Origin of the sequence: Microbispora sp. GKU 823 (assembly GCF_002027145.1) — a bacterium.
In the GTDB taxonomy this organism is placed as follows: domain Bacteria; phylum Actinomycetota; class Actinomycetes; order Streptosporangiales; family Streptosporangiaceae; genus Microbispora; species Microbispora siamensis.
Genome location: NZ_MWJN01000004.1, coordinates 1 through 57,671, shown reverse-complemented (window position 1 = coordinate 57,671; position 57,671 = coordinate 1). Strand labels below are relative to the sequence as shown.

Here is a 57,671-nt window from a genome sequence, read left to right as displayed (position 1 = left end):
ACCGCCGCGGACGAGGAGGCCAAGACGGTCGCACTGGAAGTGGTCGCAAGGCTGTGCCAGGGACGCCTGTGTCAGGGCCTCAGGTACGACTGGCTCGATCAGGACCACCGCTGGCCGCTGACCGTGGCCAGTGCGAAGGCCCTCCTTCAGCTCGGAGTGCTCCACGAACGCGCAGGGCGGAACGAGCGCGCGTTGGAGGTTTACGACCAGGCGTGCGCTCTCGACCCGGACATGGAGAGCGCAGCCAGATCGGCCATCCGGCTCCTGATCGACCTCGGCCGTGCTGACGAAGCCCGCATGCGCGCTCGCCATTTGAAGGCCCGCCTCGATGCCCTCGGGGTGGCCTGTTCCTCCGAAACCCAAGCCCTGCTGGACCGGATGAACTCGGCTCCAAAGTCGCCGGTCAGGCTTCAGACCCCACGGGCTTAGGGTTCGCTGTCGGTCGCGCCAGATTAGAGGGCGTTCCACCTGCGCGTGCTGTCTCCTGTCATGAGGGAGGACAGTCGGTTGAGCAGCTCCGTGCGGGCGGCTGGGTTGTGTTTGGCGCCGCGGATGAAGGCGCTGAGGCTGCGAACCTCACGGATCTGTGCCAGCAGGTTCAGGTCGCCGTCCTCCACTGGGTCGGTTCCGTAGGCCGTACAGAAGTCGTGCCATAAGGACTGCGGATAGCCGAAGCGGCGGGGGCGCAGGTAGATGGGCATGAAGTCGTACGCGGGCGGGCCGACGCCGACGGAGTCCCAGTCGATGAGCACCCAGCCGCCTTCGTGATGAGGGAGAAGGTTGTTGGTGTGGGCGTCGCCATGCACGATCCCCCGCGGCAGCGTGGCCGCGAGCCGCGCGAAGCCCTCCTCCAACTTCACGCAACGCGCGACCAGCCAGTTCCGCTCGCTCTCCGACAGGACGGTGGACGCCATCGCCTCGGCTGCGGTGCTCCCCACCGGGCGAATAGAGGGAAGCGGTAGCGGAGGCAGCGGATGACGGTGCAGCACGCGCAGCAGGCCGGCGAGGTGGGTGACGTCGGCCGACCGTCCGTCGAGGGGCGGCAGGTACTCCCAGAAGGTCACCAGGTAAGCGCCAACTATCACGGGCTGGGTCACGTCGAGCGGCCTCAGCGTGGGAAAGCCCTTCTCGGCGAGCCAGGCGGCGGTCTGGACGGCGATGCGCATGCGTTCCAGCGCCGAGGCGTTGCGGACGCGCGCGACGGCGTTCTCCCGGGGCAAGTGGTAGATCGCGTTGGCGTGAACGCGCAGCAGCCGAGCACCATCACAATCGAGCCCGGCCTGTCGACAGGCGTCTACCAGGGCTGTCCTGTAGGGGGCGTCGACCGGCTGCGTACTCATCGTGAGAGTTGGCGCTCCCCGTGTTGCCCGGCTCACCAGACGGCACTTTGTCGTCTGATCCCCGGAGCTCTACGCAACTCCGGCCAATTCATCATGCACGCGTTCATCGAACGCGACAACGTGAGGCTCCTTGTCGGGTAGCGATCGGCGGAAGCTCCGAAACCGGCTTCGGACCCGGGTGGAGGCGATGGTTCCCGCGGTGGGGAGAGCCTGTTCCGCGACGGCCAGGGCGGCGTCGAGGTCGCCGGTCTTGAGATGGGCTGCTGCCAGGTTGAGCTGGCAGAACAGCCTGTCGCGGGCGCGGTCGGTGCTCTTGCCGGTGAGTGCTGCGTCCAGGTGGGGCAGCGCGGCGGTGGTGTCGCCGATCACGACCAGCGAGTGCGCCACCTCCGCAGCGAGTTCGGGCGGGTCGAAATAGCCGATCCATGCAGGCTCACCGCCGGGATCGCCGGTGTCGAGTTCCCGTTGGGCGGCGAGGAGGGCCTGGCGGCAGGCCGTGGCCGCGTGGGTGTCACCCTTCTCGTACAACCGGGCGCATGCCCGAGCTTCTGCGGCGTAGGCGAGTGCGCGTACGGCCGGTGTGGTGGCGGACAGGGCGACGTCGTCGTGGGCGGCACGAGCGAGGTAGAGGGCCTCGTCGGCGTGGTCGCGGTTGAGCGCCTGCTGGCTGAGGCGTACCAGCACGAACGCGTCGAAGCCCCGCGACTCCACGCCGGACGCCTTTGCCAGGCGCAACGCCTGGATGTAGTAGCGCTGGGCCAGGCCGTGCCGTTCGAGGTCGTAGGCCATCCATCCGGCCAGTTGCAGCATCTCGGCGGCTACGGCGAAGAGGCTGCGGCCCACGGCATCGGTGTAGCTGCCGCGTAGCAGAGGGGCCACGTGATCGTGCAGGTAGGTTGTCACCGCGCTACGCACCAGTCCGCCGCCTCGGGCGTGGTCGAGCCCGGAGAACCATGCGCACGTCTCACGGATCTGGGCGACCTGGCGGTGCGTCACCTCTCGGCTTTCCGTCTGCCTGCCGGTCGCCGAGTCGACCAGACCGTACCGCCAGCCGGTGATGGCCTCGGAAACAGCTGGAGGGGCAAAGTCCAACGCCGCCAGGGCGTGGGCGCGTGCATGGTCCACCTCACACGCCAGCAGCTCGGCGACGCATTCGACGGTGACGGGAAGAGACCGCTCGTACCGCAGGGCGAGATCGGAGACCGCCGGGGCGAAGGCCACCGGCCACACGTCGTTCAGCGTGACCGGTCGGCCGAGACGCGCAGCGAGCACGGCGACGATGACGCGGGCCACCGCCAAATCCGGCACTGTCGTCCCGGACAGGTAGCGCCCGATGCTCACCCGGCTCACGCTCACCCCGGATTCCCGGGCGAGCGGATGCGAGTTGACCGCCGCGGCGAAGCTTTCGTGCTTGCCGAAGCCGGCCTTTGCGTACAGGCGCGCAAGTCCAATCATTTCGTCCTTCCCTTCCTGATGAGGAGGACAACGGGGCCCGCAGGATAACAGGCTGCAGTCGCCCCATCACTGTCATGTTCACCGATGAACACGGCGAACTTTCTGAACCTGCAGCGGACGCGAAACGCCTGGTCACGGCGCTGCGGATGAGATTTCCTTGGGCCTCGGCAACCGAGCGGGAGTGCGGTTGGCCCTTCCTTCCGAGGAGACAGCAATGACCCCTGGCTGGTGCCAGCGCGCCTTTCGCGGCGAGGCGCGCCAACTCCAGGAGGTACGCCGGTATGTCGGCGGCCTGCTGACGGACTGCCCGGACCGCGACGCCGTCATCACCTGCGTGGCCGAGCTGGCCTCGAACGCCATCATGCACACCCGCTCCGGAAACGGCGGCACCTTCGTTGTCCACGTGCAGCGCAGCACCAACGCACTGCGCATCGCCGTCGCGGACGCAGGAGCCGCGACGCAGCCGGCCATCCGCATTGCCGAGACCGAGAACCTTCTTGAGGGCGGCCGCGGCCTCGCGATTGTGGCGGCTCTCAGCGAGCAGATGGGTGTCGACGGGGACGCGCGAGGCCGGACCGTCTGGGCCGAGTTCCGCTGGCCAGAGCAGCAGTCCGTCGCTCGGATGTCGCCGGAGGTCGAGCCCGCCCGCACCCTCGTTGAGCTGGGCACCAACTTCGGCGCCTGGGTCTGCTGGTTCGGTAACCAGACACGTCAATGGTGGGCCGTGCCCCGGATGGCCAAGCCGCTTCTGATCTCCGCTTCATCTGCGCACGACCTCGCACACCGAATCGCCGTCATCGAGCAGAACGGCGCATAGACCGCCGCGTGGCCGGAGAATCGTCCACCCCCGGGACGTACCCCCGACTCCGGCCACGCGGCCCGAGCATCGGCGGTGCCGCTCGTCTCCGTCGCCGCGGCAAGGTCGTGCCGTCTATGCCGTTAAGCGATCACGTGCCATAACCTGTGGGACGTGGGGTGCCGACGTCGTTCCCGTGCCCCGGATCGCGCACCCCGCATCCCATACGAGATGCTTTGTCTGACGTTCCGAGAGTCCGGCAGTCACTTCGCCCAATCATCAGCGAAGCTCTCCATCTGGCGGATGACGAGCGCGATTGCCTCGGGCTGAGCGTCCGGTGGATAACCGTGCTTAGCGAGGAGCCGCTTGATAGTCGTCCGAAGCTTGGCGCGGACGTCATCACGGTACACCCAGTCGGTCTTCACGTCTTGACGGACTATCCTTACCAGTTCACGAGCAATGTCCGCCAGCTTCCCCTCGCCCATCACCGAGACTGCAGACTCGTTAGCGGCCACCGCGTCGTAGAACGCTAACTCGTTCATGTCGAGTGGCGGGGCGAAGCTCTGACCTCGATTAGCATCCGCGGAAACCTCCTGGGCGAGCCTGACGAGTTCCTCGATGATCTGCGCGGCCGTGAGGTTCTGATTCGTGTACTTGCGCATGAGCTCCATCAGCCTGTCGCTGAAGCTCTGCTGCCGGACGATGTTGTTCCTGGTGACCTCCCGCATCTTGCCTTCGAGGAGACGGCGGAGCGCCTCGATGGCAAGGTGTGGATTATGCGCCTCGCGCATCCGCTGAATGAAGTCGTCATTGAGGGTCGAAAGGTTTGGCTTTTCGATGCCGGCTGCGGCGTAGATGTCGGTTATTCCATCGGCCTCGATGCGCTGGCGGTCAACTGACGCAAGTACAGTTCCACATCATCGGGGATGGGCAGACCGCGGGCCCGGCGTTCCTCGGCGTCGAATTTCGCCATCCAAATCCGGACCGCCACGAAGAACGTGATGTCATCGCGGAGGTCACTGAGGTCTGTAGAACGGGAGCAGAGTGCCCAAAGCCGCTCCAGTTTGGTAGCGGCCTTAGTAAATCGCAGACCCAAGGACTGTTCGGCATCTGGCGGGGTGTTCGCGGGATTGCGCAGAAACTCCACAGCTCCGGTCACAGCGTTGATGAACGCCTTCGATGACTTGGTAGCCAGTCGCTTCCGCCACGGGTAACCGTGAAGGATGCCTGCGATGATGGCGTGCTGGTTCTTCACCTCGTCCACCGCGCGCTCGATTTCGCGCCCCAGAGGCTTGGACTGCTGGTCTTCGGTGGTGTAGTCCGCAATCGCCTTCATGAGGTTGTCGCTCAGTGGGGCGTATCCGACGAGCAGACCGTCCTGCTTGCCTCGAAATCTGCGGTTGACGCGGGCGAGGGTCTGCATGAGTTGCGCGCCCTTCATTGGGCGGTCGAGATAAAGCGTATGCAGCGGCGGGGCATCGAAGCCGGTCAGCCACATCGACTGAACGATCACGATCTCCAGCTCATCGTTTTCGTCCTTCATCCTGGCCTGAATGGCGCTTACCTGCGACTTGCGCCGGACATGCTTGGCGATCTCGGGGGTGTCCTTGTTGCTCCCCGTGTAGACTACCTTGATCTTCCCGGTCGCATCGTCGTCGGTGTGCCAGTCCGGCTCTAATTTGATGAATCGGTCGTAGACGTCCGCGCAAATCTCCCGTGTGGCACAGACAATCATCGCCTTGCCCCGTACCCCGATAAACTTTTCCATCTGCGCCGCCCGCTCGTCCCAGTGCGCGACGATGTCCTCGACAAGGGTCCGCACCCGGTCAGGAGCGCCGTACACGGCGTTGATCACCTGGACGTTGCGCCGGATCCGCTCCTTCTCCGAATCATCCATGCCGGCCATGGCTTCATCGGCCCGCTCGTCGATCTCCTCGGGGTCGACGTCGGAGGGCAGGTTCACCGGGATGAGCCGACTCTCGTAGTACACGGGGACGGTGGCACCGTCCTCCACTGCTCGAGTCAGATCGTAGATCGGCTGGACATAGTCGCCGAAGACCTGCCGGGTGTTCCGGTGAGCCTCAGAAATCGGCGTACCAGTGAAGGCGATCATCGTGGCGTACGGCAGGGCATCCCGTAGATGCCGCGCGTAGCCGTCCAGGTCGTCGTAGTGGCTCCGGTGCGCTTCGTCGACGATCACGATGATGTTGCGTCGATCCGAGAGCAGCGGATGCTTGGCTCCCGCGTCCTTCTCCGCCTTGGTCTTCCCGAACTTTTGCAGTGTGGAAAAGATGATCCCGCCGTAGGTCCGGCCGGCCAGCTCGGCCCGGAGCTCCTCCCGGGTGGATGCCTGGGTCGCCTTCTCCGGAAGCAGCTCGCTTGCGGCGAATGTACCCCAGAGCTGGTCGTCCAAGTCGGTCCGGTCGGTGAGTACGAGGATCGTCGGGTTCCCGAGCGCCGGATGCCGCATCACCTGGTTGGTAAACAGCTCCATTTCCATCGACTTGCCAGAGCCCTGGGTGTGCCAGACCACTCCGGCCAGTCCGTTGGTCCGCACCGCCTCGACGGTCCGGGTGACCGCCTCCTCCACCACGAAGTACTGGTGAGGCTTGGCAATCCGCTTGATCAAGCCCTTCTTGCCCTGGGCAAACGCGACGTAGCCGTCGACCAGCTTGACGAAACGTTCCTGGTTGAAGAGCCCATGCAGGAGAAGATTAAGCGGCAGATTCTCGTCCCTGGCAGGAGGCTGGGGGACAGGCTCGCACTTCTCATCGACATTCCATCGCGCGAAATGCTCGAACTGTGTGAACGGCGTACCATAGGCAGCAGTGATCCCGTCGCTAACCACACAGGCTACCGTGGCGCTGAATGCTAGAGGGAACTCGTGGACGTACCGCATCAGTTGCGCGTGCGCTCCGCGCAGATCGGCATCCTCAGCCCCGGCCTTCTTCAGCTCTACGACCGAAACCGGTAGCCCGTTGCAGAACAGCACAATATCGAATCGCCGATGGTACTCGCCCTGCCGGATCGTGACCTGGCGCGCGGCGATAAAGTTGTTGTTGTAGGGTTCCCGTAAATCGATCAAGCGGATCGTCGGTGTGTGCTCGACGCCTTGCTCATCGGTGTAGGTGATTCGAAGGCCGTTGTCCCGGCCGACCATGTAGTCATGGATCCGCTTATTTTCGACAAACGCATCTTGCGAAGCCGCGGAGACCACTCGCTGCAGTGCATCCTCCACCACAGACGGAGGCAGCTCCGAGTTGAGCTTTGCGATCGCCTCCCGGAGCCGCTTCCGAAGGATCAACTCCGACCATAACGACCGCTCTCCCGATCCGGGGTTGAGCGAGGTCCCGGAGACCGCCTGCCACCCCAGCTTACCCAGGGTGTCCATAGCGAGCGCTTCCCACTGCGCCTCAGACAGATCCTTCATAGTCGTCCCTCGTCTCTGGGATCGTCGAGTTGCTCATGCTTCTAAATGGCGTCTGGGTATGCGTGGGTGAATAGGTCCCGCTCCTCACGCTGTGCTTCGATCTCTGCGGGCATGGTTTCCAGCTCGCGGCGCTGTACATCGAGGCTGAGGAACCGCTCGTGCGCTGCTCTCTGGCCGCCTCAGCGGGTACGGAACCCGCTCCGGTGAGCACCGGCATGTCGTTCATCCGGATGGACCGGTCAGCAGCGACGACCCAATCAGCCATCGAGGGCTGCTGTCGGCGCCTGGTGCGCAGCTCAAGAATCGATGTGATGTACTTATTAATGTTCGGCACCGCCCGTATCGAACAAATCAGCTGGGTCTGCGTCAGCCACACCGTTCCGCATACGGGCCGAAACTGGATCTGGGAGCGCCCGTCCTCGGTCCGGGAGAGAACTATCTCTCCGCCTGGACCGCTCATGTCGCCTCCTCGACCAGCTTCTCCACATCCCGAACCCGAATGTCCCCCGACATAATCTTGGGCAACAGCGTGTCCCGCAACTTCGCCAAGGCGGCCGATTCGGCCAACGCCACATCAGCCTTGCTCTCCAGCGAATCCAGGAGAGGGCGTAGCGATTGTGCCTGCCGAGTCGACGGCAGCCTTAGCGAGAAGGTGCCGAGTTTCACCCGGCTTAGCTCGGTCTGGCCAGTGCTACCTTCTCCGAGGGTCTCAATTTCCGGCTCAGCTAGGAGCATGGCGAACCCTGCACACACGGGATCAACTTTTTCAGGATCGAATCGCACGATGGTGACATGCGAGTCGACAGTAGCCTCCATCTCTGCTGTCCATCGGGCCACGCGACCAAGCGTCCCTACGCCGGTCGAGTTGACCAACACATCATGGACCTTGAGGTGCTTCTGCGCCGGCACTTTATCGGAGAGGGTACGGCGTGCCGGACTCAATCCGATACGGCCGTTGCGAACACACTTCTGGTTGAGCACAGTGAGTTCACTTAGGCTCTCAGAGTATTTCGGTGCGACACCTCGACCTAGGAAGGATGTAACCTCGGTGAGAGTCACCTCAACGGCAGGCCCGGTGTCGACTGCCTCCCGGAAGTAAGCGAGTCCTAGTTCTCGGCATCTCGCCGCAATGCCGTCGTTGACAGCAATCTTGTCGTCGAGCGCTCCCAGCACCTCCGCCATAGCGCGCTGTTCGGAAAGTGGAGGAAGGCTGATCTCATAGCTAGCTATGCGGGATGGGCTCGTGTGCCGAACTGTGCTTCCTGTCGCGCCAGATAGAACATGGCTCCGATATCGATCCGTCCTAAGCGCATAGTGCAGATATGACTTATCCAGCAGATCATCTCTTATGATCTCAACCAGACCGATTCGCTGATTATGGAGATATCTATTGCCTGCCGGAATGATCGCTGAATAGCCGAGGGTGTCTCCGGCCTTACTAAGATCGGTCATCGTCACCACTAGATCCCCTGGCGACAAGTCGAATCCGGCTATCTCTGGACCTTTATAGTACTTCTCTTTGCCGATCTTGAAGCCGCCACCAATAGCAAAATTTCCAGGCGTGACAAGAACGGGACCAGGACCTTTATCTGAGAAATATTCCCCCTTAAAGGCGAATCCGTGCTTGATGTGAACGAGATCTTCGAGCCGATGTGTTGTCCATTCACGCATCGAGGCGCTCCAGGTTCTTGCGGACGATTTCCTCTAGGCGCGCCGACTCCTCAAAGTGGGAGAACAGTTCCTTCTTCAGGCGCTGGATCTTTTCGGCGATCGGTTCGTCATTGGCATCGTCGACCTCAGCGGCTCCGACATACTGCCCTGGCGTGAGTACGTAGTCGTGCTTGCCGATCTCCTCCTTGGAGGCTGAGCAGCAGAATCCTGGGACGTCCTCGTAAATCAGCCCAGCCTCCCGGGCGGAGGCTGTACCCCGCCAAGCGTGGTAAGTGCCCGCAATGCGGGCCAGATCCTCATCAGTGAGCACCCGCTCGGTCCGGTCCACCATCGTGCCCATGTTCCTGGCATCGATGAACAAGACTTCGCCCTGCCGGTCGTGCTGTCCGTCCCGCCCGCTCTTGTCCTTGGCGAAGAACCACAGACACGCGGGAATCTGCGTGGTCCGGAAGAGCTGCGGGGGCAGTGCGATCATGCAGGCGACCAGGTCGTGCTCAACGAGGTTCCTGCGGATCTCGCCCTCGCCGGACTGCTTGGACGACATCGACCCGTTGGCCATGACGACGCCGGCACTGCCACGCTCGCCCAACTTGGCGATGATGTGCTGTATCCAGGCGAAGTTGGCGTTCCCGGGCGGGGGCGCGCCAAAGCGCCAGCGCGGATCGTCGGCGACTCGGTGCCAGTCGGACATGTTGAACGGCGGGTTAGCCAGGACGTAGTCGGCCTTGAGATCCGGATGCTTGTCGGCATAGAACGTGTCGGCCCAGGTGGAGGAGAGGTCAGCACCGATGCCGTGGATGGCGAGGTTCATCTTGGCCAAGCGCCAGGTGCGCTCGTTAGCCTCCTGACCGTAGACCGCGAGGTCGGCGCGGTGGTTCTTGCCACGGTGGGCCTCGACGAACTTCTCGGCCTGAACGAACATGCCGCCCGAACCGCAGCACGGGTCGTAAATTCGCCCCTCGTACGGCTCCAGCACCTCGACCAGGAGCCTCACGACGCTGGAGGGAGTGTAGAACTCACCACCACGCTTGCCTTCGGCCCGGGCGAACTTCTCCAGGAAGTATTCGTAGACCTCACCGAGCACGTCCCGCGCCGGCCGGTCACCGTGCCCGGTGAAGCGTGCGTCGCTGATCAGGACGACAAGTTCGCCGAGTCGCCGCTGGTCGACGTTCTCCCGATTGAAGATTTTGGCGAGCACGCCCTTCAGCGGTGGGTTCTCGTCCATGATGGCCTGCATCGCACCGTCGAGCAGTTGGCCGATGCCGGCGCTCTTGGCATTGGCCGCGAGATGGGACCAGCGCGCACTCTCTGGCACCCAGAAGACCCCGTGTCCGGTGTACTCATCGATGTCGTTGAGGAAGGTGTCGAGCTGTGTCTCGGGGATCCCGTCGGCGAGCACTTCCTCTTTGATCTGCTCCCGGCGCTCATCGAAAGCGTCTGAGATGTACTTCAGGAAGACCAGGCCGAGGACGAAGTCCTTGTACTGGGCGGCGTCCATAGAGCCACGCAGCTTGTCCGCGGCCTTCCACAGGGTTTCGCGTAGGTCGGCCATGGTCGGCATGCCGGGCAGGTCGCCCTGGCCGAGGTTCTTCTTACGGGGCGGCAATCTGACTCCTGGAAATGAGGGTCACGGTTCCATCACCAAGGCCGGTCAGGATGATCCGGCCAAGCTCGTCAAGCGCGTCCAGCTCGGCTTGAGCTGTACGGCGCCGCTGATCCATCTCTCGCAACAGCGCATCAAGGCAGGCGACCTCCTCCGGCGTCAGGAGCGGGATCTCGATGTCCTCCAGCTTCCTGGCCCGTATGGCTCCCGATGAGCGGTTGGTGGCAGGAGCGTGGGCGAGCAGTGCTGCGAGGGCGTGGGGGGTGAGCTGCTTCTCGTTTTCGTGGATGCGCAGGATCCGGGCCGGGAACTCGACCGTCGAGTCGCCCTCGTGGTCGATTCGAACGGCCAGCCGGGGCGTGGTCGTCACGATGACATCTCCCGGCTTGGTTCGGCGCCGCCGTAGGCGGTCCGCGATGCTCTTTTTTCCGCTCAGAACCCTGGTCCAGTCGACGCCTAGCCCTCGGTCGTCACCGGTCAGCTCGGGAACGCCGATAATCGGATACTGACCGTGCGCTGTCATCGGTGAAGCGGGCAGGTCTCGCGATCCGTTGATCACACGAAGACTGCCGAGGCTAGCCAACCTGCCGATGGTTGCCGTGGTCTGCGGACGAGCGACTCGCTGTGAGAGGCTCCCGCGAATTGCAGGCCTGTCGCGAAGAGCGAGCTGCGACAGCTCGACTTCCACTTGATGCGCACGAGCGATCTGCGCAGGCACTTCCTCAAGCACTTGGCGACTGGTCGGTCCTGCTTTACGCACGAGGGGACTTCCCAGACCGCTACTTCCCGTCAGCTCGGCGATCTGAACTGCGGTGACAAGCTCGCGGGCGCGGGCGTCCGGGTTGTATCCGGGGCGACGCCACGTCACCACATCGTCGATCAGAGTCCTAGCGAGCTCAGGAGTAAGGGATCGATCTGAGATGTCCGCGACAAGAACCTGCTTGGACTGTTTGTCACTGCGCCTGAGCACCCATAGCGCCGTCTCGTAGCCGGGCCGGAACGGCACCAACCCACCCGGCAACCGGATAATCGCCTCCACCGCGCCAGTATTCAGAAGCTGATGACGTAGCTTCACAGCATCGGATCGGGGCTCAAGCGGACCGGTCAATGCGTCCGCCGGCCCAAGGATCACGGCTGTTGCATCGAGCGCAAGCCGTACGTAGACGTCGTCGATGGATGAGAGCGTATCGAGCGGCGAGCGTTCTTCGCCCGGACGATAGGGGATCTGGGTGACCATGACCTCCGTTTCCTCGGGGAAGACATCGTCGAACGTGATCTCACTAGGACCAACACCGCTGACGATTAGCCGACGACGCAGCAGGCGTGAGAGATAGGGGTCGGGGTCAGTCGCGTAGAAGCTCGGGAGGCACTCCTCTCCCAGTTGTCCGGCCACGGCCGCCAGCAGGTCACCTGGGCCGGCGGAAGGGTCGGCGACAGTGACAGAGATGGCGTCAGCGGCGTACTCCGCCGCCCCTGACAGAGCGGCGATCATTGTCGCCAGTTCAGGTGTGACGGCCTGGGCGTAGAGGTCGGTCGCCCCGAGCCTCTCTCGCTGGGCCATGAGCCATTCGAACGCCTGGCGAGCGTCCCAGGCGGATTCGATGAGGTTGTCAGCCAGCAGTGCGAGATCGTGCGCATGTGAGATCTCCGACCTGAGGAACTCATCATCGGGGTCAACACTCTGGGCGCGTTCATCGAGGTCTCCCTCTGCGAGCGTTGCACCATCCAGGTGATGAAGGCAGAGGAGGGCGGTGATCGACGCGAATAGCTCCTGAGCAGGACGCGTCATCGCCAGACTTGCCAAGGTGTAGAGCGCGAGCTCGGCCTCGATCCGGCTCCTCTCAGCAGGTCTCCTGGAAACAAGCCAGTCGGCAATCTTGCGCGCGACGAACAGGGGCCTCGGAGCCGTCGTCGCAGGAGACGGGAAGTCGCTGTGCCGTCGGCGCCAGGTGGAGACCAATGAACGGTCGACATCCGCGAGGCGGGCAATTTCCGGCATCGATATGAGCATCGACGTCACCTCCTCCTCCCTAGTAGCACCGGAAAGTACAGTAAACCAGTTCGCAAGAATAGATAATGCACTGACAACCCCGGTTGTCAGCACATAAGTAGAAATCTACTAGACAGTCAAGGATTGGTCTTGTCACGCTCGGTCCACGATCCACTGCAGGCTCGCGAACCCGCGAACCCACCGATGTCCCCCGTGTGAGGAGTCTGAGCCGTGACCCTGACCATGCCGACGACCGCCGTTGAAGGCATCCAGCTGACTGTGACCCCGTTCCGGCCCGATGCTGTGATCGGGACGATGGGCCTGCCCACGCTGGTGCAGCTCGTGCCCTCTCCGAAGCAGGAGGAGGACAAGCGCGCTCTGAAGTACGCGCCCGCAAACGTGCGGCGGCACGCCGACGTGCGGGGCCTGGTGCAGCGCATGCTGCGGTCCACGCAGAAGGGCAAGAACGTCCCGGCGTACGCGTCGTACATCGCCTCCGGTGTGAAGGGCGAGTACGGCTCCGGCTGGTCCACTCCGCCGATCACGCTTTGGTTGGACGGGCAGCCCGGCGCGGTGGGGGATGAGCTGATCGCAGGCAGCGGCATCCGCACGATCAGCATGATTCCGGGGTCAGCGGTAGTCGCCATCGACGGGGAGACCCAGGTCACTGCCTGGCACGAGTTGTACGAGAATCCTGTGCACTACGGGCTCACCTACGAACAGCTGAACAGGATCCGGATTCCGTTCGAGCTGTACTTCGGGCTGAGTGTCGAAGACGCCCGCCAGATCTTCTACGACCGGAATGTGGAGGGGGTGCCGGTGGCCAAGAACCTGGCGATGTCCATGGATCAGCGGGACATCGGCACCCAGATCGCCCACCGCATCGCCAACACCGTCAAGGTCGAGCACGACGGCAAGATCGCGTCGTTCGCCAAGCTCGTGCAGGCTCGCAAGCGCCAGCTCACCAAGTCCGACCCGGAGCTCGTCACTCTCTCCGCCTTGCGGGTGCTGGTAATCACCGCGCTCCATGGGCGGCCCGGGCTGGGCTTGTCCTCCGCGACCGTACGCGAGAGCGACCTGCCTGAGGGGGTCACGGCAGAGCAGGCCGAGCAGCACCTCGTGCCGCTGCTGTCGACGCTTCTTACGCGCATGTACCCGTACTTCGCCGCCCGCAGTGCGGTCTCCGCGCCTGCCGTACTTGCCGGCATCGGCATCGCGGCCCACCAGACTGTGCCCTGGGCGATCGTCGAGCGGCGGCTCGGGGAGGAGCAGTTCTTCAACCTCCTGGAGTCGGTGAGGTGGGAGCGCGAAGCCCGCTATTGGGATGGCGTCGCCGCTAGCGCGAATGCACAGGGAACCCTCAACTTTGGCGGTGGCGCCAAGGACTCCGGCGGGCGCGTCGCGGACGCCTTGCTGAACCCCGAGACGGAGTACGGCCGCAAGATCCGCGGCTGGTAGCTGCTTCGGCGAGGCTCGGGTCACGAGCAGACCGGCGTGGCCCGAGCTCGCCATCGATCCAACCCCCGCTGTAGTGGGCAAGTACCGCCTTCGAGCAGTTTCTCGCGCAGAGCACCGCCCATCGATTCCCCCGCAAGCAACCCCAGCGCTGCGCCCGTCGCGCTGGCATGAACAAGCAGATTCAGGATCCAGCCTTCTGAAGGAGATCCCGTGAACAACGACCAGAAGGAGATCATCGACCCTTCTGTTGAGGCCACTACTCCTCAGACGAGGCGTACCACCCTGTACCTGCTCCAGGACGTGGAGACCAGTTCTGACGAGATGCGCAATGCCTTGAATCTCAACTACCAGGAGAAGCACAGTTTCACGTTGGAGGAAGTACGCGTCGGGCCTTCCCACGGCTTGCTATACACCGGGGTGATCGGTGGAGGTCGCCCTCCCGAGTGGGTAGACGCGGTTTACCAGCTCACCGGACGTCGCCCCTCCGTGGAGAACCGGACCGCGGCCGCGGCTCTGCTCATCCCCATTGACGGCAGGGTATTCGCCATCACTCATGGGATGGGCCACCTTCTTCTCGACCCGTCCCACGTGACACCCGGCTTCGGCTTCAGCTTCGCCCTCAGGACTCTCCAACCGGATGCGATCCGTCAGGTCACCCACAGCATGATGGACGCCCGTGGACGGACCGACCGAAATTCAGCCGCTCAGGACCAGCACATCCGGGCCTTCGCGATCGAGGAGTATGGAGAAGTGGTCAGCCGCCTCGCGGGCAAGCTGGGAGGGACCTCACTCACTCTGGGTAAGGGGCGCAAGCAGTCGGTACAGATCGCCGGGACGGATGCCCTCAAGATCCACCTGGCCACGGCACCTGAAGAACTACTTTCCGACCTTTCCACAATCAATCGAATCGCAATCGAGGCATCGCCTGCGCCCGAGTTCGATGCCATCGCCCGAGTTCGCCCGCTTAAGTCCGACGACAGCCGGCGGGAAGAACTCGATCGGCGTCTCGATGATCTCCTGGGAAATCCGGAGGGCGGCAGCATCGCGTTGACGACGCCCACGGTCTGCTTGGACGAAGCGGACAGCGCCATCTCTCACTGGGTGAAGATCGGTCGTCGTAGAGAGCCCTTTCACGACCTGGACCTAGACCACATTCTGGAGAAGACCCGCAGCATGGAAGAGGGGACGCGACTTCACGCCTTGACCAAGGGCTACATTCAACTCTGCAAGGACAAAATCGGGCAAGAGGTCGCCAGCGCCAAAATACCCGCGCACAAATGGCTGGCCGCCGAGATAGCACTCGGTACGAGTCGTTTTTTCTACTACGAGGGACGGTGGTACGAGGTCGGAGATCGGCACCTTGAGAGCATCCGGGAGCAGGTTCGTGAGCTCCTCGGCTCCCCCGCGGGAATTTCGCTGATCGATTGGAGCGCTGATCTCGAGGACGAGGAAGCCTACAACAGGGCCGCGGCTGCTGCGAGCGGCTTCGTTTGCATGGACAGGCAGCTCATCCGCACAGAACAACACCCGCGAGGGTTCGAGTCGTGTGATCTGCTGGGCAGGGAGAACGAGCTCATCCACGTGAAGCGTGCCGAATCGACCGCGCCACTGAATCACCTCTTCGCTCAAGGCCGCATTTCTGCCGACGCTCTCCGCCTGGACAGCTCGGCCCGGCGCGAGTTCCTCAAGCAGGTGCGCGGAAAGGACGCGAATCACCCGGTGAAGGACGACTTCATGCCCAAGAAGGTGATCTTTGCGATCTCGCTCAAGAACGGCGCACCTCTTACCGTAGAGAATCTCTTCACCTTCGCGCAGGTTTCGCTTCTTCAGGCGACCCTCGCCCTTCGCAATGTCGGCATCGAGGTCGCCGTAGTGAACATCCCCACTGTGTCCTCTGGGGCAGCGGCTGGCAGCTAGGGTGAATACGCATAGCAGTTAAATGAAGAACTTAATTGCAAGAAAACCAGGCCTTTAACCAGCCGGACTCGGAGTGCGCCGAGCAGCACGTGGAGCCACTTTCAGGCGCCAAGGTCGCTTTGGCGATCACCTGCACCGGCGGCCCCCGAGGGCCGCCCTTGACGATCCCATGAGGCAGGAGAGCAACCGGGCCACGAGCTAGCCGGAAACGACGCGCAGACACACCAGCAAGATCATCACAGCTACCATCGTCGCCCTACGCGGGCTGGCCATGGGGTTGGCCTATGACCATCAGACCTGGCTCGGCGCTCATTCGTCATGCAGATGCGAACGAGCCGCGACAACCGGCAGAATGAGTCAATGGGCAGTTACGGATACCTCAAAGTCGACTCGATCACTGTAGGCCACTACAAGAACGGCCTCCCTGCCGAGCTGCTCGCAGTCTTCCGTGACGACATGATCAACTATAGATCGGCGCGTGCTCGGGACTACTATGGAGAAGGGGTGGATGACGAGCACGTTGAGGTCATTGAGTTCCGGGCTCCCGGCCAACGCATCGCCGATCGCCTCGACGTCATGGGCATAGATGCGGAAACCGCGCTCAGCCTGCTGGATCAGGTAATCGACGACGAACGGGATCCCGTCGACCACTTCATGCTAGCGGATCCTGAGTTCGACGACCTCAGGGAAAGCGCCCGTCTAAATCGAGCGGCACTCGAATCCCTGGATGCAAAAGAGTGGGTAGCACAGTTTCCCAACTCTCCAACCGAGGTATACGCCGACGATCCATGGCCACTAATTGGTAGCCGCTCTTGGCTGTTGGACCTGCTGGACAAGGTCGATGATGACGATCGGTTTTCACTGCGGCTGATTCTCTTGGCTCTGCCCGAGGCGGAGGTGATTCTGGATGTCACAGACCTCGTCAGCGGTGGTTGGCTGCCGGACCAACCACTGAAGATTGCGTCGGGCGGCATGGACGAAATGCGTACGGTAGCATCCACCCATGCACCAACTGTCGTCTTAACAGAAGGCCGAACAGATGCAGAGTTCCTCTCGGCTGCGTTATCGGTGCTGCACCCACACCTAACCGATCTGATTCGGTTCCTCGATTTCGACCAGAGAAACGAGGGCGGCGCTGGTGCGCTGGTCCGGTTGGTCCGCGCGTTCGCGGCGGCTGGCATCGCCAACAAGGTGGTCGCACTGTTCGACAATGACTCCGCCGCCAGCGATGCGTTGCGCGTATTGAACACCACCACGTTGCCGCCAAATATCCGCGTGGTGCGCTACCCGGACATCGACCTCGCCTCGACCTATCCCACACTGGGACCCCCAACCATGGAGGCTCCACGAGGCTCACTTGACCAAGCGAACGTCAACGGGCTCGCAGGAAGCATTGAGCTCTACCTAGGCCGAGATGTACTGACCCTCCCGGACGGGGCGTTTCGGCCGGTGCAATGGCAATCTCTGCACAAGAGTGGCTACCACGGTGTGGTAACCGACAAGGATCAAATACATGAGCTCTTCAGGGCGAAGGTTGACGCCGCGCGGCGGAATCCGTCAAAGGTAGCCGAACAGGACTGGGACGGCCTGTGCCGGATTTTGGACAAGATACTGACTGCCTTTCGTAGCTCGCGCGGTTGATTCAGGCGTCTGTTCGAGCGGAACCTGCCAAACACAGTCTGCTAACACGGCAGCTGTAGATCGCGATCTCCGTGGTTGTGATCACGCGGTTGTGACTGCTGTAACTTCGTTCCAGTATCGATGACAACCAATCTCATGATCTTGGAACGGCCGTACCCTCGGCCGTGACTCGGAAAACCGCCTTCATTGTCGGGCTGGCCTTCTTATAGTGAAGATGTGATGGATGAGCAGCTTGGACTGGACACAGCGGCCGACGAGCAGGCCGTCGTTTCTGTCTTCGAGCAGATTGTCGCTGTGCTGGCGCGCGAGTCAGACGCGGCAATCGCTGATGCGGCATTGTTCCAGCTAGCGGACACGTTATTCACCGCGTTTGCCCGCGCGGGTGAGGACGGGCTGACGGCTGAGCAGATCAGGGCGGCGTGCGCTACGTTCCCAGACGAGGTGATCGACAACCGGCTGCGCGTCCTGCGGAAGCTAGGGGCGATCCAGCCTGCGTTCGATAAGCCCTACCAGCGCGAGTACCGGGCGTCGTTCACCAGCTACGTGTCGATGCTGTTCGTCCAGCGGATGCTGGCTCGCGGGGGCCAGTCAGAGCTGCACCAGCTCCTGACAATGGAAAAGATCAGGCTGGAAGGCGGGCAAAGTACGCCCAAGGAGGCCCGCGAGGTTGCCGTCAGGCTTACGACGGCACTGCGGCTCCTGGTCGCCGAGCTTGTGGCGCTGACCGTCGGCGGCACGGTGGACGCGCTGCGGGAGCGTGCCCCACTGTTGTGGAACGCGAAGTCGCTCATTGACCAGGCGTCTGCGGTACATGAGATCCTGCTGGAGTTCTGGCCGGAACTGGGCCGCTGGTGCGGGGAGCTGCGCTCGGCGATCGCCGCCTACGCGGATGCCTCAACGAACGCGTCGGCGCGGCTGATGGCCGCAGCGGGGACATCGCGGGCGCTGAACCTGCTGCCTCCGGAGATGTGGGGGCGATTCGCGCGGCGTGCGACCGTAGATGAACTCGCGGCGGTCCTGGCCGACCAGGTCTTTGACGCGCCTGCCCCATGGCACGACGCCGCCAACCTTGCAGAGGCCGTTGCTGGGACGCCGCAGTCGGCCAGCGGCCGGTCGACGCCGCCGCGATCCCGGGTCCCTGACGGCAATGAGCAGCCCCCAGAAGAGTGGTCCGACGCTGAGGCCGAGCGGCTGGCAGTCGTCGCCGAGGAGGTACTCAGGGACCGTGACGCTATTGCCGTCGAGCAGCTGCTGTCGGGCACGGACTGGGTGACGGCGCGCCGTATCCTGGCCGACCTGGTCGCCGCGAGCAACAACGCCCGGCTCGGCTACCGCCTGGTGTGGTCCGGCACGGTCGAGGTGCGACCGGGCAGCGTGCCGTCCTGGCTTACCCATGGCATCTTCGAGCGGCTGCGGAGGGCTGTGTGAGTAGCGTGGATGCGGCGCTGTGGTGGGCGCGGTCCCGGGCTGAGGGACCATTGCGCGTACCCTCGGCGACCCGTACCCCGGCTGGCATGCTCCGGCTGGTGGAACGGGGCGGGGAGCGCTGCTGGCTGCTGCTCCGCCCGCCCGACGACGTGACCCCGGCCGTGCTGCGCGAGCTGCGCATGCAGGCTGTCTCGGTGGAACACCCGAACGAGACCAGTCGGGTCCTGGCTGCGGCGCTGCGCTGCTGCTGGAGTGACCCGCAGACAAGCCCGTGGCCTGGGCATCCGACGACGGTGCGCGAGGTGCTGGACGTGGTGGACCAGCTCATCCCCGGACGCGGGGAAGAGGTGCTGCACCGCCTCGGGACAGGGGCGCTCCGTCGCCTGCATGCCAGCCGGTGGCTGGACGTCGATAACGAGGCGCAGCAGGTCTGCCTCGGCCCCCGGGTGGCTACTTGGCCGGACCAGGATCTCCCGGCGCTGCGGGAGCTGTGCCGCGAGCTTCCATCCCCGAGGCCTGACCTGGAGCCGGACCGGTGAGCGGCCTGTTCGACGACCTGCTGGAGCCGCTCGGTGATAAGCAGCGCGACGCGCTGGTTTCGGCCTGGGCGGCGGTTGAGTACGGCAGCGAGCCAGCCAGCGAGGCCGCGCTGCCCGCGCTCCAAGACGCTGCGCTGCGTCATCTTCTTGATCAAATGCTGCACAGGACCGGCCGCATCCGAGTCAATGCGGGCTCCTATCTGTGGACGTCGGGTTACCGGGACGATATTGCCGCCGAGCTCGCGGCGAACGGGTGGGGGATCCTGCCGCCACTCGAACGGGCCGTGCTGACGCTGGTGCTGATCCACTCGGTCGCGATCCCTCGGGCGGAGGGCCGTCTGATCGGGGACGACTGGCAGTCTCCCTATCCGACCACCCCGACCCGCCTGCGGAAGCTGTCACAGGTCCACGGGCAGCGGCGACTGTCCGAGGCCCTCCAGTGGCTGCGCGCAGCCGGACTGGTCCGCGCGGTACGCGGCGCCGATCCCGAGATGGCCGGCGCCTCCTACATCCCCGGACCGGCGCTGCGCCGGCTCACTCCGGCCGCGTGCCAGCGTCTGCAGGAGAACCTGATCCTGGCCGTCGGCCCGGATACCGCGCTCGCCACCGCGATCACGGTCCGCCGGAGCCTGGGCCGCCCCCAGAAGTAGCGCGATTTCCCCGAGGAGCGGCTCATGAGCGGCAGCACGCCGCAAGAAGAGGACATCGTCGGCGACCGTGTACTGGTCGGCCTGCAAAGCGTGCGGATCTCCCGGCTGTCCACACACCCCGTCCCGATCGCAGTCGGCACCCTCATCGCCGTGGCCGGCCAGGGGCCGAAGGACTCCAACGGGGCGGGAAAATCGTCCCTGATAGCCCAGATCAGCCTGCTGCACGCCGATGAACAGTGGCGCTTCGGCTCCGGCGCGCCCGCCGCGGTCGATCTGCTGTTCAACGCCGAAGACGCCGGCGGGGAGGACCGCTGGGGCAACGCCGACCACGGGTACCTCATCGGCGTCTTCGCTCCTGCAGCCGCCATGACCCTCCAACAGCTTCAGGCCAGCGCCCTAACTGTGTGGATCCGCATCGACCGCAGCAGCCAGAAGGGTCCCCGGCTGAAGCTGCGCTGGCAGGACGGACTCCACCTGCCCACCGGGAACAGCGAGGCCGAGCGGGAGCAGGCCGCCGACTCGCTCTGGCAAGCCCTGCCCCCGCGGGCCGGACGGCAGGACGTGGCCGCCCGCGATCTGCCCCGTACCCTCTACGGCGAGCACGTACGGTGCGTGTCATTCCTTTCGACGTCGGTACGAGCCAGCGTCACCCCAAACCTGCTCGCCCAGCCGCTGAACGAGATCTCCGAGCGGCGAATCTTCGAGGCGATCGCCGCGCTCACCGGCATTGACCGCGAGCTGGAGAAGGAACGCCAAGCCCGCCGCCACGAGTACGATCGTCAGCAGGAGGCCAGCGACGCCGCGTCCGAGCTTGCTTGCTGGGAGGCCAGTGCCCAGGTCATCGAGGACGGCATCGACGCTCGGGACCGGGCGCGCAGGCGCGTCGCGGAAGCGGCTGAGTGTTGGCGGTCGCGCACGGCGCGAATGCTGTGCGATGCCCTCCAGCGTGACACCGACATCCGGGCCGAGATTAGCGAGATCGACGTCGCGATCGAGCGGGACAACCGTACGGCTCAGGAGTTGGCCGGGCAGGCGGCGCAGCTGGTTGACGACAAGGCGTTCACGGAGCGGCAGCAGGCCGCAATAAGCACACTCGGCAGGCTCGACGGCGACGACCGCGAGCTAGGCAACCAGATCGCGACATTGGAACAGCAGATCGAGGACGCCGACCGTCGGCTGCGCGCGACCAGGGAAACGGCTCGCGACGCTGACGGCCGTGATGAACCAACCGCCGACCGGGAACGCCGCGAAGCGGACTCCACTCTGGAAGAGGCAATCAAGGCGGCTGGCGTGACGGAGCACAAGCTCGCCGCCGCCCGGAAACGCCTGCAGGATACGGAAAGCGGCAGGGGCCTGGCCCGACAGCAGATCGACCTCCTCAAAGCCGAGGGAATCAGCGCCATTGGCCTACTTGACGCCATCAGCCTTAACGATCAGCAGAGGCCAAAATGGGAGCCAGCCCTCTGGCCATACCGCGAGGCGGCCGTCGTGGACTTCAACAAGCTCGACAGTGCCAGCGTGCTCCTGGCGGACCTCCCCGGCTCAATCTTGATCGCCGCCAACCTCCCCGCGAGCGCGCCGCCCGCCAGCCTTCCGGGCAATGCCAATCCGCACTACGACCTCGGCGGCTTCCTGGCGGCCCTGGACGCGCGAACCACCGCCCGCGACGAGCCCGACCGCATCCACGATGATGCGGGGATCGTGATCGTCGGCGGGTTCCCCGAGCCCGTGACCGGCCGCGCCGCCCGCATCGCTGCCGCACGGCAGCACGTCCTCCGGGAAGCCGACAATCACCGGCAGGCCGAGGAGAAAAAGAAGGCCGCCAAGCAGCAGGTCACTGCCGCCGAACGTCGGCAGAAAGGCGCACGAGCCGCAACCGAGGCCGCCCGGCTGGACGAGCAGATCGACAGCTTGCGGAAGAAGGACCAGGCTGCCCGGGACGAGCGCGTGAGACTCGCCCCGGCGCTCAGCGCAGCGCAAGCCGAGCGAGACGAGGTACTCCGCCTGGCGAGCGTTCGCCAGCAGCAGATCGAGTCACTGCAGCGTCAGAAGACCGACCTCGACAATACAAACAAGACCCGGCGCCAGAAGCGCGAAAACCTCGAAAAGGAACAATCGCAGCTCGGCCTCCTGGAACTGGCCGCCCGCTGGGAGGGCACCCCCGGCTCTGCCAGCGAGCACCTACTCGCCCTGCCGGACGACCAGCAGTCCTGGAAGGCGACGACTGGTGGGAGGAAGCAAGAAACCTGATCACCACCGCGGTCTCCGACTGCTTTCCTCCCACCGCCTCTACCAGTATGCCGATAGAGATCACCGGCCTGCTGGAAGAGTTCAGCCAGCGCGGACCCGGTAGCATCCAGCGGGCGCAGGCCGCCTTCGCCCCGCTGCGACACGCACTCCACGTCTACCTGCGCCAGCAGGAAGGCACCGACCAGTACGAGCGCCAGCAAATCGCCATCCAGCGCAAGGAACGCCACAAAAGCCTCGACGCCGCGCGGATGGGCCACGAGGAGGCGGTCCAGGCTAGCCGGGCCTACCGGGGCGCGCTCACGTCCGCCATCAAGAAGAAGCTGGTCGACGTCGCAGCCGAGTTCGACCGGCTCGACACAACTTACGGCGGGTACGGGGCCTCGCTCCAGTACGACGAACCTCCGCCGCCAGCCGACCCCACCGAAGCGTGGGACTGGAAGGTCACACCGATGTGGCGACGCGCCCAAGGCCGGCGCCCGATCCCCTATAACCGGCGGGCCAACACCGCGCAGATAGACGATCGGGCGATCAAGCTTGTCTGCGCCGCCGCTGCCGCGAGCGGCACAGGCCGCCCGCTGGTCCTCGTTTTGGACGAGCTCGGCCGCAACCTTGGCAAGCAGCACCGCCGCGAGGCGGTCGCCCTGCTCGGGCAGATCGGCAGGGACAGATCCATCACCGTCATCGGGGCACTGCAAGACGACATGGAGCCCTACGCGATCGATGCCTGCGGCCAATACGTCAAGCTGCGCCGCAGCTCAGACTCCAGCCCGTACAACGAGCAGCCCGTCGTCGTCGGCTACGACGAGCACGCCCCGCGCGTCGAACTGCTCCGCGCCTGGCTGACCAGCAACGAGTACCGCGAGCCGGCATGACCGGCCGCCCCGCCCGCGAGGCTTCGCGATGCGCCACCTCAGCGTCTACCCGGACCTCACCACGTACGCCGTTCCCCTACCCGACGGCAGCTACGACAGAGACCGCAAGGGCAACCCGAAGATCACGCGCGTCACCCTGGAACCGGAAGGCTTCCCGGCGCCGCATCGCCCGGACGGCCTGACCGACAGCCAGTGGGCCTTCGCCACCAGCGGCCTCCGCCGGTGGCCGTCCGCCGTGACCACGTTCGGCGACCGCGCCGAGGACGTAGCCGCAGCGCTAGCGCGCAGCGGGTGCATCATCCTCGAATGTGACTTCCGCGACGCCCGCGTGGTCCTGCCACCCCGTGGCTGGACTCCTCATCCTGACCTGCAGGCGGCCCGGCAAGAGCACAGCAGCCAGCGCGCCGCCCGACGGGCCGCTCAAGAAGAGGAGGCACGCCGTCTTGTCGCCGAACTCGTCCCCTATCCGGCCGCCGGGCCACTGGTGGCCATCCTTAGCGCACAACGGGACGGGCCCTACCGTGACCACGCCATTGAGGCTGCCCGTGTCCTCCTCGCCGACGGGACCCTGCCCAGCACGGGCGAGGACGCGTCGTGGGCCGCTGTGCGGTGGCTCAAGCGCGGGAAAAAGGCAGACTACGCCATGTCCCCGGAACCGATCGACGAGGGCGGCCAAGGCGCAGTGTTCCTTGCGGTACACAGGCTTACCAACATCACTATCGCGCTGAAGCGGCTCCGCTTCGGCGATGACGACTCAGTGCACCGCATGGGACGCGAGATCGACATGGGGCAACAGTACGGTGACCACCCGAACGTCATGCCAGTGCTGGATGCTGATCCGGACGGCCGGTGGTTCATCATGCCGCACGCGAGCGGCAGCGCCGCCGATCACGTGGACTGGCTGCGAGAGACTACGGCCCTCCGGGGCCTCGTCGAGGCGGCCTGCGAGGGCCTGCGCCAACCCCATGCGGATGGCTGGACTCACCGGGACATCAAGCCCGCGAACATCCTTCACCTGCAAGGCAGGTGGGTCGTAGCAGACTGGGGCCTAGGACGGCGTCCCCGAGGACAGACCAGTGTTCCCCGCCGCACACGCACCGGCTCCGGGTTCGGGTCCGAGGGGTTCGCAGCCCCGGAGTTGCTGTCCGGCAATCCCCACGACGCGACGCCCGCTACCGACATCTACAGCATCGGACGGCTCATCGGCGCCATCCTGACCGGGCAGCCTCCGGAGACAAACATACCACTACTTCCTGAGACCGGTCCGTGGCGGAGCGTAGTAGCGGAGGCAACGCACCGCGACCCGGCGGACAGGCCGCAGGACGTGGACGAGTTACTCCACCTTCTCAGGGACATCCCGTAGCTGCTCCTCACACCTCCCGATCGCAGCCAGGTAGCGAGCCTGGTCCGCCCCAGCCGAAAGGGTCAAGTCGCCGATGACGCGCATCGCGCTAGAGCCGTACTACCTGCACCAGGACCAGGTCCAGTCTCTTCTCGGAGATCAGCGGACGAAGTCTGCGCGAGCACGGGCGGCTCGCAGGAGCGATCCTGCGGCGGCACTGCCTTATGTGCTCGCCTCAGAGCTAGCCAAGGCGCTTCCCACGCTGGGCATTGGTGAGCTGGCTAGGTGTGTCCTGGATCAGGACGTGCGCTCGGGGCAAGTCATCGGCGCGGAGCTGGAGTTCGCCTTCCAGCGGGACCGGGACCGCGACACTCCCGGCTTCAAGCCCGTCAACTTCACGGCGGTGCTCAACGCAGGCGAGCCGGTGCGCGTCGCTGGCATGTTCAACTCGGCGCGGACCGCCAGTTCGTCCGCGATCGGCAGTCTCACCGGGAGTAGGCGGGCCTACCTGATCGGAACGATCACCGACCTTACCCGGGAGCGGATTGAGCTCAGGCCGGTCTTCATCGGAATCAGGTCGTTCGTCGATGACGACCTCGCCGCCGAATACCCAACAGCGGGACTGCGCGTCTACCCCAGCGATATCGGCCAGTTTAGCGGGATCGACTTCGCATCTCCCCTCACCGAGGCCGAGCTTGAGGCGGTACTGCGCGTGCCGGAGGACACGGTGAAGCACGCCTTCGCCGGACTGATTGGCGAGTCGTACGTTCCGAAGGACTGGGGCGGCGAGCGCTCTGACCTCTACACGTCACGGGTGTTCGCCCGCGGGCGCCAGGTATCGGCCGCGTGGCTGTTCAAGGGGCCTGGCTACCCGCGCGCCATGGACGTCAAGGCTCTTGGCAAGAACGGTGACCAGATTGACCGACTGTTCACCGAGCCTGCGGAGCTACTCGTCCTGCAGCACTGTCATCAGATCAAGCCGAGCTTGGTCGGCATGATGGACTCGTACGCCCACGACGCCCGGTGCCCCCGCTGCTACATGATCATCGACGGGGCCGACACCGGACGCATACTGAGGTCGCTGGGCCTCCTCCCGGCAACACCAGCAAATCCGCCTCTGCGTAACCAAGGAACGGAACCAAGCTTCCCTCGTAGCGTGGAGACCGAACCGGGAGAGGTTTAGTCGTGGCAGGTACCATGAGACCCCGCTTGATCCGGAGTTCCGGGCCGGAACGGTGCGCGCGACGGCGACGTTGGCCCGAGACTCGCGAGACTTCCGGCGACCAGACGATCATGCCGTCCACCGCCAACGGCGCGAGGGCCGCTCCCAACTCACTTTCGCCCTGCCGGAGCGCCGGTTCATACACGTGCCGGTACGACACGACCGCGGAGACCATGGCCAGCAGGCTCACGGATACGGTTGTCGTCCATCGAATGCAGGCATCCACCGGGGAGCAGGGACTCATCGCGCCCCGCCTCCCTTGGCCACCTCGGTACGGACTTCAACGACGAGACGGCCAGAAGAAACCGCAGGTGAGAGCGCCGTAGATTTGCGACTTGCCTGGCCGGGGGCACTCTTTGATCAGCCCCAACAGCCCCTCACCCGGGGTTTCTCTTAGCCGCCCGGCGATCATGTGCAGCGAGATGCAGCCGTAGGCAGCTGCATGTCAGTGATCGCGAAATATGCGCGAAATGATCTTCGAGGAGTTTCCCCAGGTCAGGCGCTCCGCGCGCTGACGAGCGTTATCCGGGCGGCAAGAGGGCGACGATGGCGCCGACCACCTGCGCACCGAGCTTGTAGCGGACGCTCTACAGCAGGCGTGGCGCAACCGCCGCCCCACCACACCGGTGATCTTTCGCTCGGACCGCGGCTGCCAATACACCAGCACCGCCTAACCCGCCTGGCGGAGCGGCTCGGAGTCCGGTTGTCGGTCGGGCGTCGGGGGCAGTGCTGGGACAACGCGCTGGCCGAGTCGTTCTTCGCCACGCTCAAGGGCGAACTTCTGGACGAACGCCGCTGGTCCACCGGGCCGCCGCCCGCAGCGCGATCTTCGAATTCATTGAAAGCTGGTACAACCTCCGCCGCCTCCACAGCAGCCTCGGCCACGTTAGCCCCGCCGCCTACGAAGAAACTCGCGCGGCCCGACCACCACACCAACGGTGTCCGTCAAAGCGGAACAAGCTCACGACCCGTCCTGCTGTGTCGGACCTCGGTTGATGCTTGACGCTTCGGCCTCGCCTGAAGCTTTACATGATCGCGACGTGGCTACCGACTCAAACTCTGCGCGGACTGGCCATCCTGCCGCCCGGCGGCACTTCCGCTCATGTCGATGAGCGGATATCAGACAGCGTCGATGGTCGAGAGTAGCGGGATCATCATGGGCACGTGGTGGCGACCACATGCAGTCCGCAGTCGATGCTCTGTCGACTACCGCGAGCGGGTGTGTTCTCGCCCTCGCCGCGGCGGGAGTGGACTCCCCTTCAAGTAGGAGTCCCTGCTGGGGACGACGATCTACCGGAGGCAGGGCATCATTGCCCGGAGGTCGATCACTTCGATGTTCGCGGCCGCGGTGAACTCGGATACCGTCATGGTCTCGGTCAGTCCCGGCGCGTCTCGGATTCGAAGTGGGCCCTTCGAGAGCGTCTTGACCGCGTTGCGCTTGCTTGTCGTGAGGAAGGCGACCGGCAGCGCGCCAACGACGAAGACCTGGCGCCGCCGATCGGTCTCGTCGAGAGACAGCCCGACGACGTCGGCGAATAGTGCGCGCTGGCGCGCGCCGTCGTGGCCTTTCCACGACGAGAGCTTGAACTCGGCGACTCGATGGGTGGTCTCCAAGTCGAATACGCGTCCGGGGTCGTTGCCTGCACCGAGCGATGGCCGCTTCGTGACCACCTCGTCGTCCTCGAGAATCATCGGCAGCACCTGAGTGATGACGCCTGCATGGATCAGTGTGTCGAGCATTCCCACCCGCTCACGCACAACGAGCGCAGCGTCAACCAGGTCCTCGTCGAATCCGGTGGTCTGGCCGAGATCAGCGGCGGCCGCTTTGCTGATCCCATTCAGCTTCGCCTCCAGCGCTGCGAGCGTCGGCGTCAGGACGTTCGATGCGAGGAAGAGGTCCAGTCGGCGAAAGGCTTCGAGTGCATCCTCGTCAGTGTGTGGTGTCGTTGGGCTTGAGACAACTGGCTTCGCGCTCTGCGGGATCTCGCCTGGAATCGAGCTTGTTGCGAATCCTAGGCGCTGAAAGACGCGCAGCGCGAAGTGGCTGATGAAGGGCTCGTCGATCAGTCCAGTGGCGACCCGAAAGGCCTGTTTCGGTGGCCAACGCCGACCGTCGATCTCGACCCAATGGGTACGAATCGGATCAGGCAGGCTTGGCAGGACCCGAGCCCGCACGGTGGCGGCATCGAGTTCGACGATTCGGCCGTTGAGGATGAAATTCATTCGCCATCCCCCTGGTGTCGGAGGTTCTCGGGAAGAGGTAGTCCGTACTTCTCGGCCAGATAGAGGGTCTGGGCGTAGAGACGAGCCTGATGCACGACGTCGCCAAGGACGTATGCGTTGGTGCCTGCTCCGGCGAACACAGCAACCACCGGCATGGCTTTGGTGACCTTGTCGACTGGAACCGCGCGTCCGTTCGCGAACTGTTTCATGAGCTTCTCGACCGCTGCCATCAGCTTGCATCACGAACCGCGGGTCGGTGGCGTTGAGCAGGACATCACAGCGGTGCGCATCCAGCAGTCCCACGACGCGGCATGTAAGTAGTCGTGGAGGATGCCGCCGCCCCCAGTGGCACTGGGCAAGCACGTCGACCGCTCGCAGCTTCAACCGGGCGACCTGGTCTTCTTCGCCTACACCCCTCGCGATCCCAGCACAATTCACCACGTGGGCCTCTATATAGGCGAGGGGAAGCTGAGCTGAGTGTCCTGGCTCCGTCGCGGTCTTGCGCCGAGGCGGCTGCCGCGGTTCCAGAACCTGCCTCGGCGCGATCAAACAGGTCTCGAACCGCTGTGTTACGACAACACGCGGGCCCGTGAGATCCTCAACGCGTTACGAAATCTGCCCTGCGGAAGCTGTGAACTGGGACTGCTTATGCCACCTGCCCGTTCACTTCCAGGGTTACACCCGGCTTCTCGGCCCAGAAGGCGAGCCCCCCCTGATCTGCTCGACCTGCGCGAATGGTTCCGGGTAGGACCAGACGACGTCTTCAACCGGAGCCTCGCCGGTGTCAACCGACCAGTACACCGCATCTCCCTTGTACGGGCAGTGCGACGTCGTCGTCGTCGAACGCAGCAGATCCATCTTCACATCCTCCTGCGGCAGGTAGTACCGCGGTGGGCAGTTCGTCTCGGTGAGTACAAGCGCCCGGGAGGAGGTCGCGACGACCGTGTCATTGACTCGCACCACGACGTGGTCCGACGCGTATGTGAGCTCGATGCGATGTTCCTGTGTATTCATGTGAGTCCCGTCAAACATCTCCGGCGGTGGCCGATGTTCACCGGCCGTGCGTCCACTGATCGCGTATTCCACCGTAACACAAATGCGTCGCCACGCGGCAAAGAATGCCATGCGTATTAGCTGAGTAATTCCAAGCCGAACGGAGAGCTGATTCAGATTCGCATGCACCGGAGAGCCGCCTGAGTGGCCGGCCCGATGAAGTTTCCGATACGGCGCAATGTCAGTTATGTGATCGTCACGCTCACCCAGGGTCCGCCTCAGGTACGGCAGATTTCACGACGTCGCATCGGCTCCCCGGAACATGTCGTCTTCGCGTGGCAGCAGCCAGTCGTACTGTTTGGCGACCAGGCGGGCGCACTCGACGAAGGCTCTGACCTGAGGCGTGTTCTCGACGGCAGGTGCGATCATCATGGCCCAGCTGAACACCGGCACAGGCTGGACGAGCGGGCGGAACACCAGGTCGGCAGGCGGTTCGTTCCAGCGCGTCGTCGGTGTGACGCAGAGCCTCTCGCGCAGCACGTCCGCCGCGCCATGCGAGCCGTAAGTGACGCCCGGCCACCTGCGCACTCGGATGCCCGCCTGCCGGCAGAACTGCGCGACGAACTCGACCCACTCGACGGCCGCCTCTTCGGTGGGCAGCAACAGTTCGAAGTCGGCCAGCCGCGCCACCGGCACGACCTCCAGATCCGCGAGCGGATGATCGGCGGCCATGCCCAGCACGATCGTCTCCCGCCGGATCACCTCGGTTGGAATCTCGATCGGACAGTGAGTGGCCAGCCCGAGCAGCACGTCAAGGCGGCCCTCCTTCAGGGCGACCAGGCCGCGGGTGACACCCTCCTCGATTTGCAACACCGGAATCTGCGGGTGCAGTCGCCGGAAATGGCGCAGCAGAACTGCCCCGGTCTGCAGGCCACTGGAGGAGATGTCGACCCGCAGCGAGCGCTGATACCCGCCGTTGCCGACCCGCTGGGCGGTCGTGAGTGCGTCCTCGGCCGCGGCGATCGACTGCCGCGCGGGGCCGAGCATCGCCTCACCCGCGGAGGTCAGCCGCACGCTGCGGGTGGTGCGCTCGAATAGCTTGACGCCGAGCTGGTGTTCGAGCTGCTGGATGATGCGGCTCAGCGCCTGCTGCGAGACATAAAGCCGCCGGGCGGCGCTGGAGAAGCTCAGGTCCTCCGCAACGGCGACGAAATACCGGAGATGCTTGAGTTCCGGTCCCATGTCAACTGGCAACTTTACCCACAAGGGATGATCGGTGCCACCGACCTTCCCGACGGCCACGGCCGCGTCGGCCCGGGAGTCGGCGCAGGTCACGGGGAGCCGCCGGGTGGACCTGGCCTTCGTCGCGCGGTCGGGGGCGGGCTTGTTCCACGTAGGTGATCAGGGGCAGGGTGCTCACAATGTCACGCGGACATGCTCGGCGCGTCCGCGCGACATCAGCATGGCTCAAATGCCTAATTTTGCTTCTGTTCTTCGGCGGCCGCCTCCGGGGTGTCCATCCGGCCGAGGAGGGTGGCGACCGCGGCGAGCAGTGTGATGACGGTGCCGACGATTGCGCCGACGTGCAGGGCGGGAATGTAGTCGTTCGGGTCGGTTCTGCCGTCAAGCGAGGCGCTCACGCCTGTGGCCACCAGGGCGAGGCCGAGCCCACCGCCGACCTGGAGGGCGGTCTGCTGGATGCCGGCCGCCAGACCCTGCTGTGAGACACCGACCCCGGTCACGCCGCCGATGGCGTAGGTCGGGTAGGCGTTGCCAACGCCGAGACCCAGGCAGATGATCGATGAGGGCAGCAGCACGGTTACGTAGCCGGTGTCGGCGTCGACAAGGGCCAGCATGAGGAATCCGACCGCGACCAGGAACAGGCCGGCGAGGCTGCCGGTGATGCGCATGCCATAGCGGCGGATGAGGGCTGGCGCGATATAGCGGGAAACCAGCGCGGACACCACCGCCGCTGGCAGCAGCGCCAGACCGGTCTTCAGCGGCGAGTAGTGCAAAACCTCCTGCGTGTAGAGGGTGACCACGTAGGAGTAGCCGAACGGGGCGGCCAGCACGGCCAGCGACGAGATGTCGGCGTTGCGGAGGGTCGGCATCCGGAAGATGCCCAGGGGTAGGAGAGGATCGGGGTGCTTGGCCTCGTTGACAACGAACGCGATCAGCAGGACCACGGCGGTGACCGCGGAGGCGATGACCAAAGGCACCGGGACAGTGTGGTCGGCGATCTGCGTGACGGTGAACGCGATGAGCAGTAGACCGGCGGTGCCGAGCACGCCGCCGAGCAGGTCGTAGCTGCGCGAGCGGTCATGGGGCTCGGCGCTGTGGGGGATGGCGCGGACCGCGATGATCAGTGTGGCGGCCACGATCGGGACCTTCACGAAGAAGATCCAGCGCCAGTTGAGCAGGTCGGTGAGGACGCCGCCGAGGATCAGTCCGGCGGAGAATCCGGAGGCGGCGGCCGCGGAGAAGACGCCGAAGGCGCGGTTGCGCTCGTGGCCCTCGGCGAACGTGCCGGCGATGATCGCGACGCTGGAGGGCACGGTGAGAGCGGCGCCGATGCCCTGGACGGCGCGGGCGAGGATGACCACAACCGCGTTCGGCGAGAGCCCGGCGACCAGTGACATGACGCCGAAGATGGTCAGGCCGAAGAGGAAAACGCGGCGGGCGCTCAGCAGGTCGGCGGCGCGGCCACCGAAGAGAAGGAAACCGGCGTAGGTGAGGACGTAGGCGTTGACGGTCCACTGCACGCCGGCCGTGGACAAGTCGAGGCTTCTGCGGATGTCGGGGAGCGCGACCTGAGTGATGGACAGATCCAGGGCGTCGAGCAGGATCGCCGTGGACACCACGAGCAGGACCAACGAGGGGTGTCGGCCGGCTCGCTTCTCGGAAGGAACGCCCCTGACACCGCCGCCGGCCGAGGCCGTGCCCTGGCTCATGACAGCTCCTTGTTCACAATATTCCTCGGTTCCAATTGTCGTCGATTTCAAATCTCGGTTGCTGGAAATTGTGTAGGCGAATGTGAATGGCGGGTGCGGTGCCGTGCAGTCGAGGTGAATTCGGGGCTCCTACGCTAGCGGCATGCTCGACCGAGTGCAGCAATCACATGACACGGTTTCGGAGTGAATGAACAGAGGATCATTGTTATTCGCGGGCACGGCGACGGTAGCGCGCTGGCCGCCGCCGCGGAGGCCCGCAATGCGGCACGCGAGGCCGGGGACACCGTACGAGGGACCGTCAACGTGGGCGCGCTGCCATCGGTTGACCTGGTCGGCCTGCCCTCATTGCTGGGGCGGCTGCACGCCGAACAGCCCGCCGTCACTGTGCGGTTGCGTCTGGCGCCGGCAGGGTCGGCCGGGCTGACGAAGGCACTCCTCGACGGCGAACTCGACGTGGCGTTCCTGTCGTTGCCCCCACGAGTGCCCGCCGGGATCGAGGCGCGCGTTCTGAAGGTCGTGCCGATACAGCTCGCCGTTCCTGCGGATCATCGTCTGGCGGAGCGCGAGCAGGTCGACCTGGCGGAGACAGCGGAGGAAGCGTTCATCGACTGCCCTCCGGGATACGGCAATCGAGACCTGATCGACCGGGAGTTCGCGGCGGCCGGGCTTGAGCGGCACGTCGTGCTGGAGGCCCCGGACGTCGCGATGGCCGCCGAGTTCGTCGGGCATGGCCTCGGCATCGCTTTCCTGCCAGCGTTCGCCGTCCCCGACCACCCCGGCGTGCGCGTGCTGCCCGTCTCCGGACGTCCTATGGCGTGGCCGCTGCACGTCGCGACCCCTCTCACACGCGGTTCCACAGCCGCGGCGAGGGCGTTCATCGGCCTGCTCGACCAGCACCTGCCATCGCCGGACGCATAGATGGTTCCTATGCACGCCATCGGCAGAATTGGCTTCCTTTGCGGTGTTGTGCTGCTCAGGATGAGAGGTGTAAGGGACCGGAAGGTCGTTCTCGCCTGCGATCGGACGCTCGGCATGACGCCGACGAGCCTCTGGCCCCCCCGCCGGACGCTGCCCGGCCAGGCCGGTGCGGCGGCGGAGGACCGCGGAACGCGGTGGCTCGACCACCCCATCTCTCTCCTGGAGCCGCGTGACGTCACGCCCGGCCCCTTCGCCATCCGAACCATCGAGTAAGGAGCACGCCATGACGGCGATGTCCGAAGTCCTGCGGATCCGGTGGTCCTCTCATGACGAGGCGGACCGGTTTACCGTGGACGACCCCGCCACGGGCACACCCATCGTGACCATTCAGGGGGCCGGCGAAAAGGAGGTGAATCAAGCCGTCCAGGCGGCCTACGACGCGCATTTCGCCTGGAAGGCTCGCACACCGCGGGAACGTGGCCGCTGGCTTGCCAAGATCGCCCAGGTGGTACGCGAACACGCCGACGAGATCGCCGCGCTCGAGTCGAGCGACAACGGCAAGCCGCTGTCCCAGGCCCGGGGATTCGATCTGGAAGCCTGCATCGCGATCTTCGAGCTCTTCGCCGGCCTGTGCGAGGCCATGCCGGGTCAGGTCCGCGACGCGGGCGGCACGTTGGACATCACGACCCTGGAGCCGTACGGCGTGGTCGCGGCGATCGTCCCGTTCAACTGGCCCCCCTTGCACACGGCCGGGAAGCTGGCTCCCGCGCTCGCCGCGGGAAACGCGGTCGTGATCAAGCCGCCGGAGCAGGCGCCGCTGTCCGTGATGCGGGTCGTGGAGCTCGCCCAGTCCGTGCTCCCGGACGATGTCGTCCACATCCTGCCCGGCACCGGAAAGGTCGGCGCCCAGCTGGCGGGGCACAAGCTGGTCGGCAAGATCTCCTTCACCGGGGCCCCCGGCACCGGCGCGGCCGTGATCAGAACCGCGGCCGACAACCTCACGCCGACCCTCATGGAGCTCGGCGGCAAGAACCCCTTCGTGATCTTCGAGGACGCGGACCTCGACTCGGCCCTGCCGTGGGCCGTCGAAGGAGGGTTCTTCAACCAGGGCGAGGCGTGCACGGCAGCCTCGCGCGTGCTTGTACACCAGAGCGTCTACGAGGAGGTCGCGCGGCGGTACGCCGAGGCCGTCGCCCGGCTGCGCGTCGGCCCCGGCGCCGACCCCGCGACCCACGTGGGACCACTCGTCACCGACGCGCAGCGACGGCGCGTGCTGGACTACATCGAGATCGGGGTGGCCGAAGGTGCGACGATCGCCGCGCAGGCCGCACTCCCGGCCGACCCGGCACTGGCAGGCGGCTACTACGTCGCGCCGACGCTGTTCACCGGCGTCACCCGGGACATGCGGATCGCCAACGAGGAGATCTTCGGGCCCGTCGTGTGCCTGATCCCCTTCAACGACGAGGACGAGGCGGTCAGCATCGCGAACGGGACCGACTTCGGCCTTGTGGCCGGCGTCTTCACCCGCGACTCCGAACGCGCGCTGAGGGTCAGCCGCGCGATCCGGGCCGGGATGGTGTTCGTCAACAACTACAACCGCGCCTTCACCGGGACCCCATTCGGTGGGGTGGGTCACAGTGGGTACGGCCGCGAGCACGCCCTGGAGACGTTGCACGAGTTCGGCTACAGCAAGAGCCTGCGGCTGCCGTCCGGGATGGGCGAGATCCCCCGCTGGTCCCCGTCGGTAGAGGTCTGCGCACCGCAGACGTGAGCCCCCGCCCCGGGCTCGCACCGCGCGGCGCAGCGCCGGCGCAGGCACAGCGCCGGGGACGCGGCGCCCGGCCCGGCTCACCTGTCGCGCAGGCGGGCGTAGTGCTCGGAGAGGACGGCGATGCGGGCGGCGTCGGGTGGCGGGCCCTGCGTGATGCGGGCGGCGAAGCGGAGCACGGCCGGGTGATCGGGGTCGAACGGCTCCCAGAACGGCCGCCCGCCGCCGTTCGGCTCGCCGCCGTTCGGCTCGCCGCCGTTCGGGTCGCCGCCGTTCGGGTCGCCGCCGTTCAAATCGGTGCCGTTCGGGTCGCCGGTCGCGGCGAACGCCGTCCAGTAGCCGGACAGCGTCGCCGACAGCTCCCGGTCGACCGGCCGCCAGTCCCAGTCGCGGGCGTCCAGCGTGCCGAATGTGTACGGGATCTCGCAGGCGTGGAACGCGCCGGGCGAGCCCTCGGCGTACCCGGCGGGCACCGGCGGCTCGTGCTCCCAGCGGTACAGCCACGTCGCCGCGCCGGTGCGGGCGTGCAGACGCGCCCAGGTGCGGTTCTGCCAGGTGAAGATCCGGTCGCTGTTGGCCGTCACGCTGGCGGCGGACGCCTCCTCGTCCGTCTCCGCTGGGTACAGCGACAGGAACCGCCCGGCCAGGTCGCAGTACTCCCGCTCGGCGTCCGCGCGGTGGGCGGCGACGTCGGCGAGCCCCGGCATGGCGGCCGCCTCGCCGGCGGCGTTGCCGGTGAGGAGCGGGACGCGTGCCTGCTCACCCGCCGAGAACACCTCGTAGGGGCTGCGCGGCAGGACGTGGCCGTCCACGATGGGCCAGGAGGTGTCGGTCACCGCGGCCCACGGGCACGGGCAGGAAGGCCATGCGGAACGGCCGCTCGGCCGGGAGGTGCGCAGCAGCCAGTTCGGCCGGGCGAGCGCGCGCAACTCCTCCAGCGAGCGGACCCCGAGCAGGCCGGTCAGGCGCACGCCGCTGCGTTCCGCCGCGGGGAGGTCCTGCAGGAGGTCGTTGATCCCGACGCTGTCCGCGGCCGGCCCGAACAACCCGCCGCTGTGCCGAGGCGGTGGTTGACCGTGACGACAACGGTGCCGGCGCGGGCGAGCGCCTGACCGTCGTAGTCGGAGAAGGGACCGGCGCCCGCGGACCCGGAGCCGTACAGGAAGGTGCCGATGTGGAACCAGACGATGACGGGACGCGGTTCCTCCGGCTCGGCCGGGCTCCACACGTTGAGGTAGAGGCAGTCCTCGCTCTGCGCCCGCTCGCCCGGGAAGTACAGCGAGGAGGGCGGGACGCGCGGCTGCGGCGCGACGGGTCCGTACACGGTGGCCGGGCGCACGCCCTCCCAGAACGCGGGAGGCCGGGGCGTCCTCCAGCGCAGCGGCCCAATGGGCGGCGCGGCGTACGGCACGCCCTTGAAGACGCGGACGGCGCCGTCGGCGCTCAGCGCGCCCTCCAGCCGACCCTGCGCGACGCACACCCGCGTGAGCGCGGCAGGTGACCACCCCGGCGGCGCACTCCTCCCCCGGAGACCTCTTCGACCCGGCCTGCCCCACGCGGCAGGTGCTCGACCGCATCGGCGGCAAGTGGGAGTCGATGCTCATCAAGGTGCTCGCCGACGCCGAGCCCAGCGAGGTCGGCTTCGCCGAGCTGCGCAGGCGCATCACCGGCATCTCGCAGAAGATGCTGTCGCAGACGCTGCGGTCATTGGAGCGCGACGGGCTGGTGCGGCGCCGGGTCGAGCCGACCGTGCCCCCGGCCGTCCACTACTCGCTGACGCCTCTCGGGCGCTCGCTCGACGGGCCGCTCGCCGAGGTCCGCGCCTGGGCCGAGCGACACATCCCCGCCGTCGTCGCGGCGCGGGCCGCGTACGACGCGAACCCACCCTCCTGACGCCTCACCACCGAGATTCCGGTGCGACGTCAGGTGGCCCGTGCTGCGGGGAGGTCGAGGAGGCGTTCCGTCTGCTCGACGGTGGCGATCTCCAGGTCGAGGTCGCGGGCGAGCCGGACGGTCCGCTCGACGAGCGGCAGGTTGCCCGGGCTGAGCTCACCTTTGCGGAGGTACAGTGCGTCCTCCAGCCCGGCGCGGGCGTTGCCGCCGAGAGCGAGGGCCATCGCCGTGAGCCGCAGGTTGGCCCTCCCGATGGCGATGACCTGCCACACCGATCCTTCTGGCAGGCGGCCGACCATCGTGAGCAGATTCTCCGGTGTCGCCGCCATGCCTCCCGAGACGCCGAGCACGATGGAGAACTGCAACGGCTCGTCGCCGAGCAGTCCTTCGTCGCGCAGTCGCGTGCAGGCCTCGAGGTGTCCGGTGTCGTAGATCTCGAGCTCGGGTTTCACGCCCAGGTCACGCATGCGTGCGGCCAGGCGCCGGACCTCGGCGGGCGGATTGCGGAACTCCCCCGTCCCGAAGGTCATGCTGCACGGGTTGAGCGTCGCCATCCGGGGGCGCAGCTCGACCAACGCCGCTCGCTCCTCGTACGGCACGTCCAGTCCGACACCGGTGGAGAGCTGGACCAGGATCGGGCAGCGTTCGGCGATGAGGTCCATCGTGCGCCGCGCGATCGACAGGTCGGCGGTGGGGCGGTCATCGGCGTCGCGTAGGTGGATGTGCGCAACCGAGGCACCTGCGGCGTACGCCTCGGCGACCGCGTCGGCGATCTCCTCCGGCTGCGTGGGCAGGTGAGGATTGTCGCTCTTCGAGGCGATCGGGCCGGTCGGGGCCACGGTGATCACGACGCTCATCGGCCCGCTCCCGTCTCGCTGTGGTCGTCATCGAGGATCGCCACCGCTCGTGTCCAGCCCGCGGACGCGGCATGGACCTTCACCGGGAAGCAGGCGATCTGGAACCCGTCGGCGGGGAGCTGTTCCAGCGCGTGCAACTTCTCCAGATGGCAGTAACCGATGTCGCGGCCGGCACGATGACCCTCCCAGATGACGGAGGGATCGCGTTCACGGGCGTACCGGCGCGCGGTGTGCGCGAAGGGCGCGTCCCAGCTCCACGCGTCCGTGCCCGTCAGCCGTACTCCGCGTTCCAGGAGATACAGCGTGGCGTCGCGGCCCATGCCACAACCCGTGGTCACGTAGTCGTCGTGCCCGTAGCGGGTCCCCGCGGCGGTGTTGACGACGACGATCTCCAGCGGTCGCAGTTCGTGGCCGATCCGCTTCAGCTCGGCCGCGACGTCGCCCGCTGTGGCGACGTAGCCGTCCGGCATGTGCCGGAAGTCGAGCTTCACCGCCGGCTGCAGGCACCACTCCAGCGGCACCTCGTCGATCGTGATCGCTCGTGCACCGCCGTCCATCACGGACGAGAAGTGGTACGGGGCGTCGAGGTGCGTGCCGTTGTGCGTGTTGATCCTGACTCGCTCGATGGCCCAGCCTTCACGATCGGGCAGGTCGTCCACAGTGGATCCGGGGAAGAACGCGATCACTTCCTCTGCCGTGTCGGCGTGGCTGTAGTAGTCGATCTCGGGTAGGTAACCGGGCGGGTCGGACGCGATCCCTGAGCGCAACGGCACCGATATGTCGACGATTCTGCGCACGGACGTTTGCCTCCTTCAGCGGCGAGCGGCGCGGCCGCTCCTCCTGGTTTTCCTTCATCGGGCGAGCGCGGTGCGGCCGGTCTCCCTGGTAAACCCCAGCACGAGCAGGCCGAGGAGGGCGCACACCGCTCCCCACAGCCCCGGCGCGGCCTCCCAGCCGATCCAGGCCGTGAGCCTGCTGCAGATGTACGGTCCGAAGCCCGCGGCCACGATGGTCCCGAGATTGAAGCCGATGGACGTCGCCGTGTAGCGCATGCGGGCGGGGAAAAGCTCGGCGAAGGTCGTGTAGACCGCCGCCGAGACGAACGGTTCGACTGCGGCGAACACCAGCACCATCGGCGCGATGAGCCACAGGCGTGACGTGGCGTCCACGACGAGGAACAGCGGCACCGACAGGACCAAGAAGGCGGCGAAGCCGATTCTCATGATCGGCCGTCGGCCCTTCCGGTCGCTGGCCTGACCCATGAGGGGAAACAGCACGGCGGTGGACAGCAGCAGCACGCCGAGCAGTCCGTAAACGGCGATCGGGTCCATGCCCTTGACCTGCACGAGATGGATGCCCAGATAGAGCTTGACGAGGAAGCCCGGGCCGAGTGTGGCGACGGTGAGGGCGGCGACGCGCGACACGTCGCCCAGGTGGCCGCGTATGACGTCGCGCACCGGAGTGCGGGTGACGGCCGCGTTCGCAACGATCGCGGCGAACTCCGGCGAATCCTCCAGCCGCAGTCGCAGGAACAGGCAAACAATCGTGAGCGGCAGGCACAGCAGGAACGGCAGCCGCCAGCCCCACGCGCTCATCTGCTCCGCGCTGAGGGATGCGCTGGTCGCCGCGACGACGAGCGAGGCCGTGCCGAAGCCGAGCCCGATGCCGAGCGCGGGCAGCGAGCCGAGCGCACCCCGGCGGTGGGCCGGCGCCATCTCGACGATGTAGGTCTGGGCGCCGGTGAACTCCCCGCCCGCCGACAGGCCTTGCAGCAGCCGTAACGCCAGCAGCAGCGCGGGTGCCAGCAACCCGGCACGGTTGTAGGTGGGCAGCAGTCCGATCAGCGTCGACGCTCCACCCATCAGGAAGATCGTGGACATCAGCACAGTGCGGCGGCCGATCCGGTCACCCAGCACGCCGAACAGGATGCCGCCGAGCGGCCGGGCGAGATAGCCGCCGCCGAACACGGCCAGCGCGGACAGCGTCGACGCGGCGGGATCGCTCGACGGGAAGAACAGCGGTGCGAACACCACGGCGAGGAAGCCGTAAATCGTGAACTCGTAGAACTCGACGGCACTGCCGACCGTGCTGGCGACGGCACTACGTCGCAGGACGATCGACCTGGCGACAGCGGGAGAGATGGCGGTCATGGGGGGTACTCCCTCCTGCGGCTAACGCGCGGGGTCAGGTGATCTGAGGTGCGAGCACTTCCGGGAACAGGCCGAGCCGCTCGGCGTTCCCGCCCATTACCGCGGCGGCCTCATCAGGGCCGAGGGCGGTGCGGGCGCGGGCCACGGGGTCGGTGACGCCCATGTCGAACGGGAAGTCGGAGCCGAGCACCACGCGCTCACTGCCGACGGTCTCGACGAGCCTGCGCAGCGCGTCCGGAGTGTGGACGAGCGAGTCGAACCACAGGCGCCGCAGGTACGAACTCGGCTCCTCGGCGCAGCTTCGGGCGTCAGAGCGATGCCGCCACGCGTGGTCGGCACGGCCGATGAACGCAGGCAGGTAGCCCCCGCCGTGCGCGGCGATCAGCCGGAGATCCGGGAAACGGTCCAGGACACCGCCGAAGATGAGGTGAGAGAGGGCCACCGCGTGCTCGACAGGCTGACCGACCGTGTTCGCCAGGTACCAGCGGTCGAGGCGCTCGTCGAGCGTGCACCCCCACGGGTGCAGCAGGAACACGGCCCCCAGCTCCACACCCCGCTGCCACAGGGCGTCCAGCCGCCGGTCGGACAGTTCGACGGGAACACCACCGGGGGCATGCGAGGAGAGCTCCACGCCCTTCAGGCCGTGGACGAGCACGGCGTCTTCCAGCGCGGCGACCGCGAGGTCCGGATGTTGCAGCGGCACCACGCCGAGCCCCGCCAGCCGGTCAGGCCGCTGGGCACAGTGAGCCGCGACACCGGCGTTCGTCGCCGCAGCGATCTCGGCGGCGAGCCCTCGATCGGCCCAGTTGTGGTACTGCGTCGGCACGATCGAGACGATCTGGGCCTGCACCCCGGCAGCATCCATGGCCGCGACGCGCTCGGTCACATCGGTGAGCAGCGGCCGGAGCAGCGCCGCCTGCTCGGCGTTGATCGCGGCGGACTCCGTACCCGCCCGGCGCAGCTCGAGCCGGCCGTTGACCCGGTATCCCGGCTGCCCGGCAACGAGTTCCTCGACCGCGTCGAGCCAGACGTGCGCGTGCACGTCCAACGCGGGCGGCGACGGCGCCGGACGATCCATGAGCGGGCCTCCAGAGGTGGTGAGGGACGATTGATCGAGGTGTCATCGATTTTTCGTCCGCCAACCACACAAAGGAAGCTAATCCTGCCTATGACAGGAATAGGTAAAACCTATGCGGCGGGCTGGAGTTCCGAGATGCAACGGCGCAGCCAGGCGTGGCCGGGATCGTCATCGTGCAGGGGATGCCACCAGAACGCCTCGACCAACGGCATCGCCTCGAAGGGACACTCCAGGATCCGGAACTCCGGACCCGACGCGACCAGCGCCGCGACGCGCTCCTGCAGCAGAGCCACAGCGTCCGAACCGCGGACGAGGTGAGGCAGCGCCAGGAACGACTCCGCGACCGCGCACACCCGTGGACTCACCCCGAGCAGTTCCATCTGCCGCCACGCGGGTGCCCGCACCAGCGGGTCGCTGAACGTAGCCACCCACGGCAGCTTTTGAAGATCCGACATGCTGAGCCGCTCGCCCACCCGCGAGTTGGCCGCGGAGACCACGCACACCCATCGGTCGGCGTACAGGTCGATGTTGCGGGGCAGGTCAAGGTAGCCGTGCGGCATGAGCACCCCGTCGATCGTGTGGTAGAACTCCTCCTTCCGACTGATCGACTCCGGCGTCACCGGGATGAACCGGACGCGTGCGCCCGGAGCCTCCCGGGAGATCCGGGCGACCAGCGGACCGCCGAGGATGCTGATGCCGTGATCGGACGACACGACGGTGAACTCGCGCCGGGTCTGGCGCGGGTCGAATTCCGCCTCGGCACCGAACACCCGCTCGACGGCGGCAACGGCGATGGTCGTGAGAGGCCGCAGCTGCTCGGCGAAACGTGTCAGCGCGTAGTGGTTGCCGGAGCGCGTCAGCAACTCGTCGCCGAAGTGCCGGCGTAGGCGCGCGAGCGAGCCGGACAGCGTCGGCTGGCTGCGACCGAGGCGGGCTGCGGCCCCGGTGACGCTGCGTTCAGTAAGCAAGGCGTGCAGGGCGTGCAGTTGCGGAAGATCAAGCCCGGACAGGCGCAGCTCGGCCACGCGCTCCCGTTCCGGCCCCTCGTTCACCACCTGACACCTCTCCCTATACCGCGGGGCCTCTGCAGCCGTGAGGACGGGCAGGGTCCTCCCGACTCATAGCTTTCTTCAATGTTAGCCATCGGAAGGATTGGCTTCCTTCGATACGTGAGCCCGCCAACAATCGATGCAATCCTCGCGGCCGTCGCGACCCGCTCCGCGTATACGCCGACGCAGGCCACCTCGAGAAAGACGCTCCCCCATGAAGACAACCCTGCGCTTGCGCACGCTCGCCGCCGCTCTCACAGTGATCGTCAGCGCCGCACTGACCTCGTGCGGCGCCGACTCGGACTCCGCGGGTCTGAAGAAGGTCACCATCGCCTTCGGCAACCCGGCGTTCAGCCTGACGGTCGTCGAAGCCTACCTGCCGCTCGCCCGGCAGTGGTGGCGCAAAGAAGGCTACGACGTCACGCTGGTGCCCAACCAGGGGACGCAGGCCGCCACGCAAGTCCTCATCGGCGGCCGCGCCCAGTTCGTGATCGGGAACACCGCTCCCGGCCTGGCCGCGGCGGCGCGTGGGGACGCGGACATCCAGGTGGTCTCTGCGACCGCCAACAACCAGTGGAGCCTGGTGACGCCGAAGGACAGCGGGATAACCCAGCCGGCCCAGCTCAAGGGTAAGAAGATCGGCGTCGCAGTCGCCGGGAGCGGCGGGGCCGTCTACCTCGACCAGTTGCTCCGGGACGCGGGGCTGGACCCGAACAAGGACGTCGAGCAGATCGTCGTCGGTTTCGGCGCCGCCGCCTACGAGGCGTTGAGCAGTGGCCGGGTGCAGGCGTTCTTCAGCTTCGCCGCCGACCTGGACAACCAGATCGCGCAGGGCGCCGAGTACACCTTCATGTACGACGAGCAGTGGCGGAAGTTTCCCGACTACGGCCTGTTGACCACCAAGCAGGTCGCGGACGGCGACCCGAAGATGGTCGAGGCCATCGCCCGGGGAGTGGCGAAGTCGATGGCGTTCCTCCAGGCGTCTCCGGAATGCGCCGCCAAGATCTTCCGGACCGACTACGCGGGCTCGGGCGCCGGCGGCCTCACTCCGGACCAGGAGAAGACCGCGATGACGCTTTCGCTGAAGGACCGAGAGCTCACCTTCCAGGCGAACGGTGGGCATGACTGGGGAGCCGTCCCGGCCGAGGGCCTGACCGCCATGCAGGCCTTCCTGCAGCGGACTGGGCAGCTCACGACGCCCGTCCCCACCGAGCGGCTGCTGCCCGCGATCGACGGGCTCACCGCCAAGGCCAACGATTTCGACCACGACGCGCTGCGGGCCGAAGCCACGGCGTGTGGGTTGTGACGGGAGTTGCCATGACACATCACCTCATCGAGATCGACTCGGTGTCGAAGACCTTCGTCACCCGGCAGGGCGCCGAGGTGACGGCGCTGGAGGACATCGGCGTCCGGATCGACCGTTCCGAGTTCGTCGTCATCGTCGGACCCAGCGGATGCGGGAAGAGCACCCTGCTCCGCCTGGTCTCGGGCGTGCTCGGCGCGTCCTCCGGCACCGTACGGCTGGACGGCACGCCCGTGATCGGTCCCCGGTCCGACATCGGCATGGTGTTCCAGCGCCCCGCCCTCCTGCCCTGGAGGACAGTGTTGAGCAACGCCATGCTGGCCGCCGACCTGACACCCATGTCCCGTGCCGAGGCGCGGGTGAGAGCCGAGCACTTCCTCGGCCTCGTCGGTCTCTCGGACTTCGCCGGCAGTTACCCGAACGAACTGTCCGGCGGCATGCAGCAGCGGGTCGGGATCGCACGGGCGCTCGTACACGATCCGAAAGTGCTGTTGATGGACGAGCCGTTCGGCGCCCTGGACGCGCTGACACGCGACCACATGAGCCTCGAGCTCCAGCGCATCTGGATGGAGGACGAGAAGACGGTCCTGTTCATCACACACAGCATCCCGGAGGCGGTGTTTCTCGCCGACCGCGTGCTGGTGATGCGCGCCCGCCCCGGCCGCATCGTCGACGAGATCACCGTGGACCTGCCTCGCCCTCGCACGCTGCGCATGCTCAACTCCGAGAGCTTCGGCGAGTACGTGGCCGCCGTCCGCAAGCACTTCGAGAACGAGGAGGCCGCGTGAGCACCCGGGAAATGGCCCGCCCCGCAGCCAGGAAGGCCGCGGCCTCCCCCAAAGGCCAAGCCCACCGCCGTTTCGGCATCGATCGCTGGCACCTGATCGGCCTGCTCGTCTTCGCGGCCCTCATCGCCGGCTGGCAGTACCTGTTCCCCCTTCTCGGCGTGAACCGAGCGCTGGTGCCTCTGCCGTTCGACGTCGCGGACGCGCTCTGGACCGGGCTCGCGTCCGGCGACTACCTGCCCGACATCTGGGAGACCGTCAAGGAGGTCCTGCTCGGCTTCCTGCTCGGCGGCCTCGTCGGCATCGGCCTGGGCACGGTCGTCGGCGAGTTCCGGGCGGTCGACCGAATCATCTCGCCGTACGTCGTGGCGTTGCAGGCGGTTCCCAAGGTCGCCGTCGCCCCGCTCTTCGCCGTGGTCCTGGGGTACGGCCTGACGTCCAAGACGGTGCTCGTCGCGCTGATCACGTTCTTCCCCGTCTTCGTCAACACGCTCTCCGGTCTCAAGGGCTCGCCGGCGGACCAACTGGAGCTGATGAAGGTTTACGGCGCCGGACGATGGAAGACCTTCCGGCACGTCAAGGCGCGCAACGCGCTCGTCTTCGTGTTCGCCGGGCTCAACATCGGGGTGACGCTCAGCGTGATCGGCGCCGTCGTCGCCGAGTTCGTCGGCGCGCAACGGGGCCTGGGGGCGGCCATCCTCCGTGACGGCTACCGCCTGGACTCCGCCCGCGTCTTCGCCTCCATCGTCCTGCTGTCACTGCTGACCGGGATTTTGAGCTACCTCGTCCAGCTCATAGGGCGCAAGACCGTCTTCTGGATCTCCCACTGAACAACTGAAGGCAGGACAGATCATGCTGCATATCGACCACATCTCTCTCGGCACGCAGAACGTGTACGAGGGCGCCCACAGGCTCTGCCAGGAGACCGGCTTCGGTCAGTACGAGGGTGGATGGTTTCCCCACGCCGGCATCGCCAACCGCATCGTGCCTCTCGGCAATGACCAGTACATCGAGGTGGAGGGCGTGGTCCACCCTCATGCCATCGCGAGCAACCCGATCGCCAGGTGGTTCTATGAGGAATGCGTCGCCGGAGACGTCTTCCTCGGCTGGTGTCTGCGCGTCGACACACGGGAGGAGCTCGAAGAGATCTCCAGGCGGCTGAACACGGAGATCGTCGACTTCGGCCTGCGCGTCCGCAAGGACGGCAAGATCACCGCGCCTGCCCGCGTGCCCGAGAGCGTATGGTGCTGGCAACGCGGCATCCCGAACGTGTTCCACTTCGAGGACATGAACGAGCACGCCGCCCGCCAGCCATGCGATCCGCCTGGTACGGTCACGCCCGCCGGGATCACCTGGCTGGAGGTCGGCGGCACCGCGCAGGACCTGCGCGACTACCTCGGGGAAGAGGTCGACGCTCTCCCGTTGCGCTTCAACGGCGACCGGCCGGGCCTCTACGCCATGGGTATCGCCACACCTGACGGCGATGTCGAGATCCGGCGTACCGCCGTCTCCCGGTTCCGCGGCTGATCATCCGATGTCCCTCGTCCGCAACAGCGCCGTGCCCCGCCTGGTCACCTTCGTGCGGGTTTCAACGACGAGGCGACCGTAGGAAACCGGAAGTGAGAGCGCCGTAGTTTTGCGGCGTGCCTGGCCAGGGGGCACCTGGTCACCATGGGGGTTCCCGCCCTCGCGTGGAGACATGCCCGGGCGATGACGCGTTGCCCGGCGAGTAGCGTGGTCCACATGCGGATCGAGGACTACGCCCTCATCGGGGATACGCAGTCAGCCGCCCTCGTCGCTCGCGACGGATCGATCGACTGGCTCTGCCTTCCCCGGTTCGACTCTCCCGCATGCTTCGCCAAGCTCCTCGGCGACGAGTCCAACGGGTTCTGGCGGCTGGCCCCCGCCGGGCACGAGATGGCCACGCGACGCGCGTACGCCGACGACACGCTGATCCTCGAGACCGTATGGGAGACCTCCACAGGGACCGTCAAGGTCGTCGACTTCATGCCTCCCCGGCACGCCAACCCCGCCCTGGTCCGGATCGTGGAGGGCGTGTCCGGGACGGTGGACATGACCACAGAGATCAGCATCCGGTTCGACTACGGCAGGATCATCCCGTGGACCCGCCGCTTCGGCGGTCGTCTGCACGCCATCGGCGGGCCCGACTCGGTCTGGATCGACGCTCCCCTCGACCTGGAGGGAAGCGGCGACCGGCACATCGGCACCTTCACGGTCGCCGCGGGGGAACGCCGGTCGTTCGTGTTCACGTGGCACCCCTCGCACCAGCCGGAGCCCCACGGCATCGATCCCGGTGAGCAACTCGCCGAGACCAGCCGGTTCTGGGAGGAGTGGGTCTCCCGGTGCTGGCTCCCGGGCCGCCACCGCGCCGCCGTGGTCCGTTCCCTCATCACGCTCAAGGCGCTCACCTACAGCCCGACCGGCGGCATCGTGGCGGCTCCCACCACGTCGCTGCCCGAGCATCTCGGCGGGGTGCGTAACTGGGACTACAGATATTGCTGGCTGCGCGACGCCGCGATGACGCTCGACGCCCTGACCGAATCCGGGTACGTCACAGAGGCGGGCGCCTGGCTCGACTGGCTGCTCCGCGCCATCGCGGGCCGCCCGGAGGACCTCCAGATCATGTACGGCGTGGCAGGCGAAAGGCGCCTGCCGGAGCAGACGCTCGACTGGCTTCCCGGGTACGAAGGCTCACGGCCGGTGCGGATCGGCAACGACGCGGCCGGCCAGCTTCAGCTCGACGTCTACGGCGAGGTGCTCAACTGCTTCTACCGGGCCCGCAAACTGGGCTTGCCGCCCCACGACTACGCCTGGTCCACCGCCTGCCGGCTGATGGACTTCCTGGAGCGCAGCTGGGCCCAGCCCGACGAGGGCCTGTGGGAGGTCCGCGGCCCGCGGCGGCACTTCGTCCATTCCAAGGTCATGGCGTGGGTGGCGGCCGACCGGCAGGTGCGGGCGATCAAGGAACTCGGCCACACCGGTCCCCTCAGGCGCTGGCGGGCCATGCGGGACCGGATCCACGCCGAGGTCTGCACCAAGGGCTTCGACCGCGAGCGCGGCACGTTCACCCAGTCGTACGGCTCGCACGAAGTCGACGCGGCGCTGCTCCTCATCCCGATCGTCGGCTTCCTGCCCCCTGAGGACCGCCGGGTCACCGGCACGATCGAGGCGATCGAACGCGAGCTGATGACCGACTGCTTCGTGCTGCGCTATCCGGTCTCGGAGAGCAACGACATCGACGGCCTGCCCGGAGCCGAAGGCGCCTTCCTCGCCTGCAGCTTCTGGCTGGCCGAAGCGCTCAGCCTCGTCGGCCGCAAGGACGAGGCCATGGCCCTGTTCGAACGGCTGCTGGCCCTCACCAACGACGTGGGCCTGCTCGCCGAGGAGTACGACCCCGTCCAGGGGCGCCATCTGGGCAACTTCCCTCAGGCGTTCACCCACCTCCAACTCGTCCATACGGCCCTGGCGCTCTGCTAGGGACGGGGACCTCGGCCGGGGCGGGGCGACCCGTCCCCTCGGCGACCCCGGCCACGACGTAGTGGTGCGGTGCGATCGCGGCCATCCGGCCCGGTAGCAGCGCCAGGCACGCGGCGTGCGCCTCCTCCGGGGTGACCGGCGCGGCCAGGTGGCACACGATCCGGTGGCCGAGCCGTTCGTCCGGCACCGCCGAGGCCCAGGCACGGCCTTTTGCCTGGTCACCGGCCTGCGGGAGAGCCTGATCGTGATCGCCGTCGGGGCGTTCGGCATGTCGCTGGCGCTGACCCTGGTCAACGGCGTCTACGCCACGATCATCCAGGTCAAGGTGCCGCAGCGGTTCCACGGCCGGGTCATCGCGCTCAACACCCTCATCGCCTGGTCCACGTTGCCGATCGGCTTCGGCCTGGTCGCTCCGTACGGGACCTCGCTGTTCGAGCCGCTGCTCGCCCCGGACGGGCCGCTGGCGAGCACGGCCGGCCAGGTCGTCGGCGTCGGCGAGGGCCGGGGCGTGGCGTTCATGTACGTGGTGTTCGCGCTGGCCATCGCCGTGATCGCGCTGGTGGCGCTCAGGGTCAGGGTGCTGGCCCGGTTCGACCACGACGTGCCGGACGCGCCGCCGGACGACGTCATCGGCCTGGAGGCGGTCCGCCGGCGTACGGCCGTTCGCTGAGCCGCACCGGCCCGCGGGCAACCGTCAGCCGTCAGCCGAGGAATTTCGCGGCAGCTGTCACAAGCCCGGAGGCTGCCCGGTCTTAGCTGGCGACCGGGTGGCAACGAGGCGGCCCGGTGGACGAAAGGGATCGCGATGAAGATCGTGGTAATCGGCGGGACGGGCCTGATCGGGTCGAAGCTGGTGAAGAACCTGGGCGAGCAGGGTCACGAGGCGGTGGCGGCGTCGCCGAACACCGGCGTCGACACGCTGACCGGCGAGGGGCTGGCCGAGGTGCTGGCGGGCGCGCAGGTGGTGGTCGACGTGTCGAACTCGCCGTCGTTCGAGAGGGCCGCGGTGCTGAAGTTCTTCGAGACCTCCACGGGCAACCTGCTCGCGGCGGAGGCGGAGGCGGGCGTCGGTCACCACGTCGCGGTCTCGATCGTGGGCACGGAACGGATGCCCGACAACGGCTACTTCGCGGCGAAGATCGCCCAGGAGCGGCTGATCGAGAAGTCGGGGATCCCGTTCTCACTCGTGCACTCGACCCAGTTCTTCGAGTTCACCCGCGGCATCGCCGACGACGCCACGGTGGATGGCAAGGTGCACATGGCGCCCGTGCTGTTCCAGCCGATCGCGGGTGACGACGTGGCCCTGGCGGTTGGGCGGACCGCGGTGGGGGCGCCGTTGAACGGCAGGGTCGAGATCGCCGGGCCTGAGCAGTTCCGGATGGATGAGTTCTTCCGCCAGGCGCTGGCCGCCTGGGGCGATCCGCGCGAGGTGGTCACCGACCCGCACGCGCGTTACTTCGGCAGTGAGCTGGACGAGCGGTCGCTGGTTCCCCTTGACGACGACGCCACCCTCGGTACGATCCGCTACCACGACTGGCCCGGCCGGAACGCGACCGGAAAGCAGCCCGGGCGCTCGTAGGTCACCGCCGCACCCGCACTTCGGTCCCGTGTCCGGCTCTCCCCCGGAGGGCGAGCCGGAGCGGGCGGCATGTGCGATCTCGGTGCCGCGTTGTCACGGACCGTACGTTGCGAAGCGACAGGAGCAGGACCTTGCCACCAGCAGGCTCGACAATCCGGATCCGAATCCGGATGAGCGCTCGTGCCATCGATGAGCCGCACCGGGTTTCGAGTCAGCTGGAGCTGCTGTTCGACCTCACGTTCGTGGTCGCGGTCGCGGCCGTCACCGCGGAGTTCGCGCACGGCATCGCCGCCGGTCACGGCCTGGCCGGGCTGGTGCCGTTCTTGCAGGTCTTCTTCGCGATCTGGTGGGCCTGGATGAACTTCACCTGGTTCGCCTCGGCGTACGACACCGACGACGTCGCCTATCGGCTGCTGACCATGGTGCAGATGGGCGGCGTGCTGGTCCTCGCCGCCGGCGTGCCCGCCGCGGCCGGTCAATCGGACTACGGTGTCGTCACCCTGGGCTACGTCATCATGCGGATGGCGCTCGTCACCCAGTGGGTGCGAGCCGGTCTCGAAGACCCCGCCCGCCGTCGGACCGCCCTGCGCTACGCCGCCGGTATCGCCATCCTGCAGCTGGGATGGATACTTCGTTTCTTCCTGGCGGAGAACGGGGTGTTGCCCGCGTCGTCCGTGCTGCCGTTCTTCGTCGGCCTGGTCGTCCTGGAACTCGCGGTGCCGCGGTGGGCGGAACGGGCCGGGAGCACCAACTGGCACCCGCACCACATCGCCGAGCGCTACGGCCTGTTCACGATCATCCTGCTGGGCGAGAGCGTGCTCGCCACGACCAGAGGGGTCGAAGGAGCGCTCGAAACGGGCAAGATCAGCGGCCCCTTCGTCGTCGTCGCCGTCTCGGGCCTCGTCCTGCTGTTCGCCCTTTGGTGGCTGTACTTCCTCGGACCGGCGGGGGACGGTCTCGATGACCGGCGTCATCGGTCCTACCTGTGGGGATACGGCCACTACGGCATCTTCGCCGCCCTGGCCGCCCTCGGCGCCGGGCTCGAAGTGGCGGTGGAGCAGAGCGGGCACGACGTTGTGGCGTCGCCGCAGGCACTCGGCTACGCGGTCGCCGTTCCTGTCGGTGTCTATCTCGCCCTGCTGTGGGCGGTGCACGTGCTCGTCATCGCACAACCCGTCATGTTTCCCGTCGCGGTTCTGGGGTCCGTCGTCGTCGTCCTGTCGCTGCCGCTCGTGACGCCCTCGGTCGGCGTGGCCGCCGTGGTCGCGGCGACCGCAGCCGTCTGCGTTCTGCTGGTCGCCGTCACGATCTGGACGACAGCCGTCGCGGCCCGCGCTGAAGCGCGTCGTAACGACTCGCAGTGAAATGTCCCTCTTTGCGGCGTACGCACTATGTCGCGGCGGACAGCGCGGTGATCTTGGCAGGGTTCATCATCCACAGCACTTCGTCGATGCCCTCGGCGGAGGCGTTGACGGTGAGGACGGTGAACACCTCGCCGTCGTGGCGCAGCACAGCGGCCGCCTGCCCGTTCACGTCGGCCCATCCCACCTCGACCCCGGCCCAGAACCGGTCCGCGAACGCTCTGATGTACTTCGCGACCCGGAATGCGCCGATTACCGGGATGCGAGAGGCTCGGACGGCGCCGCCGCCGTCGGAGTAACTGATCACGTCCGCGGCGAGGAGCTCTTCCAGCGCGGCAAGGTCGCCGGAGCGGGCGGCGGCGACGAAGGCGGTGAGCAGTCTGCGCTGTTCGGCTCCGTTCACCGGCGCTCGGCGCCCGGAGACGACGCGTTTGCGGGCCCTGCTGACCAGTTGCCGCGCCGCGGCCTCACTGACCTCGATGATCTCGGCGATCTGCCGATAGGGGTAGTCGAACGCCTCTCGAAGCACGTAGGCCGCGCGTTCAGTGGGTGAGAGCTTTTCGAGCAGGAGCAGGACCGCGAAGCCGAGGGCTTCGCCGCGCTCGGCGCCGAGGTGAGGGTCGGCACTGGTGTCGACGGGTTCGGGAAGCCACGGGCCGACGTACGTCTCGCGGCGGACCCGCGCCGACTGCAGGGCGTTGATGGCGAGGCGTGTGGTCACCGTCGCCAGGAACGCCTCCGGGTCGGCCACGGTGCCGCGGTCGTAGGCCTGCCAGCGCAGCCACACGTCCTGTAGCAGGTCTTCCGCCTCGGTGGAGCTGCTCAGGATCCGGTACGCGATTCCGAACAGGCGTGGCCGCACGCTCTCGAAGACGGCCACCGCCCGGTCGAGATCGCCGGTCCCACTGAAGTGGCTCCCCGATCCGGTATCCCCCATGGTGATGGCCCCGTTCCGCCGGCGGATGGACCCGTACAGCCTTTCACCCACCCGGCCGGCACCCGCGACAGGGGGATCGCGGTTCGTGACACCGTGTTCGATCTCGTCGATGCGCCTCGCATCGGTCCATCAGTCGACTGCAGGGCCCGGCTTTGCACTCCGCCGCCTGAGCGGCGAGGTCGACCGGACCGACCGAGCGAGCGCCGGTTTCCCCGACAGGCATTCCGCGCAGAATTCAATTGCGTCCCGCGAGGACGGTGAGCCATCATTACGGGCATGATCAACGGGAAGGGCGGCCACCGCCCCAGCCGGTGAACGCCGGTACATGGAAGCTGGGCGACGAATCCATCGACGATCAGCCCACCTTCCTCGCACACGCACTCGCGATGTCTCTTCGGTACGGCCCCGGCCCCTGGCCCCGGGACGCCTACCAACTCCCCGACGACCCGCCCCCGCCCGCCGACGGCGGCCCGGTGATGACCAGTGTCGTCCTGGACGGCATACGCACCCACCACTTCGGCCCGGGGGAAGACGCCGCCGCGGTCACCGCGATCGCCGACCGGCTCGAGGCGCTCGTCGAAGCGGCGCCCAGCCACGAGAGCGTCGTCAAGCTCCACCGGCAGCTGTCCGGCCCGGACGCCCTGAGCGTCGTCGACGACCTCCTGGAAGAACTGCGCCGCCGTAAGCTGCCCAGAGATCGGTTGCGCCTGATCGGACGGCACCTGGCCGAACACGGCAGTCACCGCAACACCACGAAGATCGGCATCGCGCTCATCGGCGCCTGCGGCGACGAACGCGACCGCGACCTGCTGATGCTCCTCGGAACGCTGGAGGAATTCACCCTGTACGCGGTGGTGGCGCTACTGCGCACCCAGCGCGACCGGCAACGCGCGGTCTACGAGCTGGCCCGCCGTGTAGAGGACTGGGGTCGCATCCACGCGGTCGAACGACTCAAAGGCTGCGACGATCCGGAGATCAAGGGGTGGCTGCTCCGCGAAGGCTTCCGCAACGGCGTGATGAACGAGTATCTGGCCCATATCGCCGCCACCAGCGGCGACCTGTACTCGGCGCTGCTCGACTCCGAGGTGGACGAGGCCCTCCTCGACGGCGCAGGCGGCATCCTGGCCGCGCTCGCCGTCGGAGGACCGGCCGAGGACATGACGGACTACCCCGAGGCCGTCCCGTGCCTGGGCCGCTATGCCGACCTGATCGATGTCCGCGAAGCGAACTTGGACAGGCTGTCCGCCGTACTGACCATCACCGGATTCCTAAGGGATTCGGACGATGGACTGAACTGGGCCGACGGCGACCTGGTGCGGCTGCGCGACCGCTATGAGCGCATCCTCTCGCAGCCGCGATGGGCTGAGCTCGTGCTCGCCCTTCTGGCCGATCCCTCCGGTGAAGACTTCACGAGCGCCCTGTGGGCGGCGAGCCGGCTGCAGCTGCCGATGGTCCCGCAGATCCTCACGCGTCTCCAGGTGGAACCGCTGGACGCCTACGCGTGGGATGTCGTCATCCGCCATGCCTCACCAGACCAGGCCCGGCAGGTCACCGCCCTGGCCGAGCGGCTGCTGCCGCTGGAGGAGCTGGCGAACGGCCCCGGCGAGCATTTCGGATTCGGCTCCGACGCCGCGGCGGACCAAGCCCTGGAATCCATCGTCGGCGGCCTGGACGCCTTCCCAGGGGTCGGGCTGCCGCTCATCCGGGTCGCGCTGGTCAACCGCGTCACCCGGATCCGGCGTGCTGCCCTGGGTGCGTTGACCGCCTGGGGGCGGCAGGCCGTACCGGACAGGGCCGTCGAATGGGTACGCGCCGCCAGCGCGGTCGAGCCCCACAAGGAGACCCGCGAGGAGATGATCGCCTTCCTCTCGTCGCGAGACCGGTGACCCCGGCTCTCGCCGTCGGCATGAGCGGTTCGTTCAAGACCGGACGCCCTCGCGGTGCGAGCCTGCGGGGCATGACCGACCAGGCTTTCACTCCCGCGCTCGGACGCTTCGCGCCCACGCGTTTCTACGATCCCGTCGTCATGCTGACCCGGGAGCGGCTGTGGCGGGCGCTGACCGTCATGCACGTCGCGCCGCGACCGGAGGATGTGATCGTCGAAGTCGGATGCGGCACCGGGTCCACGGCGCTGTTGCTCAACCGCACCGAGCCGCGGGCGAGGGTGGTGGCGACAGACCCGGATCAGGGCGTGTTGGCGATCGCCCGACGCAAGGCCGAAGCCGTCGGCGCGACGGTGCGGTGGGAGACCGGGACGGGCGACGCGCTGCCGGAGATCGTGGGCGCCGGCGCGGCGGACACGGCGGTGTCCACCTTGGTGCTGTACCATCCGATGCCGCACCATGGGCGGCACCACAAGCGCCACGGCGCGGTGACAGACCTCGGCGGCGTCCACCATGGCGGCTTCCCCCTCGACGGCGACGATCTGGAAGGCGGCGTGGCGATGAAAGCCGCTGTCCCACGACGGCCCCTGATAGAGGGCGTAGCCGTGACCGACATCGAAACACGACGTCGTCGCCGTCTGGGCGAGGTCCGCTGCGGCGTTCACGAGGCCGCGCTGTCCTCGTCCGCCCTCGGGCCTGCTGCCCCCGGTTATGCCGTGCGTCATCGACGCGTCGTCCGTCTCTGATCAGGCAGTGCGGGCTTGGAAGGTGTCGCGGTAGGTCTGCGGAGCGACGCCGAGGATGCGGCGGAAGTGAGGGCGCAGGGCCACGCCGTTGCTGAAGCCGACGTTGCGGGCGATGGCGTCAACGCTGAGGTCGGTGGTCTCCAGCAGTCGCTGGGCCTGCATGATCCGTTGGGTCAGCAGCCATTGGAGTGGAGAGGTGCCGGTGAGTTCACGGAATCGGCGGTCGAAGCTTCTGCGGCTCATCAGGGCGTGTCTGGCCAGGGAGTCGACGTCCAGGCCGGGGTCGTCGAGGTGGCGGATGGCATGGCTGAGGATCTCGCCGAGCGGGTCGTCGGTGTCGGGGTCGGGCAGCGGGTGCTCGATGTACTGCGCCTGGCCGCCGCCGCGTTGCGGAGGTACGACCATGCGACGCGCGATGGTGTTGGCGACCTGGGCGCCGAACCGGCGCCGAACCAGGTGCAGACAGGCGTCGATCCCGGCGGCGGTCCCGGCCGAGGTGATCAGGTCGCCGTCGTCGACGAACAGCACTGTGGCGTCCACCTTCACCTCGGGGTAGGCGGCGGCGAGGGCGGGTGCGTAAAGCCAGTGGGTGGCCGCGCGGCGGCCGTTCAGCAGCCCGGCGGCGGCGAGAACGAACGCGCCACGGCACAGCCCGACGACGGTGGCGCCGTCGGCGTGCGCGTCACGCAGGGCGGCGAGCGCCGGTTCCGGAGGGAGTTGGGCCGGGCCGCGCCAACTCGGCACGACGACGGTGGCGGCGTCGGCCAGCGCGTCCAGTCCGTACGGCGCGGTCAGCCGGATCCCACCGGTGGTGGTGAGCGGGCCGGGATCACCGCAGACGGCGCGCAGGTCGAAGCGGGGGACGCCCATGTCGCTGCGGTCGGCGCCGAACACGCTGATCGGGACGCTGGTCTCGAACAGTGGCGCCTGATCGAACATCAGCACCGCGATGGTCAGCGGATCACGTCGGCTCATCGCTCCTCCGGGGTTGGCTTGAACCTATCGCATAACGGCTTTCACGCCACTCACTCTCCGGCAGCCGTACGTTCGATGATCGTCCGCGGGACGGTCCCACCGGACCGGCCGCCGACGCTCACACTCCGCCGCACAAGGAACTGTCATGACCATCGCATCGCAGATAAGCGTCCACGCCCTCGGCGGGCCGACCGCGATCCTGGAGATCGGCGGGCTGCGCCTGCTCACCGACCCCACCTTCGACCCTCCCCGCGAGTACGTGACGGGCCCGGGACGTGTCCTGGTCAAGACCGCGCACACCGCGCTGACCCCCGCCGAAGTCGGCCACGTCGACGCCGTGCTGCTCTCCCACGACCAGCACAGGGACAACCTCGACGTCAGCGGTCGCGACTACCTCGGCCAGGTCCCGCTCGTGCTCACCACCGCCGGCGCGGCCGACCGGCTGGGCGGCACCACCCGCGCCATGCCCGTCTGGGAGCACGTGGACCTGCCCCGACCCGACGGCTCGGCGCTGCGCGTCACCCGGGTGCCCGCCCTGCACGGCCCCGAGGGCAGCGAGCCCATCGTCGGGGAGGTCGCCGGATTCGTGCTGTCCGGCCGTGAAATACCGACCGTGTACGTCAGCGGCGACAACGCCTCTCTCGACATCGTCGCCCGGATCACCGAACGGTTCGCGATCGACGTCGCCATCCTGTTCGCCGGAGCGGCCAAGACCGCTCTCCTCGGCGACGCCTACCTGACCCTCACCAGCGCCCAGGCGGCCGAGGCCGCCCGGATCCTCGGCGCGTCGCACGTCGTCCCGCTGCACTTCGACGGCTGGCGCCACTTCACCGAAGGGGCAGACGCACTCGCCGAGGCCTTCGCCCAGGCCGGGCTGACCGACCGGCTCACCCTCCTGCGTCCAGGCCGGCACGCCGCACTCACGGTCGCGACCACCTGACCGACAGCGCGCTCACGACCGAGCAGCGCGCCCGCTTGCGAGGTCAGCGTCGCAAGCGGCCTACCGTACTGTCCTCCATGGTCGTGCTGTCGGGGGTGCTGCTGTCGGATTCGGTACGGTCAGGGGAGCGCAACGTCGATGTTCTTGGCCCGCATGTCCTTGTTGTTGAACATTTTCCTGCCCATGGCCTTTCCGACGCCCGGCATCCGCATCAGGCGCATCATCCCCGCGCGCAGGAGCTGCTCCTTGCGGTCATGTGGGGTGAAGATGCGCCGTCCGGGCAGGGCGCTTTCCTGCTGCAGGTGGATGAACGGCCTCATCCGCGCCTCCCAGGCCCGCAACGCCCCGGGCACGTCACCGGGATGGCGCTGCACCATGGTGCCCAGCAATTCGCCGCCGGCCATGCCGCTGGAGGCGCCCATGCCCGCGTACAGGGTGACGCACCAGGCGGAGTCGCCGATCAGGACGACCCGGCCGCGGTGCCAGCGGGGCATCTTGACCTGCTGCACCGAGTCGAACAGCGCATCGGGTGCCTGCTCGTAGCGCTTCAGCAGCCCTTCCAGCAGGGGTCCGGTCGGTTTGGGGCCGTAGGCGGCGCGGATGGACTCGATGGGCGGGCGGCGGAACTCGGCGTCGACGTCGTCGGTGCGGTAGGAGAACAGCAGGCTCGGGGCGTGGTCGGCGAACGGGAAGGCCCACACCGAACGACCCGGCTCGGCGAGAACCAGGCCCTCGTGCAGGCCGAAGCCGTCGACCGGGCCGTCCAGCACGGTGGCGCCGACCATGTAGTTCAGCGGGTGGAGGTACTCCTCGGGACCGAAGACGAGCCCGCGTACCGTCGAGCGCATGCCGTCGGCGCCGATCACCAGGTCGAAGCGCTCGGTGACGACGGTGTCCGCGGCCGTGTCGTGTAGCGTCACCTCCGCCGCGGCGTCGTCCTGGGCGATGTGGGTGGGCACGGTGGAGTAGCGGATCTCCACATCGTCCGGCAGTGCCGCGAACAAACCCTGCTCCACGTCGCCGCGCAGCAGCGGCCGTGGGCCTCCGGCCATGGCGAAGGGGTTCAGGCCGGGACGGCGGCGCCCCGCGCGGTCCACCTCGTAACTGGTGACATGGGGCCCGCTGCGGTCACCGATGGCCTCCAGCACGCCCAGCCGCCGGGCCGAGGCGATACCGGCGCCGAACAACATGATGAAGTAGCCGCCGGAGCGGCGCGCGGGTGCCCGTTCCGCCACCACCGGCTCCCACCCGACCTGGCGCAACCGCAACGCGGTGGCGATGCCGGCGATCCCCAGTCCGACCACCAGCGCCCGGCCGCCGGGCTTGCCGACGTCTGACATGACGACTCCTCTCATCGGCTTCCACACCAATGCTAGGAGACAGACTGACCAAGTTGGTTCTATTGGTCAGTTTTAGCTTGGGTTGGAACGATTCCCACTCCCGTCGGGACGCCTGGTCGGGGTCGCGCAGCGGCAGGACGCCGGTGGGACCGAGGCCGGAGCGACCGGATCCCGCCGATCAACCTGCCGTTTATTTCTCTGGGCTCCAAACTATTGACGGCGCTTCCGCTGGTATGTGAGCCTCCCTTTTCAGAATCTCCATGCACCTGGGAGCAGGACGGTCAGGGTCCCCGCCTGGTCGTGCATGGCCGGTTGTCCGTGCTCGGAGGAAAAACCGTCCATGCGAACATTCGCCCACCTGCTCGTGGTCGCCCCGTCGCGGCCGGTTTCTCACCTCGAGTCAGTCACTGTCGTCACAGTGAGCGCGGCCACCGGGGCATCCGTCGGGACCCCACCACGAGGTAGGTACATGAAGAACAAGCTCGTCGCCCTCGGCGCCGCCGTACTCGCGGCCATCGCGTCGATCCTGGTCTCGGTCCAGCCCGCGTCCGCGGCAGTTCCAGTCCGGCGAGGTGGACCACGAGACGATCCTGTCCGAAGCGCAGTCGCGCGGCCTCGGCTGGATCGCCTGGTCGTGGAGCGGCAACAGCGACCCGATCCTGGACATGACGGTCAACTTCGACCCCAAGCAGCTCACCGCCTTCGGCACGAGGATCTTCAACGGCGCCAACGGCATCAAGGCGACCGCCAAGGAGGCGTCGATCCTACAGGCGGCAGCAGCCCCTCAACCGTCGCCCAGCGCCCTCGCCCGGTCGAAGTCGCCGTCACCACCCTCGCCCG

General features: G+C 66.9%; 48 protein-coding genes and 4 pseudogenes (1 of these 52 running past the window's edge). 30 read left to right on the top strand and 22 right to left on the bottom strand.

The features are described 5' to 3' along the window. Window positions 1–429, top strand: the final stretch of a protein-coding gene (locus B1L11_RS03765) for a LysM peptidoglycan-binding domain-containing protein (protein WP_079313179.1). The gene continues 2,301 nt to the left of window position 1, outside the view; 429 of the gene's 2,730 nt are visible here — the last part of the coding sequence; its start codon lies beyond the left edge, outside the window; its stop codon occupies window positions 427–429. 23 nt (window positions 430–452) lie between these two features. On the opposite strand, the gene B1L11_RS03760 is transcribed toward B1L11_RS03765, so the two are convergent. Then, window positions 453–1,340: a phosphotransferase enzyme family protein gene (locus B1L11_RS03760; RefSeq protein WP_079313178.1), complete on the bottom strand. Its 888-nt coding sequence runs from the start codon at window positions 1,338–1,340 to the stop codon at window positions 453–455. A gap of 69 nt (window positions 1,341–1,409) precedes the next feature. After that, the gene (locus tag B1L11_RS03755) at window positions 1,410–2,795 is read right to left on the bottom strand and encodes a hypothetical protein (protein WP_079313177.1); all 1,386 of its coding nucleotides are present in this window, start codon (window positions 2,793–2,795) and stop codon (window positions 1,410–1,412) included. Between the two features lie 214 nt (window positions 2,796–3,009). Between B1L11_RS03755 and B1L11_RS03750 the strand changes: the two genes are divergently transcribed. Next, window positions 3,010–3,612: an ATP-binding protein gene (locus tag B1L11_RS03750; protein ID WP_079313176.1), complete on the top strand. Its 603-nt coding sequence runs from the start codon at window positions 3,010–3,012 to the stop codon at window positions 3,610–3,612. Window positions 3,613–3,854: 242 nt separating this feature from the next. On the opposite strand, the pseudogene B1L11_RS03745 reads toward B1L11_RS03750, so the two are convergent. From B1L11_RS03745 to B1L11_RS03730, 4 genes and pseudogenes are all read right to left on the bottom strand, one after another. Further along, window positions 3,855–6,982: pseudogene (locus B1L11_RS03745) on the bottom strand (type I restriction endonuclease subunit R). 495 nt (window positions 6,983–7,477) lie between these two features. Further along, entirely contained in the window at window positions 7,478–8,692 is a 1,215-nt protein-coding gene (locus B1L11_RS03740; RefSeq protein ID WP_079313175.1) for a restriction endonuclease subunit S, read from the bottom strand. Continuing rightward, window positions 8,685–10,298 carry a class I SAM-dependent DNA methyltransferase gene (locus tag B1L11_RS03735; RefSeq protein WP_079313174.1) on the bottom strand — a complete coding sequence of 538 codons (1,614 nt, stop codon included), beginning with the start codon at window positions 10,296–10,298 and terminating at the stop codon, window positions 8,685–8,687. The genes B1L11_RS03740 and B1L11_RS03735 overlap by 8 nt, the downstream gene beginning before the upstream one ends. Then, window positions 10,285–12,315 carry a hypothetical protein gene (locus B1L11_RS03730; protein WP_079313173.1) on the bottom strand — a complete coding sequence of 677 codons (2,031 nt, stop codon included), beginning with the start codon at window positions 12,313–12,315 and terminating at the stop codon, window positions 10,285–10,287. Before B1L11_RS03730 ends, B1L11_RS03735 begins: the two co-directional genes overlap by 14 nt. Before the next feature lie 201 nt (window positions 12,316–12,516). On the opposite strand from B1L11_RS03730, the gene B1L11_RS03725 reads away from it, so the two are divergent. The 10 genes from B1L11_RS03725 (at window position 12,517) to B1L11_RS49670 (ending at window position 25,565) form a co-directional block, all read left to right on the top strand. Continuing rightward, window positions 12,517–13,743, top strand: coding sequence for a DNA sulfur modification protein DndB (locus B1L11_RS03725; protein WP_179154961.1), 1,227 nt, complete (start codon window positions 12,517–12,519; stop codon window positions 13,741–13,743). A gap of 210 nt (window positions 13,744–13,953) precedes the next feature. Further along, complete coding sequence (locus B1L11_RS03720; protein WP_079313172.1) at window positions 13,954–15,660, top strand: DUF6119 family protein; 1,707 nt, start codon at window positions 13,954–13,956, stop codon at window positions 15,658–15,660. Window positions 15,661–16,020: 360 nt separating this feature from the next. Next, on the top strand, window positions 16,021–17,301 hold the full coding sequence (locus tag B1L11_RS44780) for a HEPN/Toprim-associated domain-containing protein (RefSeq protein ID WP_143736892.1): 1,281 nt from the start codon (window positions 16,021–16,023) through the stop codon (window positions 17,299–17,301). A gap of 219 nt (window positions 17,302–17,520) precedes the next feature. Then, on the top strand, window positions 17,521–18,729 hold the full coding sequence (locus B1L11_RS03705) for a hypothetical protein (protein WP_079313169.1): 1,209 nt from the start codon (window positions 17,521–17,523) through the stop codon (window positions 18,727–18,729). 86 nt (window positions 18,730–18,815) lie between these two features. Then, on the top strand, window positions 18,816–19,268 hold the full coding sequence (locus B1L11_RS03700; RefSeq protein ID WP_079313168.1) for a hypothetical protein: 453 nt from the start codon (window positions 18,816–18,818) through the stop codon (window positions 19,266–19,268). Continuing rightward, window positions 19,265–19,918, top strand: coding sequence for a hypothetical protein (locus B1L11_RS03695; RefSeq protein ID WP_079313167.1), 654 nt, complete (start codon window positions 19,265–19,267; stop codon window positions 19,916–19,918). The genes B1L11_RS03700 and B1L11_RS03695 overlap by 4 nt, the downstream gene beginning before the upstream one ends. A gap of 24 nt (window positions 19,919–19,942) precedes the next feature. Further along, entirely contained in the window at window positions 19,943–22,168 is a 2,226-nt protein-coding gene (locus B1L11_RS03690; RefSeq protein WP_079313166.1) for a hypothetical protein, read from the top strand. A gap of 47 nt (window positions 22,169–22,215) precedes the next feature. Further along, the gene (locus B1L11_RS03685) at window positions 22,216–23,040 is read left to right on the top strand and encodes a hypothetical protein (RefSeq protein ID WP_079313165.1); all 825 of its coding nucleotides are present in this window, start codon (window positions 22,216–22,218) and stop codon (window positions 23,038–23,040) included. Window positions 23,041–23,068: 28 nt separating this feature from the next. Beyond that, window positions 23,069–24,403, top strand: a complete 1,335-nt coding sequence (locus B1L11_RS03680; protein ID WP_079313164.1) for a serine/threonine-protein kinase — start codon at window positions 23,069–23,071, stop codon at window positions 24,401–24,403. Between the two features lie 73 nt (window positions 24,404–24,476). Next, window positions 24,477–25,565, top strand: a complete 1,089-nt coding sequence (locus B1L11_RS49670) for a hypothetical protein (protein ID WP_256862195.1) — start codon at window positions 24,477–24,479, stop codon at window positions 25,563–25,565. A gap of 112 nt (window positions 25,566–25,677) precedes the next feature. Here the strand turns inward: B1L11_RS49670 and B1L11_RS54500 are convergent. After that, window positions 25,678–25,848, bottom strand: a pseudogene (locus tag B1L11_RS54500) (hypothetical protein); the annotation flags it as partial. Window positions 25,849–26,046: 198 nt separating this feature from the next. On the opposite strand from B1L11_RS54500, the pseudogene B1L11_RS54495 reads away from it, so the two are divergent. Continuing rightward, window positions 26,047–26,394: pseudogene (locus B1L11_RS54495) on the top strand (hypothetical protein); the annotation flags it as partial. After that, complete coding sequence (locus tag B1L11_RS54490) at window positions 26,331–26,600, top strand: IS3 family transposase (RefSeq protein WP_079313162.1); 270 nt, start codon at window positions 26,331–26,333, stop codon at window positions 26,598–26,600. The pseudogene B1L11_RS54495 and the gene B1L11_RS54490, both read left to right, overlap by 64 nt. 294 nt (window positions 26,601–26,894) lie before the next feature. On the opposite strand, the gene B1L11_RS03660 is transcribed toward B1L11_RS54490, so the two are convergent. Both B1L11_RS03660 and B1L11_RS44765 read right to left on the bottom strand, forming a co-directional pair. Next, complete coding sequence (locus B1L11_RS03660; RefSeq protein WP_079313161.1) at window positions 26,895–27,827, bottom strand: hypothetical protein; 933 nt, start codon at window positions 27,825–27,827, stop codon at window positions 26,895–26,897. Next, the gene (locus tag B1L11_RS44765) at window positions 27,824–28,057 is read right to left on the bottom strand and encodes a hypothetical protein (protein WP_143736886.1); all 234 of its coding nucleotides are present in this window, start codon (window positions 28,055–28,057) and stop codon (window positions 27,824–27,826) included. The genes B1L11_RS03660 and B1L11_RS44765 overlap by 4 nt, the downstream gene beginning before the upstream one ends. A gap of 115 nt (window positions 28,058–28,172) precedes the next feature. On the opposite strand from B1L11_RS44765, the gene B1L11_RS03655 reads away from it, so the two are divergent. Continuing rightward, on the top strand, window positions 28,173–28,304 hold the full coding sequence (locus B1L11_RS03655) for an NlpC/P60 family protein (protein ID WP_256862194.1): 132 nt from the start codon (window positions 28,173–28,175) through the stop codon (window positions 28,302–28,304). Window positions 28,305–28,502: 198 nt separating this feature from the next. Here B1L11_RS03655 and B1L11_RS03650 read toward each other — a convergent pair whose 3' ends face one another. The 3 genes from B1L11_RS03650 to B1L11_RS03640 form a co-directional block, all read right to left on the bottom strand. Continuing rightward, the gene (locus tag B1L11_RS03650; RefSeq protein ID WP_218670885.1) at window positions 28,503–28,952 is read right to left on the bottom strand and encodes a DUF427 domain-containing protein; all 450 of its coding nucleotides are present in this window, start codon (window positions 28,950–28,952) and stop codon (window positions 28,503–28,505) included. A gap of 162 nt (window positions 28,953–29,114) precedes the next feature. Further along, window positions 29,115–30,155 carry a LysR family transcriptional regulator gene (locus tag B1L11_RS03645; protein WP_143736884.1) on the bottom strand — a complete coding sequence of 347 codons (1,041 nt, stop codon included), beginning with the start codon at window positions 30,153–30,155 and terminating at the stop codon, window positions 29,115–29,117. A gap of 140 nt (window positions 30,156–30,295) precedes the next feature. After that, window positions 30,296–31,822: an MFS transporter gene (locus tag B1L11_RS03640; RefSeq protein ID WP_143736883.1), complete on the bottom strand. Its 1,527-nt coding sequence runs from the start codon at window positions 31,820–31,822 to the stop codon at window positions 30,296–30,298. Between the two features lie 132 nt (window positions 31,823–31,954). On the opposite strand from B1L11_RS03640, the gene B1L11_RS03635 reads away from it, so the two are divergent. Both B1L11_RS03635 and B1L11_RS03625 read left to right on the top strand, forming a co-directional pair. Next, entirely contained in the window at window positions 31,955–32,689 is a 735-nt protein-coding gene (locus B1L11_RS03635) for a LysR substrate-binding domain-containing protein (RefSeq protein ID WP_079313157.1), read from the top strand. Between the two features lie 283 nt (window positions 32,690–32,972). Further along, complete coding sequence (locus tag B1L11_RS03625; RefSeq protein WP_079313155.1) at window positions 32,973–34,460, top strand: aldehyde dehydrogenase; 1,488 nt, start codon at window positions 32,973–32,975, stop codon at window positions 34,458–34,460. A 77-nt stretch (window positions 34,461–34,537) separates the two neighbouring features. Here B1L11_RS03625 and B1L11_RS03620 read toward each other — a convergent pair whose 3' ends face one another. Both B1L11_RS03620 and B1L11_RS03615 read right to left on the bottom strand, forming a co-directional pair. Continuing rightward, window positions 34,538–35,503 carry a carboxylesterase family protein gene (locus tag B1L11_RS03620; RefSeq protein ID WP_079313154.1) on the bottom strand — a complete coding sequence of 322 codons (966 nt, stop codon included), beginning with the start codon at window positions 35,501–35,503 and terminating at the stop codon, window positions 34,538–34,540. Then, window positions 35,419–35,937, bottom strand: a complete 519-nt coding sequence (locus B1L11_RS03615) for a carboxylesterase family protein (RefSeq protein WP_079313153.1) — start codon at window positions 35,935–35,937, stop codon at window positions 35,419–35,421. Before B1L11_RS03615 ends, B1L11_RS03620 begins: the two co-directional genes overlap by 85 nt. A gap of 17 nt (window positions 35,938–35,954) precedes the next feature. Here B1L11_RS03615 and B1L11_RS03610 point away from each other — a divergent pair, with 17 nt between their 5' ends. Next, the gene (locus tag B1L11_RS03610; RefSeq protein ID WP_079313152.1) at window positions 35,955–36,350 is read left to right on the top strand and encodes a helix-turn-helix domain-containing protein; all 396 of its coding nucleotides are present in this window, start codon (window positions 35,955–35,957) and stop codon (window positions 36,348–36,350) included. A 29-nt stretch (window positions 36,351–36,379) separates the two neighbouring features. On the opposite strand, the gene B1L11_RS03605 is transcribed toward B1L11_RS03610, so the two are convergent. The 5 genes from B1L11_RS03605 to B1L11_RS03585 form a co-directional block, all read right to left on the bottom strand. Then, complete coding sequence (locus tag B1L11_RS03605; RefSeq protein WP_079313151.1) at window positions 36,380–37,207, bottom strand: 3-keto-5-aminohexanoate cleavage protein; 828 nt, start codon at window positions 37,205–37,207, stop codon at window positions 36,380–36,382. Further along, window positions 37,204–38,004, bottom strand: coding sequence for a cyclase family protein (locus B1L11_RS03600; RefSeq protein ID WP_079313150.1), 801 nt, complete (start codon window positions 38,002–38,004; stop codon window positions 37,204–37,206). Before B1L11_RS03600 ends, B1L11_RS03605 begins: the two co-directional genes overlap by 4 nt. A gap of 54 nt (window positions 38,005–38,058) precedes the next feature. Further along, window positions 38,059–39,357 carry an MFS transporter gene (locus B1L11_RS03595; protein WP_079313149.1) on the bottom strand — a complete coding sequence of 433 codons (1,299 nt, stop codon included), beginning with the start codon at window positions 39,355–39,357 and terminating at the stop codon, window positions 38,059–38,061. A 34-nt stretch (window positions 39,358–39,391) separates the two neighbouring features. Then, window positions 39,392–40,435: an amidohydrolase family protein gene (locus B1L11_RS03590; RefSeq protein WP_079313148.1), complete on the bottom strand. Its 1,044-nt coding sequence runs from the start codon at window positions 40,433–40,435 to the stop codon at window positions 39,392–39,394. A 110-nt stretch (window positions 40,436–40,545) separates the two neighbouring features. Next, window positions 40,546–41,487, bottom strand: a complete 942-nt coding sequence (locus tag B1L11_RS03585) for a LysR family transcriptional regulator (protein WP_218670884.1) — start codon at window positions 41,485–41,487, stop codon at window positions 40,546–40,548. A gap of 211 nt (window positions 41,488–41,698) precedes the next feature. On the opposite strand from B1L11_RS03585, the gene B1L11_RS03580 reads away from it, so the two are divergent. From B1L11_RS03580 to B1L11_RS03545, 8 genes are all read left to right on the top strand, one after another. After that, window positions 41,699–42,790 (top strand): ABC transporter substrate-binding protein, encoded by a 1,092-nt coding sequence (locus B1L11_RS03580; RefSeq protein ID WP_179154959.1) that lies wholly within the window; start codon window positions 41,699–41,701, stop codon window positions 42,788–42,790. Between the two features lie 11 nt (window positions 42,791–42,801). Then, on the top strand, window positions 42,802–43,575 hold the full coding sequence (locus B1L11_RS03575; protein WP_079313145.1) for an ABC transporter ATP-binding protein: 774 nt from the start codon (window positions 42,802–42,804) through the stop codon (window positions 43,573–43,575). Next, window positions 43,572–44,402, top strand: coding sequence for an ABC transporter permease (locus tag B1L11_RS03570; protein WP_218670883.1), 831 nt, complete (start codon window positions 43,572–43,574; stop codon window positions 44,400–44,402). The genes B1L11_RS03575 and B1L11_RS03570 overlap by 4 nt, the downstream gene beginning before the upstream one ends. Window positions 44,403–44,424: 22 nt before the next feature. Beyond that, the gene (locus B1L11_RS03565; RefSeq protein ID WP_079313144.1) at window positions 44,425–45,099 is read left to right on the top strand and encodes a VOC family protein; all 675 of its coding nucleotides are present in this window, start codon (window positions 44,425–44,427) and stop codon (window positions 45,097–45,099) included. Between the two features lie 216 nt (window positions 45,100–45,315). Next, window positions 45,316–47,070, top strand: coding sequence for a glycoside hydrolase family 15 protein (locus tag B1L11_RS03560; RefSeq protein ID WP_079313253.1), 1,755 nt, complete (start codon window positions 45,316–45,318; stop codon window positions 47,068–47,070). A 115-nt stretch (window positions 47,071–47,185) separates the two neighbouring features. Further along, window positions 47,186–47,740, top strand: coding sequence for a hypothetical protein (locus B1L11_RS03555; protein ID WP_256862193.1), 555 nt, complete (start codon window positions 47,186–47,188; stop codon window positions 47,738–47,740). A 135-nt stretch (window positions 47,741–47,875) separates the two neighbouring features. Continuing rightward, window positions 47,876–48,649: an SDR family oxidoreductase gene (locus tag B1L11_RS03550; RefSeq protein WP_079313143.1), complete on the top strand. Its 774-nt coding sequence runs from the start codon at window positions 47,876–47,878 to the stop codon at window positions 48,647–48,649. Between the two features lie 170 nt (window positions 48,650–48,819). After that, window positions 48,820–50,013, top strand: coding sequence for a low temperature requirement protein A (locus B1L11_RS03545; protein WP_079313142.1), 1,194 nt, complete (start codon window positions 48,820–48,822; stop codon window positions 50,011–50,013). A 25-nt stretch (window positions 50,014–50,038) separates the two neighbouring features. Here the strand turns inward: B1L11_RS03545 and B1L11_RS03540 are convergent, their stop codons facing one another. Further along, window positions 50,039–50,947, bottom strand: a complete 909-nt coding sequence (locus tag B1L11_RS03540) for an RNA polymerase sigma-70 factor (protein WP_079313252.1) — start codon at window positions 50,945–50,947, stop codon at window positions 50,039–50,041. A 311-nt stretch (window positions 50,948–51,258) separates the two neighbouring features. Between B1L11_RS03540 and B1L11_RS03535 the strand changes: the two genes are divergently transcribed. After that, on the top strand, window positions 51,259–52,833 hold the full coding sequence (locus B1L11_RS03535; RefSeq protein ID WP_079313141.1) for a hypothetical protein: 1,575 nt from the start codon (window positions 51,259–51,261) through the stop codon (window positions 52,831–52,833). Between the two features lie 71 nt (window positions 52,834–52,904). Beyond that, a complete protein-coding gene (locus B1L11_RS03530; RefSeq protein ID WP_079313251.1) occupies window positions 52,905–53,576 on the top strand; it encodes a class I SAM-dependent methyltransferase in 672 nt (223 codons plus the stop codon). On the opposite strand, the gene B1L11_RS03525 is transcribed toward B1L11_RS03530, so the two are convergent. Further along, entirely contained in the window at window positions 53,577–54,551 is a 975-nt protein-coding gene (locus tag B1L11_RS03525) for a helix-turn-helix domain-containing protein (RefSeq protein ID WP_079313140.1), read from the bottom strand. Window positions 54,552–54,696: 145 nt separating this feature from the next. Between B1L11_RS03525 and B1L11_RS03520 the strand changes: the two genes are divergently transcribed. Continuing rightward, window positions 54,697–55,491, top strand: a complete 795-nt coding sequence (locus B1L11_RS03520) for an MBL fold metallo-hydrolase (protein ID WP_143736881.1) — start codon at window positions 54,697–54,699, stop codon at window positions 55,489–55,491. A 119-nt stretch (window positions 55,492–55,610) separates the two neighbouring features. Here the strand turns inward: B1L11_RS03520 and B1L11_RS03515 are convergent, their stop codons facing one another. Further along, window positions 55,611–56,831 carry an FAD-dependent monooxygenase gene (locus B1L11_RS03515; RefSeq protein WP_079313139.1) on the bottom strand — a complete coding sequence of 407 codons (1,221 nt, stop codon included), beginning with the start codon at window positions 56,829–56,831 and terminating at the stop codon, window positions 55,611–55,613. 572 nt (window positions 56,832–57,403) lie between these two features. On the opposite strand from B1L11_RS03515, the pseudogene B1L11_RS03510 reads away from it, so the two are divergent. Further along, window positions 57,404–57,671, top strand: a pseudogene (locus tag B1L11_RS03510) (beta-mannosidase); the annotation flags it as partial.

What these genes read in the sequence shown, in the direction of transcription:
- B1L11_RS03755 (WP_079313177.1), bottom strand. Translation starts at nt 2,795, where the DNA reads ATGATTGGACTTGCGCGCCTGTACGCAAAGGCCGGCTTCGGCAAGCAC.
- B1L11_RS03625 (WP_079313155.1), top strand. Translation starts at nt 32,973, where the DNA reads ATGACGGCGATGTCCGAAGTCCTGCGGATCCGGTGGTCCTCTCATGAC.
- B1L11_RS03545 (WP_079313142.1), top strand. Translation starts at nt 48,820, where the DNA reads ATGAGCGCTCGTGCCATCGATGAGCCGCACCGGGTTTCGAGTCAGCTG.
- B1L11_RS44765 (WP_143736886.1), bottom strand. Translation starts at nt 28,057, where the DNA reads ATGGCAGCGGTCGAGAAGCTCATGAAACAGTTCGCGAACGGACGCGCG.
- B1L11_RS49670 (WP_256862195.1), top strand. Translation starts at nt 24,477, where the DNA reads ATGACGCGCATCGCGCTAGAGCCGTACTACCTGCACCAGGACCAGGTC.
- B1L11_RS03550 (WP_079313143.1), top strand. Translation starts at nt 47,876, where the DNA reads ATGAAGATCGTGGTAATCGGCGGGACGGGCCTGATCGGGTCGAAGCTG.
- B1L11_RS03700 (WP_079313168.1), top strand. Translation starts at nt 18,816, where the DNA reads ATGCTCCGGCTGGTGGAACGGGGCGGGGAGCGCTGCTGGCTGCTGCTC.
- B1L11_RS03515 (WP_079313139.1), bottom strand. Translation starts at nt 56,831, where the DNA reads ATGTCAGACGTCGGCAAGCCCGGCGGCCGGGCGCTGGTGGTCGGACTG.
- B1L11_RS03690 (WP_079313166.1), top strand. Translation starts at nt 19,943, where the DNA reads ATGAGCGGCAGCACGCCGCAAGAAGAGGACATCGTCGGCGACCGTGTA.
- B1L11_RS03685 (WP_079313165.1), top strand. Translation starts at nt 22,216, where the DNA reads ATGCCGATAGAGATCACCGGCCTGCTGGAAGAGTTCAGCCAGCGCGGA.
- B1L11_RS03750 (WP_079313176.1), top strand. Translation starts at nt 3,010, where the DNA reads ATGACCCCTGGCTGGTGCCAGCGCGCCTTTCGCGGCGAGGCGCGCCAA.
- B1L11_RS03530 (WP_079313251.1), top strand. Translation starts at nt 52,905, where the DNA reads ATGACCGACCAGGCTTTCACTCCCGCGCTCGGACGCTTCGCGCCCACG.
- B1L11_RS03575 (WP_079313145.1), top strand. Translation starts at nt 42,802, where the DNA reads ATGACACATCACCTCATCGAGATCGACTCGGTGTCGAAGACCTTCGTC.
- B1L11_RS03540 (WP_079313252.1), bottom strand. Translation starts at nt 50,947, where the DNA reads ATGGGGGATACCGGATCGGGGAGCCACTTCAGTGGGACCGGCGATCTC.
- B1L11_RS03580 (WP_179154959.1), top strand. Translation starts at nt 41,699, where the DNA reads ATGAAGACAACCCTGCGCTTGCGCACGCTCGCCGCCGCTCTCACAGTG.
- B1L11_RS44780 (WP_143736892.1), top strand. Translation starts at nt 16,021, where the DNA reads ATGGGCAGTTACGGATACCTCAAAGTCGACTCGATCACTGTAGGCCAC.
- B1L11_RS03680 (WP_079313164.1), top strand. Translation starts at nt 23,069, where the DNA reads ATGCGCCACCTCAGCGTCTACCCGGACCTCACCACGTACGCCGTTCCC.
- B1L11_RS03590 (WP_079313148.1), bottom strand. Translation starts at nt 40,435, where the DNA reads ATGGATCGTCCGGCGCCGTCGCCGCCCGCGTTGGACGTGCACGCGCAC.
- B1L11_RS03565 (WP_079313144.1), top strand. Translation starts at nt 44,425, where the DNA reads ATGCTGCATATCGACCACATCTCTCTCGGCACGCAGAACGTGTACGAG.
- B1L11_RS03650 (WP_218670885.1), bottom strand. Translation starts at nt 28,952, where the DNA reads ATGGCATTCTTTGCCGCGTGGCGACGCATTTGTGTTACGGTGGAATAC.
- B1L11_RS03740 (WP_079313175.1), bottom strand. Translation starts at nt 8,692, where the DNA reads ATGCGTGAATGGACAACACATCGGCTCGAAGATCTCGTTCACATCAAG.
- B1L11_RS03595 (WP_079313149.1), bottom strand. Translation starts at nt 39,357, where the DNA reads ATGACCGCCATCTCTCCCGCTGTCGCCAGGTCGATCGTCCTGCGACGT.
- B1L11_RS03605 (WP_079313151.1), bottom strand. Translation starts at nt 37,207, where the DNA reads ATGAGCGTCGTGATCACCGTGGCCCCGACCGGCCCGATCGCCTCGAAG.
- B1L11_RS03660 (WP_079313161.1), bottom strand. Translation starts at nt 27,827, where the DNA reads ATGAATTTCATCCTCAACGGCCGAATCGTCGAACTCGATGCCGCCACC.
- B1L11_RS03760 (WP_079313178.1), bottom strand. Translation starts at nt 1,340, where the DNA reads ATGAGTACGCAGCCGGTCGACGCCCCCTACAGGACAGCCCTGGTAGAC.
- B1L11_RS03560 (WP_079313253.1), top strand. Translation starts at nt 45,316, where the DNA reads ATGCGGATCGAGGACTACGCCCTCATCGGGGATACGCAGTCAGCCGCC.
- B1L11_RS03525 (WP_079313140.1), bottom strand. Translation starts at nt 54,551, where the DNA reads ATGAGCCGACGTGATCCGCTGACCATCGCGGTGCTGATGTTCGATCAG.
- B1L11_RS03705 (WP_079313169.1), top strand. Translation starts at nt 17,521, where the DNA reads ATGGATGAGCAGCTTGGACTGGACACAGCGGCCGACGAGCAGGCCGTC.
- B1L11_RS03520 (WP_143736881.1), top strand. Translation starts at nt 54,697, where the DNA reads ATGACCATCGCATCGCAGATAAGCGTCCACGCCCTCGGCGGGCCGACC.